Below are 57671 nucleotides of genomic sequence, written 5' to 3'. Positions count from 1 at the left end.
AGCCTGCACCACTTAACCTGCTTGTATTATTGGAAATATCCATATTCTTCAAATAGATAATTGAATTATTTTGTAAACTCGATTTACCACAGCAGATTCCTCCGCCATTCTTTTCTGAATGATTGTCACTTACCTTTCCCCCATAAAAATAAGCTTTTCCTCCCGAATTATCACCGATACCTCCATTACATCTTATACCTCCACCACTTGCACTGGATGTATTATTCAGAATTTCCGGTCCCACTCCTGATTCTTTACCAACATATAAGGTCGCTCCATAACCTGTAAATACCGCACCTCCGGTGCCACCCGAATTATTATTATTTAACGTTCCACCATATATTTTACATACCGACTCATCACTTACAAACACTGCACCACCTTCCTCGGCAGCAGTACAATTATAAATTTTCCCACCATTTATCGTAACATCCGCTAACTCATACCCATAAATGGCTCCTCCCTCTGTAGATGATTTGCAATCATGTATTTCTGCTCCATCATGGACAACCAATATTCCCTGTTGCACTTTAATTGCCCCTCCGTCAATTCCCTCCGAATTACTTATCTCACCTCTTACAATGAGTTTTCCTCTACAGAAAACCGGAGAACCGCTTCCACCTTTTTTGTTATTTTTCATATTCAACATATGACTGTTTTTGTCAAGCACCACCGATGCTTTCTCACTAATATAAAGCCACCCTGAGCACTCTCTTTTTTCAGTAAATACAGAACTCATACCACCTAATTTGAGTATATATTTAGTCTCCGGATATCCAAATACTACCTGTGCATTTCCATTAAGTCTCATACAGTATTTTGGATTTTCTTTATCATTAATCGTTGCATTTAAATCGGAGGAACGCTTTATTGTTCTATCTGCATTCTTTGCATAAATTCTAAACTTTCCATTAGGGACTTTTATCGTATTTGTCAGGGAAATTGTTTGATTTACAGCAATATATACCCATGAACTCTTTCCCTTCTCTGACAAAACTTTTTTTAACTCACTCTCCGTATTTATCACATATGGATTATTTTTACTCCCGGTTCCTGAATATCCATACACGTTACATTGTCCAAGTAACAATATGAAAAATATTATACCTACCAAAAAAAATGAAAACTGTTTATAACTTATATCTCTCCCTATATTATCTTGCATATCCCTCAATCACCGCCTGTTTTTCAAATTTATCACCAAACATTTTAAATATTGGCAAAATAACTTTATATTGCATTTTTACTAACCGGCTTGGTTGCTCTGTATAAATTGTCAAATCTTCTACCGATAAGTCATATCCTTTGTCTTTTGCTTCACTGATACATTGTTCAATAATCTGATAATTACAATTACTATCTTCTATTCTATTAACTACTACATTATAAAAATTTCTGGCATCAGAAGATTGATTATTGCTGCTAATTATAGAAGAAAAAAGAATACACGATATCGTAATTGCTATTACCATAGAAAACATTTCAATAGCTATTTTCATATATTTACTCCACGATTACATTAATATATTTTGTACATGCCAACTGTCTTTCAGATGTCACGACGCATCTAATCTTATACACACCTCTTTTGAATGTATCCACCTTTCCATAAATATTTATTCTTTCTGATATATCTTTTCCATCATAATCTTTTGCCGATATAAAATCTCTACAGTTAAACTTTTCGTTTTTATATTCTGTATATATAATTTCGTCCGCTTCAATAATCGGATATTTTCCTGTACTTTCTTTTATAAATTTGCTGCTATTTTTACTTATATCTGTTTTATATTGGGGCGTAATTTTGTTCCACTTATCCACACAGACTGAGCAGATTATAATAACCATAATAATTCCTATGATTCCATAGATTAAGGCTTCGCCATGTTCATTCAATAACGTTTCCAACCTATCCTCCTATAATTTCAGATAATCCATATGCTTCCATGTTACTTACAGCAATTATCACCATAAATATTAAAACAATTGACACAATTGAAACAATACCACTTACTATCACACCTCCATGCTCTGATAAAAATAAATCCATTACCATTCCTCCTCTAACCTGTTACAGCCATCAATATTTCATAAAAACCTGCGATTACAAAAATATATAATATTCCAAAAATTACACACTGCCCTGCCTCTGACAATAAAAGCTTCATGATTTAGCCTCCATTCACAACATTTGATATTGATGAAGTGAAAACAATAATCATCAATATCATATCAACAATAATTTTTATAACTCCGACTAACATTGGTAATGCTGTTAACATTCCAGCAGCACCAATTTTATCTTTATTTTTCATTTCTTCAGCTCTTCCTGCCATTTTATTGTTTCTATCAATAATAGATTCTAACTGATTGTCTGACTGCTCTTTTCCAAGCTCATTCATTGAGTAAAACATTTTAATAGATGATTTGATATCCTGCAAATCAAGCTCCTTTAAAAAATTATCATATGGTTCTATTCCAACAGGATACTTTTCAAAATCTACTAATAATTTTCTAACCGGTCTTTTCAAAACAAATGGTAAATTTTTATATGTATTTTCAATAGAAGACTGTACTGTATCGTTCTGTAAATTAATTGCCACCTCTCGAATCCAATCCGGAAAAACTTTTTTTATTTCTTTTTCTAAAGTCTTTTTTGCTTTTTTATATGATAATTGTTCTATACAGGATAATGACTTTTTATCATAATATCCCTTTTCTGCTAGTACATAATATTTTATTATCAAATTATCCGGCAATGTATTTCTATCCTTTATCCAGTCAAAATTCAGTCTTTTATTCACAAATAGGTATGAAAAGAGCATACTTATAATCATGAATGCTGAACCAATCTGATATATAATATGTTCCGTATATCTATATTGTTTTGGTATCGGTTCATCTCCGACACTCAATCCTTCTGCATACTCTTCATCTGTTAAATGTGTTTTTTCATAAGTATCCACCGTTCCATCCGGACTACAAATTACTGTAGCAGAGTAATACTTTCCGTTTTCCTGAATCATCGAACCAAATAAAATATACATCTCATACGTTTCTGCCAATGCACTGATAATTGTAACCGACTTGTTTTTGTCAACATCAATTGCCGCTTTTTTCGTTGATGTTAAGGCATATTCAGGAAATACTAAAATCTCATCCCCTTCCCTATAAGCTTCTTTAATATACTTTTTCATCTTAGTCAGATTTTCTTTTTCCATACCCTCACCGCTTAGCGTAGCATCAAAATTCACTAATCCGATGTCAAATCCCTCTTCCGCCGCAGCAACTTTTACTGTTCCCTCCACTTCCGGAACAAGTGTCACTATCAGTGCTATTATCATAATAAATGATAATAGCTTCGTCATTCCTTCTCTCATGTTTTGTCTCCTTTTCTTTCATTTCGCAGTAAAATATCGTCTGCTACAAATTGTATATATACTTATGGGCAAACAAAAATGGGAAGCTATGTTGCATAAGCTCCATTGCTTCCCATCTGCGTTGAGACAGATATTACGACGAAACTGTCTCTATGTCAATGAAATTTTAGGGTTTCTAATTTTATTATAGTTTTTCCTGATTTTCTAATGTTTTAAGTTTCAAATATTCTTTGATGTTTGAAGAATGTTAACTATTAAAAGAACTTCTTTTTCTTCTTTTTCTCATGCGTCTCCGGCTTCACTCCATCAAACTCATGAAGCGTATTTCCCGAAATTGCATCCAATTTCTTAATCAACTCTCTCTGCTCTGCATTTAGTTTATTCGGAACCTTAACTACAAGGGTAGAATACTGGTCTCCCCTTGAATTTTGATTATGCACATGACACACGCCCTTACCTTTCAGTCTAATGCGTGTTCCTGTCTGTGTACCCGGCTTAATGTTAAACTTCACATCTCCGTCAATTGTCTTCACACGAATATCTCCACCGAGAGCCGCCTGTGCAAAAGAAATATATGTTGTACTATAGAGATTCATTCCGTCACGTTCAAACTGACTGCTTGGTGCCACGCGGACATCTACCAAAAGATCCCCTCTAGGTCCGCCATTTACACCCGGTTCTCCTTCGCCCGTTTTACGGATTCTCTGCATGTCATCGATTCCGGCAGGGATATCAATCGTAATCTTCTTTCTCGTCTCCTTATATCCCGAGCCATAACATTCCGGACATTTTTCTTTGATAATTTTTCCGGTTCCATGACAATCCGGGCAAACCTGCGTACTCTGCATCATACCAAACATAGTCTGTTGACGTGATACATATTGTCCCTGTCCATTACACTTGGAACATGTTTCCGGAGAAGTACCGGGTTTTGCACCATTTCCATTACATGTCTTACAGGTTTCCTTATAATTAATCGTGATTTCCTTCTGACAGCCAAAAACTGCCTCCTCAAAAGTGATTCTGATTCCTGTTCTCACATCAGCACCACGCATTGGTCCATTGCTGTTCCTCGAACGTCCTCTGCTGCCGCCAAAAATATCACCAAAAATATCGCCAAAGCCACCAAATATGTCACTAAAATCCATATTATTAAAATCAAATCCGCCTGCTCCGCCAGCGCCGTCAAATGCTGAATGACCAAACTGGTCATACTGCCTTCTCTTTTCTGCATCACTTAAAACAGCATAGGCTTCTGAGGCTTCTTTAAACTTTGCTGCCGCTTCCTCATCTCCCGGATTTGCATCCGGATGATATTTCTTTGCAAGGTTTCTGTATGCCTTTTTAATTGTGGCATCATCGGCATTTTTATCTACACCTAATACTTCATAATAATCTCTCTTATCCGCCATAAAAATATACCTTCCATTAACTAACTATAATGTATATTATATCGTGGGAAATCCCGTCCGTTTTATTACGGGCGGGAATTTCCAATTTCTCGTATCAAGGGGAACTCCCCTCCTTTTTTATACCTCAGTAAAATCTCCATCTACTACATCATCATCTGGAGCTGCTCCTGCATTCATGTCAGGACCTGCACCCTGTGCACCGGCCGCACCTTGTGCCTGCTCATACATTTTTTGGAACAGCTGCTGTGCAGAATTCATTAATTTTTCTTTTCCGGACTTTAATTCCTCTACCTGTGCTTCTGTCGGTTCATTTTCACCTATTGCAGATACAGTAGCTTTTAAAGCATCAATATCAGCCTGAACAGCCTGCTTATCCGCATCAGACAACTTATCGCCTGCTTCATTCATTGCCTGCTCTGTCTGAGTGATAATTGCATCTGCCTCATTCTTAGCGTCTATTGCCTCTTTACGTTTCTTGTCAGCTGCCTCAAATTCAGCTGCTTCTTTTACTGCCTTATCAATATCTTCATCTGACATATTTGAGCCTGCTGTAATTGTGATATGCTGCTCTTTTCCTGTTCCAAGATCCTTTGCAGATACGTTAACAATACCATTTGCATCAATATCAAATGTAACCTCAATCTGTGGAACACCTCTTCTTGCCGGTGGAATACCATCTAATCTGAACTGTCCAAGTGACTTATTATCTCTTGCAAACTGTCTTTCACCCTGTACTACATTGATATCAACAGCCGTCTGATTGTCTGCTGCTGTAGAGAATATCTGACTCTTCTTTGTAGGAATTGTTGTATTTCTCTCGATAAGTCTTGTGGCAACACCACCCATTGTCTCGATTGATAATGAAAGCGGCGTTACATCAAGAAGAAGGATATCACCTGCTCCTGCATCTCCTGCTAACTTACCACCCTGAATGGAAGCGCCAACAGCAACACACTCGTCCGGATTCATCTTCTTCGATGGTTCATGACCTGTCAACTGTTTTACTTTATCCTGAACTGCCGGGATTCTTGTAGAACCACCTACCAATAATACTTTGCTCAATTCTGATGCTGTAATGCCTGCATCACTTAATGCATTCTGTACCGGAATGGCTGTTCTCTCAACAAGGTCTCTTGTCAATTCATCAAATTTAGCCTTTGTCAGTGTCATATTCAGATGCTGTGGTCCCTGCTCATTCGCTGTAATGAATGGGATATTAATTTCAACCTGTGTAGCTGATGAAAGTTTTTTCTTTGCATCCTCTGCCTCAGCCTTAATTCTCTCCATAGCCATCTTATCATTAGAAAGGTCAATACCTGTCTTAGACTTAAAGTCCGCTACCATATAATCCATGACTTTCTTGTCAAAATCATCACCACCAAGCTTATTATCACCGTTTGTTGCGAGAACTTCAATGACTCCATCACCGATTTCGATAACCGATACATCAAATGTACCACCACCTAAATCGTATACCATAATCTTTTGCTCTCCCTCATTATCAAGACCATAAGCTAAAGCTGCTGCTGTAGGCTCGTTGATAATTCTCTTTACATCCAAACCTGCAATCTTTCCTGCGTCTTTTGTCGCCTGTCTCTGTGCATCATTAAAATAAGCCGGAACTGTGATAACTGCCTCTGTTACCTTTTCGCCAAGATAACTTTCAGCGTCTGCTTTTAACTTCTGAAGAATCATAGCTGAAATTGCCTGTGGTGTATAGTTTTTATCACTAATATTTACTTTGTAATCTGTACCCATATGTCTTTTAATGGATGAGATTGTACCTTCTGCATTTGTCACAGCCTGACGCTTTGCCTGTTCACCAACTAATCTTTCGCCATCTTTCTTAAATGCTACAACAGATGGTGTTGTTCTGGCTCCGTCAGCATTTGTAATAACTGTAGGTTCTCCACCTTCCATAACTGCAACACATGAATTTGTTGTTCCTAAATCAATACCAATAATTTTTCCCATTTTAGTTTCCTCCTGAAAATAACTTTGTTCTATATATTTTTAACTATTAACTTTTATTAGTTTGCAACCTTTACCATACTATGTCTGATGACTGTGTCTCTATATTTATAGCCCTTCTGTAATTCCTGAGACACAACATTTTCTCCGAGTTCCTCATTGTCCTCATGCATCACTGCATTGTGAAGGTCCGGGTCAAATTCTTTTCCCTCTGCCTCAATTGCTGTAACTCCCATATCTGTAAGTGTCTGCAATAACTGTTTATAGATAAGATTCATTCCCTCACCTACAGGAGACTCTAAATCCTCTTCACTCAGTGCAGCTACCCCTCTCTCAAAATTATCTACGATAGGTAATATTTTTTCTATAATAGATTTTGCACCGGTTTCAAACATTGCTGCTTTCTCTTTTTCGCTACGGCTTCTAAAATTCTGAAACTCTGCAAATAGTCGCTGATACTTATCATTTAATTCTTCTATCTGCTCATCTTTCTTGTCTTTCTTTTTAAAACCACGCTTTTTTTTCTTATCGGCTTTGTCTTTATCAGAAACTTCTGACTCAGATACATTTTCTGCCGTACTATCCGAATCTGTAGATTCTGCGGAATTTTCTTCTGACTCTCCGCCTTTCGCTTTTTCTTCTACTTCATCCTCAGGTTCTTTTGAAGCTGCATCTTTTTCAAGGTTTTCATCTAAATCTTTGTTTTCTTTTTCCATCGGATTGTCATCCTTTCTTTATAGTTAATATTAATTGTCCTCTTTGAAACTATCACTGAGCTGCTCTTTTACAATTCGAAGTGTTTCCACAACCTTCTCATAATCCATTCTCTTTGGACCTATAATACCAATTGTTCCCTTGAATCCATCATCTAATTCATAAGTGGCTGTCACGACACTGCAGTCTTTCATAGACTGTACCGGGCTTTCACTTCCAATATAAACCTGTATGCCCGTTTCCTCATCATTCTCATTAATCAGTTCTGTAAGCTGCGATTTTTCTTCCAAAGTTGTAAGCAGCTGACTGGCTCTCTCTTTATCACTAAGCTCAGGATATTTAAAAATATTTGTTGCACCGGATGTATAAATCTTCATCTGTGCTTCCGTAGCGATTGCTTCGGTAATTGCCTTTAACACCTCATTGACAAGCCCCTCAAGCTCTCCCGCCTGAGATGTCAATGCCGATATAACACCTAAGTTAATCTCTTCCATAGATAATCCTGCAAGAGCTGTGTTCATGGCTACATTAAGCCTGACTAACATTTCCTGATTAATTTCCTGATTTACTTTCACGATTTTATTTACTACATGATTTTTATCGGAAACAACCGTACATAATAATTGTGCCTTATCTAATACTGATAACTGGATAAATTTGATTTTATTTCCTTTAGACTTCGGTGCGGATACCATCGTGGCATAATTTGTATTATTTGCTAATACTTTTGCCATATTTTGAAGCAAGGTCTCTACCTTATCCACTTTTTCAATCAACAGGTCTTCCTTCTCGGTTACTTTCTTTTCTCTCTCGTCTAACTCTGTTAACTTTTCCTTTAACATGTTATCCACATAGAATCTGTAACCTTTATCTGTAGGGATACGACCGGCAGATGTGTGAGGCTGTATGATATAGCCCATCTCTTCTAAGTCAGACATTTCATTTCTGATTGTGGCTGAACTTAAGTTTAAATCAGTATTCTTGGAAATAGTTCTGGAACCTACCGGCTCACCTGTGTCAAGGTAGCTTCGGATAATAGCATCCAGAATCTTCTCTTTTCTATCGCTAAGCTCCATATTCATCTCCTTTTCTTTGTTAGCACTCATTTGTTTTGAGTGCTAATATTCTATCTGACATTAAAATAGCACTCTGAGAGTGCTTTGTCAACAATTTAAATAAAAAAGTTTTGTGAATTATTTATGAACAAGGGTATTTGAAATATTGGAATATATTAGAATATTTAAACCGATTAGATATTTTCTTGACTTATTTGCGTTCGTTATTATGCTAGTTGGCATCATAACTTTTATTGAACACTATAAGCATAATCACTGGAAGCGGCATCAGCCGCATTCCGGAATTGTAAGCGGTCGTCAAATGTCCATCTATGCAAGCATGATGTCCATTTTCCTCGTCGCCATCACCAAAAAATAGCGTCCCAGACTTGGTGAGTTAGACGCTATTTTATAGAATATAACTGTTTTTTCTTATTTCAAAAACATTCTCACCAATTTATCCATGATTTTTGTATATGGCTGATATCTCATCGGCATATCAATCCAATTATATTTTCTCAATATACTTTTCTCATGTGAAAATGTCTGAAAACTCTTAATTCCGTGATATGCCCCCATTCCGCTGTTTCCGACACCGCCAAATCCCATGCGTGACGTGGCAAGATGAAGTATGGTATCATTGATACAGCCGCCGCCAAATGTGACTTTTTCTGTAAACAGTTTCTGTACTTTTCTGTCATTCGAAAAGATATATAGCGCTAATGGGTGTGGTCTGGTTTCAATAAATTGTACAGCGTCATTTATCTCTTTGTATGTAATGACCGGCAATACCGGTCCAAAAATTTCCTCCTGCATAACATCATCACTCTCTGTCACATTATCCAACACAGTAGGCTCTATTCTTAACTGTTCTTCGATTCCTTTCCCTCCAAGAATAACCTTCCTTTCATCAATCAATCCCATTACTCTACGATAATGTTTTTCATTAATCATTTTTCCATAATTCTGATTTTCCAGAGGGTTCTCCCCATACATCTTCTTTACCGTATCAATCAATATATTCAAAAATTTTTCTTTTACTGTTTCCTCTATTAATAAGTAATCCGGTGCCACGCAGGTCTGTCCCAGATTCAAATACTTTCCAAATGCCAGTCTCTTCGCCGCCAGCTTAAGATTGGCAGTCTTATCTATAATACATGGACTTTTTCCACCTAATTCAAGAGAAACCGGAGTTAGATTTTTTGCCGCCTTTTCCATGACAAGCTTCCCGACATTCACTCCTCCGGTGAAAAAGATATAGTCAAATCTCTGTTCCAATAATTCCGTATTTTCTGCTCTTCCACCTTCTACCACTGCCACATAGCTATCATCAAAAACCTGCTCCAGTATTTTCTTTATTATAGAAGATGTTGCAGGCGAATATGCCGATGGTTTTGCCACAACACAATTACCGGCGGCAACTGCTCCTATTAATGGCTCCATTGTAAGCATAAACGGATAATTCCATGGTGCCATCACAAGCACTACACCATAAGGCTCAAACACAGAATAACTTTTCCCATGAAAATTTGTTAAATCTGTTATATGCCGTTTTGCTCTGCTCCATCTTTTAATATGTTTTATTTGGTAAGACAATTCTGAAAGTGTCAATCCCACTTCACACATATAAGATTCCGATGGTGATTTTCCCAGGTCCTCATATAAAGCCTGATTAATTTCATTTTCATATTTTAAAATAACAGACTTCAACTTCTTTAGATAATAAATTCTCTTATTGATATCCAAAGTCTCTTTCGTATTAAAAAACTTTCTTTGATGCTCTACTACCATATTAATATTTTTTTCCATTGCAAAACCTCTTTTATTTTTTTACTTTTCTGTAAATTTCCTCAAGTTCTTTCCTGTCCATCAGCTTTGGTACCGGATAAAGAGGATTACTCTCTTTATCTGCATATTTTGCCATTTTCCGAATATCCTTCTCCTGTATTTCTTCTATATATGTAGGAATATTCATGGATTTGTTCATTTCTTTTATCCATTTAATAAACTCTTTTGCTCCGATTTCATTATCACTATTTGTTATGATACCCGCTTTTCTTCCCAATTTTGCAAGTTTTTTATAACAACTTTCTCCATACATCTCTAAGACATATGGAAGAATCACAGCATTTGCCAATCCATGAGGGACACCATACTTTCCCCCAAGAGAATGTGCCACGCCGTGCACATATCCCACATATGACTGTGTAAACGCAATGCCTGCATAATATGCTGCCTTTAACATATTTTTTCTGGCTTTTTTATTATTTCCATCTTCATAAGCCTGCTTCAAATTTTCACCAATTAGTTTCACAGCTTTTTCTGACATTGTTCTTGTATATTTTGTTGTACTTCCTCCAATATAAGCTTCCACAGCATGCGTAAGTGCATCCATTCCCGTCGTTGCCGTGAGAGATTTTGGGAGACTCGTCGTCACTGAATAATCCAAAACTGCATATCTCGGTATAAGAACAAAATCGTTAATCGGATATTTATGATGGGTTTCATCATCCGTAATTACTGCTGCTAACGTCGTCTCACTCCCGGTTCCTGCCGTTGTCGGAATTGCAAAAAGCAGTGGAAGTTTTTTATGTATTTTTAACAATCCTCTCATCTTACTCACAGACTGTTTCGGCTTTACAACTCTTGCTCCGGTTGCTTTCGCGCAATCCATTGCAGAGCCTCCACCCAGCGCAATGATTGCCTGACAATTTGCTTCTACATATTTTTTTCGTGCAGCTTCCACATTTGAAATCGTAGGATTCGCAACTGTCTCATCAAAATATTCGTATTTTACATTTTTCTCTTCTAAAATATTAGTGAGCTTTTTCCCCAGTCCTATATTGGTTATTCCTTTATCAGTTATAACTAAAACCTTATCAATATTCTTTTTCTTTAAGACATCGGGAATGTTTACCATTCCATCTAGTATTTCCGGTCCTCTATAAGGCAGAAAAGGAAGTGCCACCCTAAAACAAAATTGAAAAGTTCTGCAATAAATTTTTTTATAAAATCTCATTTTCTACTCCATTCTTTAACTTCTGACATAAATAATTCCATAAGCTCCTACACCGATGTGCGTTCCTATCGTTGGTCCAATCTGGAGTATCTCATCAAACTTTATACCATTTTCCTTTGCTCTTTCCACAAATGTATCACAATTCTCTGTACCATACGAATAAAGAGCATACACTGGAAACGCAGTATCTATCGTATCCTCACCAATCAGCTTAATCATATCATTTAAAGCTTTTTTCTTTCCAATACTTTTCGCCTTGACACAAATTTTTCCCTCATCCGTAAAAGTAATCAAAGGTTTTATTTTCGCCATATTGCCGATTCCCGCTTCCAGTTTTGAAAGCCTACCGCCTTTATAAAGGTTATCCAATGTATCAAGAACTGCATACAAAGTAACCTTTCCTTTTATTTGTTCAATCGCTTTTACAATTTCCTCTGCACTTTTTCCCTGCTCCCTCAGTTTCATACCATAATCTACCATAACCTTAATATTGAAAGAAGCTGCACAGGAGTCAATAATATATATCCTATCATAATCTACCATATTCTTTGCTAAATTAGCACTCTGATACGTTCCACTCAATTCAGATGCCAACGTGACAACAATTACCTCATCACCATTCTTTTTCGCCATTTCAAAAACATCGACATACTCCTGCGGTGACGGTTGTGCTGTTTTCGGGAAATTTTCTGACACTTCCAGCATTTTAAAAAATTCATCTTTGGAAATATCTACTCCCCCATAATATGTTTTCTCGTCCACTGTAACCGAAATAGATATATACTCAATTCCTTTTTCCTCTGCCTCCTTTTTTTCATAATCCGAAGCAGAATCTACTAAAAATCTAATCATTTTCCTCTCTCCGTCCTTTCTGACATTAACTGTTTTTTAAATAATCTGCCGCTGCACCCGACACATCATTAAAAATTTTAATTATATCTTCGACTTTTTCTTTACCAATTTTTTCTACGATATCACTTACTGTCTCAATAATTTTTTTATGTTCTCTCTCATAAATGTCAATATTCTTCTCATTAAAAATTACGAATACCTGTCTTTTGTCTTTTTCTGAACGTCTTCTCTCGACTAATCCTTTCTTTTCAAGATAATTGATTGTTCTGTTCATTAAAGACTTATGCATATTTGTTTTCTCACACAAATTGGTTGCTGTAAGATATTCTTCCGGATAGCTATTTCTCTGATGATACAGTAGATTGCACACAATTGCTTCGTTATAAGACATACCCGAAACAATTCTCTTATTGCAAATAGTTACGGAAAGTCTGAGCCATGCACTAAGTAACTCTTCATTTATTTGTTTCATAAAACCTCTCTTCCCAAAATAGTATACATTGTAAACTTTTTACTTTGTATACTTTACTACTCATCTTTTTATTCGTCAAGTTTTAATAGGATTCCATCGAAAATCCTTGAAAGAATGGTTGCAATCAACCGGAAATTTATGTTATCCTACTACCTATCACTATCTAAAAATAAAAGTTCAATCATAATATTATTGTAAGGGGGTTTATCACTATGCAATCAGATAAAAAAACAACTTTAAAATCAAAATATTTTGGCGATAAAAACTTTTATAAAATGATTATGGCAATTGCGCTTCCCATAGTCATCCAGAGTCTTTTTACAAACTTTGTCGTTATGCTTGACAATGTAATGGTCGGAAAAGTCGGAACGGACCAGATGACGGGTGTTGCTGTAGTTAACCAATTGATGTTCGTGTTCAATCTGGCCGTATTTGGAGGTATGTCGGGAGCCGGTATTTTCTCCGCCCAGTATTTTGGTCAGGATAATCATAAAGGCGCACGAAATGTTTTTAGAATGAAATTAATCATCGGAATCGGTATTATTGTTATCAGCCTTGCTGTATTCCTACTTTTACATAAGCCGCTTATTCATATGTTTTTGCATGAAGGAGGCAATTCGGGAAATATTAATGCCACTTTTGAATATGCGAGAAGTTACCTATATATTATGCTATTTAGCATCGTTCCCTTTGTGATATCAAATTGCTACAGCACTATGTTAAAAGAGGCAGGTCAGACTGTTGTCCCTATGATGGCAGGTGTTGCTGCTGTTGCAGTTGACTTTATTTTTAATGCATTACTTATTTTTGGTTTATTTGGATTTCCTAAATTAGGAGTTGTGGGAGCGGCAATAGCCACGGTACTTTCCCGCTTTGTGGAATGTGGTTACCTTATGATTTATACTCACAAACATTCTGATAAATATCAATTTATAAAAGGTGCTTATAAGAGCCTTCGTGTACCTCTGACTTTAGTTAAAAACGTCGTGGCTAAAGGTACCCCACTGTTAATCAATGAATTTTTGTGGGCTGCCGGAATTACTATGCAGACACAGGCTTTGTCCACAAGAGGTCTCGCCGCGGTTGCAGGGCTGAACATTGCCAATACAATTAATAATGTAGTCAACACCGTATTCTTAACTATGGGTGTCGCCATTTCTATTGTTATTGGTCAGTTATTGGGAGCAGGAAAAATCAAAGAAGCAAGAGACACTGACAGAAAAATGATTACTTTTTCTGTATTAATATCATTATGTGTCTCTGCAATTCTATTAATTGCCGCTCCATTATTTCCGCAAATCTATAATACAACCGGTGAAATCCGCTACCTTTCCAGTCGGTTTATTTTAGTATTTGTTCTCTCCACCCCATTTAATGCGTTTACAAATGCTGCATACTTTACTTTAAGAAGTGGTGGAAAAACAATCATGACCTTTATCTTTGACAGCGGATTTATCTGGTGTATTAATGTACCGCTGGCAATGGTTTTAGCTCATTTCACAACACTTCCAATTGTCTGGATGTTTTTTATTATCAGTATGTTAGAAGCTGTAAAAGCTATCATTGGTTTTATTCTCGTAAAACGCGGCAACTGGCTTAATACTATTGTCGAATCAAATACACATTAGAACAAATCACCAAAAATAACATTGACTGTATAAAGAAAAGGATATTGCACTTTTTTGAAGTACAATATCCTTTTAATTTTATTCAAATATATCAACTACAAATAAATCTTCGCCAGCCTGTATATTTCCATCCTTTAGCAGACGAATCCTCATTTTTTCATTTAAATCAGTACATAAAACCGGTGTGGCAAGAGAAGGTGCATTTTTCTTTAAATACTCTAAATCCAGTTTCATTAAAGTATCACCTTTTTTTACAATATCTCCTTCTTTTACAAAAACATCAAAACCTTTTCCGTTTAATTTTACAGTATCAATACCCACATGGACGATTAGATTCACTCCACTATCGGTTTGTATTCCCACTGCGTGCTTCGTATCAAATATAAAGCTTATCGTTCCATCCACAGGCGCTTTAACCACAGGAGCCCTAGGAGTTACAACGGCGCCATCTCCCATCATTTTTGAAGCAAAAGCCTCATCCGGTGCATTTACAATATCATCCGCCGTTCCGGTAACCGGACTTACAACAACAATTGTATCTACAATTGCCCCAGAACCTGACTTTTCGTCATTTGCGGATTCTTTTATACTCTTTGCTTCCCGCTCTTCCTCAAAAATCTTCTCCTGTATTTCTAACAAATCTGCGGCGCCACTCTCAAGAAAGTCTTCAAAGTTTGATTTTATTACGGTGACCTTTGGACCATAAATAATCTGAACTCCGTTTCCTTTATGAACAACACCGGAAGCTCCTGTCATTCTAAGTGTTGAATCATCTACAAGTTCCGCATTATATACTGTACATCTCAGTCTGGTAGCACAGCAATCTACATCAGAAATATTACTCTTACCACCTAATCCACGGCAGATTCCTGCTGACAACTCATCTTTCATCACATTTTTTTGTTCATTTTCTCCACCTCTTTTTTTCGCTTCGACATCACTTCTCTTATATAGTTTAACTTCATCATCATCGAATCTTCCCGGTGTTCTTAAATTTAATTTCTTTATCAAAAAGCTAAAGAGGAAATAATACACAATAAAATATCCAATTCCTACAATAATAATCCACACCCAGTTTGTCTTTGCATTTCCCTGCAGAACACCAAACAGGAACATATCAATTAAACCACCGGAGAAAGTCATTCCCACGCCAACATTAAAGAAATGCATTAATGCATAAGCAAGTCCTGCAAATATACAATGTATTCCATATAATAACGGAGCCACAAACAGGAATGTAAATTCTAACGGTTCTGTGATACCTGTAAGCATTGATGTGAGTGCTGCGGACAGTAAAAGACCTGCCACTAATTTTCTTTTTCCTGGCTTTGCAGTTCTATACATCGCAAGCGCTGCTCCCGGTAAACCAAAAATCATAAGTGGGAATTTTCCCGACATAAATCTTGTGGCCGAAACTGCAAATTGTTCTACTGTAGGGTCCGCTAACTGCGCAAAGAATATATTCTGTGCACCTTCAATAATCTGACCTCCAACTTCCATAGTTCCACCGACTGCCGTCTGCCAAAATGGTATATAGAATACATGATGAAGTCCAAACGGAATTAAAAGTCTTTCCATAAACCCGTATAGCCATGTTCCCACATAACCCGAATTTAACACCAGGTCTCCTACTGCGTTAATCCCTGCCTGAACTGCCGGCCAGACGAAAAACATTAAAATTCCTACAAGTGTATATACCAATGCACTGATAATCGGAACAAATCTGGTTCCTCCAAAGAAGGACAGTACCTGCGGCAACTCAATTTTATAAAATTTATTATGAAGTGCCGCTGTTCCTAAACCAACTAAAATACCTCCAAACACGCCCATTTGAAGCGATGTAATACCACACACATCAGCTACCGCCCCCTGAAGCATTGTTTCTGCTCCTCCATTAATTGAAATCAAGGCACTAATTGACGCATGCATAATAAAAAATGAAATAACCGATGCCAGAGCCGCTACTTCTTTCTCTTTCTTTGCCATACCAATTGCAACACCGATTGCAAACAATATCGGCAAATTGGCAAACACAATATTTCCGGCATCATTCATAACCTGAAAAATTGCATGAAAAACAGTTCCCTGCCCCATAACATTTTCTAATCCATATGTTCTCAGCGTAGTTTCATTTGTAAACGAACCACCTATACCGAGCAACAAACCTGCTACAGGTAAAATGGCTATCGGAAGCATAAAAGACCTTCCCACACGCTGCAAAACACCAAAAATCTTGTCTTTCATATGAGTCTCCTTAAATTTATATTCTTTTTTATTTTTCACCTAAAAAGGAAAATCATACATAAAAAAAGAATTTAGTTCTTCATTCACCTTGCTTCCGGTTTTTATTTAAAAATCTTTTTATATTGTCTAAATGCTGTATTCCTTCTTTTCTTCCTGTTTCATACAACGCTTCTAACTTTTTCGGATTTTTTTCTGTCCTTCCTATTTCGACCGGCTCTTGAGGACGTATAATATATACCTCTTTATCCGCTTCCAGTTTTTTTAAATCCTCTAACGTTTTATTGTACATTTCATGTCTAACTTCCATATCATGTACTAAGTTTGGATACTTTTTCCCCATCTTCAATTTTATTAATGGCAATGCCGAACTTTTCTCTTTTCTATATCCATCGTGTTGTGTCAGAATCACTAAGTTTTTCTTATATCCCATCTCTCTAAATTTATGAATTGGAATCGCATCGGAAATCCCACCATCTAACATCTGTATCCCGTCAATTTCTACGATTCTGGAAACAAGAGGCAGAGACGCTGAAGCACGGTACCACTGCACATCTACACTGTCGCCATTTGGACACAAGTGATAAATTGGTTTTCCGGTATTAACATCTGTTGTTACCACATAAAACTCCATAGGGTTCTTTTGGTATGTCTCTATATCAAAAATATCTAACTTTTCCGGCAACTCTTTATAACAAAATTCTGCACCATATAAATCTCCCGTCTTTATTAGAGACTTCATACTATGATATCTTGGGTCTTTTGAATACTTTAAATTATATCGAATAGAACGTCCAATCTGTTTCGATTTGTAATTACAGCCAAAAACTGCTCCCGCCGAAACACCTATTGCCCCATCCACTGTAATATGATTCTCCATCATTATATCAAGAACGCCTGCCGTGTACATTCCACGCATAGCTCCACCCTCTAATACAAGCCCTGTTTTCATTTCAATCCCTTTCCTCAAATTTTATCATTACATAATAGTATAACACAAAATGAGACAAACCAACCGTCGATTTTTCAAGTCATCATAAGCGCTATCTGCCGCATTAGGGATTATATATACATCTCTAAAGCAATTCCGCAAGCTTTTTGTTTTTTGCCCGTCGCTTACACACAAAAAAAGAGTCCGCATGCGAACTCTTTTATAGAGAATCAGTACCTCATTATCTCCAGTCTCTCTGCAAACCCTTTTTCTTATCAGATTAATAATTCTCTGCTTTTATCTGAAAATAAGCCTGAGGATGTGCACATACCGGGCAAACCTCCGGTGCTTTTTTCCCAACTACAATATGACCACAATTTAAACACTGCCATACACAATCACCATCTCTTGAAAATACTAAATCACCCTCAATATTTTCCAATAATTTCTTATATCTTTCTTCATGCTCTTTCTCAATCTTAGCAACTCCCTCAAAAAGCTCTGCTATCTCATCAAAACCTTCTTCTCTTGCCTCTCTCGCAAAGCCTGCATACATATCTGTCCACTCATAGTTTTCGCCTGCCGCTGCATCCTTAAGATTATCAATGGTTGATGGTATATTCCCCCCATTTAATAATTTGAACCACATTTTTGCATGCTCTTTTTCATTTGCTGCTGTCTCCTCAAATATATTGGCAATCTGAACATATCCATCCTTTTTAGCTTTTGAAGCATAATATGTATACTTATTTCTAGCCTGTGATTCTCCTGCAAATGCTGCCTGTAAATTTGCTTCTGTCTTTGTACCTTTTAATTCCATTTGTTATATCCTCCATTGTTTTTTTTTATTATAGCACTTTTGGAAAAAATTGTTATAAATAAATTATATTATATAAAACCAACTCTCATCCTGTTCTAAATCAGTAACTTCAATGCCTGAGGTTTCCTTGGTATTCCTGCCTGTTTTATAATTTAATTCCTGATTTTTAATACTTACTCTCGTTTCCGGTGCAATAGAACTGGTGATAAATGCATTACTTCCGATTACAGAATTTTTTCCGATTATAGTCTCGCCCCCAAGCACTGAAGCACCGGAATATATTGTGACATTATCTTCAATTGTAGGATGTCTTTTGACGCCTTTCAACTTCTGACCACCTCTTGTAGATAATGCACCAATAGTCACTCCCTGATAGACTTTTACATTTTCGCCAATAATAGTAGTCTCACCCACAACGATACCTGTACCATGGTCCATAAAAAAATATTTTCCTATCGTTGCTCCCGGGTGTATATCAATGCCGGTCTTACTATGCGCATGCTCTGTCATAATTCTTGGAATCAGTGGCACCGACAATTCAAACAATTCATGGGCAATACGGTTTACCGTAATCGTATAGAGACCCGGATAGGATAAGATGATTTCATTTCTGTTAAAAGCTGCCGGGTCACCATCAAAAGCTGCCTGCACATCAGTCTCTGTATATTCCCTTATCTTAGGTATTTTTTTAAAAAATTCTAAAGTAATCTGCTCTGCCTTATCATTCATTTTGATTTCTTCTACATCTTTGTTTTCCGGCATCTGTCTGAGTGCGATAGAAATCTGTCTGTTTAAATTAAACATTACGTCCTCTAACAAAACGGTAAGTCGGCTGTCTAAATTATAAAAACGATAGGTCTTCTCACGAAAAAAACCCGGAAAAACTATTTTTAACATCTTATCTAAAATATCCACAACCACTTCCGTATCGGGCTGGTCAAAAAGCTCTATATGATTAATTGTTCTATCATCTTTATAATCTTCCAATAAATTTCCAACAATACTTTTTATGTCATTTTCAAATTTATTTCTCATACTATTAACTCCTAACAAAAATTCTCTATTTATAATACTATCATAAATTTATCTTAATGTATATTTCAAAGAATTTTCCTAAAACATCTGGACGAACATTTTCCATAGTGATAAAATGTAGTAAGTTAAATTTTTAAGGGGGAGAAAGTATGAGGCGAAAATACTTTCTCCTCATGCTACATTTTAGGAAATAATCCTAAAATGTTCAAATATTATGAAACAATCAACAATTGATAACCGCGCTTTTTTTAAGCAGATTTTAATTCTTGGGGCGCCTGTTGCCCTGCAAAATCTCTTTCAGGCATTGGTAAACATGCTTGATGTCTTTATGATTGGCCAGCTTGGCGCCGCCGAGATAACAGCTGTGGCTATGGGTTCCGGTTGGATTGGTCTTCTATTCTATTTATTTAATGGTATCACCGCTACCGGTGGAGTTTTCATTGCACAATATTGGGGAAAAAAGGATATCAATGAAATACACCATTATATGGGACTCATGTTTATACTCAACCTGTCTTTTGCAATTATTTTTGCGATATTTACTGCAAATTTTTCTGACACAATAATGCTTTTATACTCAAAAGACCCTGAAGTTATTGCACTTGGCAGTCTGTATATGAAAATAATGAGTATTTCATGTGTACTAATCGGTCTTATCAATGTTTGCTCTATTTCATTAATTAGCACGGAACGAACATTTATTACCATGCTTGGCACCATTATTTCACTTTCGACCAATCTCATTTTAAATTACATACTTATTTTCGGAAACTTTGGCGCACCCAAACTGGGAATTAAGGGAGCTGCAATCGCAACCATTGCAGCCCTAACCACACAAATGTTTTTCCTGTATGGTATTTCATTTATCAAACGCTTTCCGATATGTGCACCTATAAAGGAATATTTTCGCTTTACGCTTTCCGATGTAAAAAAATATTTTCATTATGGTGCATTCCTTATTCTATGTGAAATTGTCTTTGCCATTGGAAACAATATTTATAATATCGGTTATAAATATACCGGAACCGCTGCACAGGCAGCTCTCCAAATTGTAAACACATTCCAGGGACTTGCGATGATTTTATCACAGGGGATAGGCACTGCTGCCGGAATTATGCTCGGCAAACTATTAGGCGAGAACAAACTGGAAACAGTCAAAATATATAGCAGACGATTTATGGTAATTATACCCGCAGTAGCGCTTGTTCTGTCAATCATCATAGCGCTGTCTTCACCTCTTTTACTTCAAATGTTTAATGTAGGGGAAGTATCCATTGACTATGCCAGAAAAATGATGATTATTTTTGCAATTACCATGCCTTTGAGAGCTGAAAATTTTGCCATTGTTGCAGGCATTCTGCGAAGTGGTGGGGACAGTCTCTACTGTTTCCTGGCAAACTTCGTTGGCAATTGGCTTGTCGGCATTCCTATGGTTTTCCTTGGTGCCGTCGCACTACAACTCCCTGTTTATTGGGTTTACTTGATGGTTGCAGCCGACGAAATTGGAAAGATGGTCGTTGGCATGCCTCGCGCCCTGTCTTACAAATGGGTAAAGAATTTAACATAAAAAAGGTGGTATATATTTTAGCAGAATATATACCACCTTTTTATCATTCTATTTACCCGATTCACATTTCCATAATAATATCTCTTGCCACTGATTCTTCAATTGGAGTTGCAAACACTCCTTTTTCAAACTCAACAATATCTCCAATTCCTTTTTGAATTACAAATCTTAATTTACCATCTCTCACTTTTTTATCTGTATATAATTTTTTCACCAATGCTTCCCTATCAATATATTCCGGAATCATAATAGGAAGCCCTGCCCTCTCAAGCAGTCTCACAACCCTTACACGTTCCTCCTCAGTAATATATCCCATTTTCTTTGCAAGATTGACTTCTGCTACCATTCCAATAGAAAGCGCTTCTCCATGTAACAGCTTATAATCACTTACCGTCTCTATCGCACGCCCTACCGTATGTCCTAAATTTAAAACCTCTCTGAGTCCACTTTCTCTCTCATCCTTCATTACCACTTCATATTTTACTTTGCAGTTTTCCTGTGCAATCTTCTCACAGACTTCTTTCTCCACGAACAATATATCCTCTATATTGTTTTCGAGATACACAAAAAAGTTTTCATTGGCAATACATGCATGTTTTATTGTCTCTGCTAAGCCACTGGAAACCTGTCTTCTTGGAAGAGTTTTCCACGTTGCAATATCTAAATATACTTTTTCAGGCTGATTAAATAATCCGATAAGATTTGTTGCCAGCGGTGTATCTACCGCTGTCTTTCCACCGACCGATGCGTCCGCTGCTGCTAAAAGTGTTGTGGCATAGTTAATAAATGGAATACCTCTTCCATATGTACCGGCCACAAATCCGGCTAAATCTGTTACAACACCACCACCTACGGCAATAATACAGCAGTCTCTTCTATAACCTTTGGAAAGCATTGTATCTTCCACATATTCTTTCGTCTCCCTGGTCTTACTTTTCTCTCCCTCCTGAAATACAATCAAATCAGCAGTATAGCCTGCACTTAATAACATCTTATAAATATTTTCAGCATATAAATTTTTAACAATCGAATCTGTAACTACCACAAATTTATTGATTTTTCCCACCAAGCCGTTTTTTATATCCGAAATTAATTTCTCTTCTAATCCAAAACCAATCTCTATCTCATAACTGTCATCCACTACCTTCTTTAATTCAACATTAAATGTACTCATGTCTTATCCTTTCCGTTATTCTTTATTATTTAAATGTCCATATGTTTTACGATATTTCCGGCAACATACACTCCACTCGCCGAAGCATGGGATAGCGAATGTGTAACACCACTTCCATCTCCTATAATATACAATCCTTTAGGCCTGCTTTCAAGCTCATTATTCAGTTCTACTTCCATATTATATTTCTATAATACCTCCAATATTCTTTTGGGAAGTACAAGACTTAAATCCCCCCGAAGTCGCTGACAATGTCGGTGTGACCAGTCCTTCCTCAATCCTTTATTACCCTATCCACATGTATTACAAACATTTTCGAAAAGCTGTAGGCAGAGGGATTTCATTCTGCAATTCTTCTGCTGAAAACCACTCATAAGACTCTGTATCTGCCCGGCACTCCACCTTGTAACAACACATATTCCATTCTAAATGGGTAAATATATGTTTTACTTTTTTGTATTTTTGAATCTGAATCATCTCTACGCCTTTATCATTCAGCCATTTTTGAATCTCGGCATCATTCATTCTTATGTCTATATTCGGAAATTCATACAAACCGGCAAGAAGCCCTTCTCCCTGTTTTTTTTGCACGGCAATTTTACCATTACAATATAGCAGTAATACGGTTTTATTTATCTTTTTTCTTTTTATTTTCTGCTTTTTAACCGGATATTTATCCCAACTGCTATTTTCAAATGCCTTACACCCGTTATTCAATGGGCACTCTTTGCATTTTGGTACTCCATTTGGAATACATACCATTGCCCCTAACTCCATAAGACTCTGTGTAAATTGGCTACAATGACTGTGGGGATAAATCCTTTCCAGTTGTTCTTTGACCTCATCCCTAAACTTTTCATCCCCTATATCGGAATCTGATTCACAAATTCTAGAAATAACCCGAAGAACATTGCCATCTACTGCCGCATATGGCATCCCAAATGCAATAGAGCTGATTGCTCCCGCTGTATATTTCCCAATACCCGGAAGCTGTATGATTTCTTTATATTCTTTCGGAAACTCTCCATTATATTTATCACGGATTATCTCCGCAGATTTTTTCAAATTCCTCGCCCTGGAATAATAACCTAATCCCTCCCAAAGCTTTAAAACCTTTTCCTCTTCTGCATCTGCCAAATCCTTAATGTGTGGAAAAGCTTTCATAAAACGATTATAATATGGAATAACGGCTTCCACCCTGGTCTGCTGCAGCATTATCTCTGAAATCCATACACGATATGGCTGCACATCTACTCTCCACGGAAGTTCACGCGCCTTTTTGCCATACCATTGAAGCAACGGCTCAACAATCCATTCCAAAGTTTTATCTTCTCTCATCTAAACTTTTTCCCCTGTAATGTTAATTTATACTTTCTTACTGAAAGAAACTCTTTTCTTTCCTGACCATTTGCCATAATATTTTTTTCCATTTCTTATGGTATATGCTCTCACTTTTACATAATATTTTTGATTCTTTTTAAGCTTTTTTATCACAATCTTTGTTTTGTGCGAATATTTTGTGACCGTATTTTTCTTTTTAAAACGTCTGTTTACACAAACTTTAACCTGATAGCCTTTCGCACCTTTCACTTTCCGAATCATTAACTTTGCTTTTTTTGCCTTCTTCTTTTTCGTTGCATATATAATTTTTACTTTTCCCGGTCTCTTTACTTTAATCTGCATCGGTTTTTGATTCTGTGAAGGAGGTGTTGTAACAGGTGGTACGATTGAATTTCCAGCTGTTGTTTCCTCTTCGATATTTCCTTCGATAACAACTGATTTTACCAGTCTGGCATTTGTAATTTCAACACTTCCCTTTGATACTCCACTTGTTCCCACATGCATATGCACACCAGAACTATATTTACCGATATCCAAACCTGATTTTTTCAAATCAATCACTGCCATGCTATTATTTTCCACAAGCGGAATTGCCCTTCTGTCAGCAGATACAAAATAACAATCATATGCCATATTTTTAAACCAATATATCCCTGAATGTATTTCATTGCTTTTTCCGGCATTTCCCACAAATTCCAATCTTAAGGTGGAAATGTCTCCTGAATAATTCAACACCAAATATTTATATTCTGAATTTGCCTGCCCTTTAAAGGTTACATAGCCGAGCCATTTATAATCTTCATTCCACGAATATGAACCAATCATTGACTGTGTACCATTCACATTCCCCTTTAAAATGATATCATCTTCTGACTCTGTGACAACAACCTTCGCATGATTCTTTTTTGCCGGCGGCTGTTCCTTTACAAATTGTTTCTTCAAATATTCATTTCTATTTGTTAGCCATGTTCTTAAAAACTCTACGGATTCAGAATAAGTCTTCCAACCGGAATATCTGGCATAACTTATGGAATCTGCACTATCCGGTTTTGATATACTCCAGCCTGCACCTCCCGATGAAATAGAAGCATAATTCCTGGCAAATGAATTTGCATATGTATTTATAATACCATTCATTGAGTTTCCCTCAGTGCCGCTAATAAGATTAGATATCACAGGTTGAATCTCCTTATATCTTTTGCTTACCATATTATAAAATTCCGGAATGTCCATAAATTTTTTAAACCACTCAAACTGCTGGCACCAAAGCCCTGTGTAACTCACGCCTTTTTCATAATATGTTTTATAAAAAGTCGGATGTGCATTTCCACTGGATAAATCCAAATCCCACAGAGGTCCGGCATATAACTTACCCTCTTTGATGTAAAATCTTGTAGAACTATAATTGAAATCAACATTTTTAAATAATTCATTTACTATGTAGAAATTCACAAAAGAGTCTATATCCACAAAACTATTTAAGTTCTCGAAATCACCATCCTCCAGCAATCTTTCAAAACGGTTTAAAAAGCTGACGGTCTGTTTATAATGATTTGTTTCTACATCAAGTCCTTCCGGCTCGCCCACCGCAAAACGGATTCCATATCTTGCCGTTCTAAGATAAGACTGACCCTCTTCCGTTCTATCATACTCTTTTTCAAGAAGTATATCATTCTCATTCTCTGTATCAATATCAACTCTGTCTTTTCCTACTCCTACAGATTCAATTAAAAGATAATTTCCATAATATTTATCATTGATATACAAATCTACAAACGTACTTTTACTTGTATACATTAATCCCAGTTCTGTGGCAAATTCCATCGCTAATCTGTTTCTAATAAGTGATTTGTCAAAAGCATTGGCTAAAAGGCTCCATTTCTTTGCTTTTCCCATGCCAAAAACATTTTGTGCAGTAGAGAATGATATATTAAAAGGTTTCTTATCCGCTGCCGCAGTAGAATTTCCGCGTACCTTAATCGTCCCCTTTTGTTCTATTGTATCATATACAATATCATCCTCAAACGCATCTCCTCCTGCCTTATCCATCACCACAATATCTGCGGCAACCTTTTTTTCTTTCGTTATCGGTGAACCATCTGTTTTTACATAAATAGTCCTAATATCTGGTGCGGCTGACGCTTTCACTACACCACTTAATTCAGTTCTTTTTTCACTTATTTCATTTTCTTTTGCCCCAATCCCTATAGAAGAAGTCATCCATACCTCTGATGCGATAAACACTATCGCCATCACTACTATTATCGTTTTTTTTAACATGTACTTTTCCCCCTCTCCTTCGTAATTTTTTCATTATTATTTTAACATAAATGCTTTCATAGTAAAACAGCCAGAGGACATATTATCTGTCTCCGGCTGCTTTTATTCCATTTATTATTTAATTGTTTGTATTGTCAAAAAACCATCCAATATTTTTATTTTTTCATATATTTTTGTGCTTCCAAATCTCTAAACGGTACTACTCGTTGTCTCTCTTTCGTATTCTCATCCTTAACCGTCTCTGATTGGTTCTGATATAGAAATCTTACCAACGGATAGACATCAACCCAAATCTGATTATTTCCCTCCCTCTGAGACTCATCAAATATAAGTTGTAATCCAAAATGAAGATGATACTCATCTATATTATTTACATTCTCTTTTGCACTATAACCTGTTCTTCCAATATAACCAATCACATCTCCCGCTTGAACCACACTGCCTTTTTTCAACCATTTTGCGAAAGGAAAATCTTTTCTCAAATGTGCATAATAATAATACCTTTTTTTATCAAAACTATTAATTCCAATTCTCCAACCACCATATTGGTTCCAGCCCAATTCTGCTACACGCCCTGATTCCACGGCAATAACCGGCGTTCCCACCTGTCCCATCATATCATGTCCCAAATGATTTCTCTTATAACCATAACTCCGTGACGCTCCAAAATCATCATAATCAGAATATGGAAATCCTTTTCCTATCGGATGAAATGCCTTTAAACCATACTTAGTCACCCATGTTGTATCCTCTTTCGTCTCACTAGCCTCAGAAATCTGATATTCTCCCACCATTCCATCAAGAACAGCACCATAAGCCTCTCTGTAATAAGAATAATATTTCATATCTTTCGTAAGCTGTTCCATCGTTGTTTTTCCCTCACATAATGCCACCGCTGCTTTTTCCATATCCTCCGGTTTATAATTTCTAAAATCCCCTCCGTATTTTGCTCCTAAATAAGACAATAACTCTACAAAATGAAGGGGAATGTCAGTATTATGAGTATTTATATCATATTCATATGCCTGTTGCATTGCTTCCTTTGTCACATGAAATTCTACCCATTTAATATATTTCTTTTCTTCGCTTTCTGTTACTTTCGTCTTTTCTTCTGTAATTTTATCCTTTACTTTTTCTATTGTCTCTACCTGTGCATTTACCTCGCTTGAATCCCCTCCCGGATATTTCTTTATAGAATTTCCTACTATACTGATTCCACCAATTAATATAATAAAACCGGTAACTACCAGATGACTTCTCTTAATAAAAACAACTCCCGATTTTTTTTGCATATGTAAACTCCTATAAAGGTTTCACAACAGTATATGCAAATGTTATTGTTTTTTTTCTTATTCAATGTATTTCGATAATTAATTTTTAATAAATCTTTTTTTCTTAGATTCTGACTCTTTTTTTTACAAAAATGAATGAAATAATAATTGCTATTACTGTTATTGCCCAACTGGATGGATATACCATCATCAAACTTTCAAAAGTAAGTGTCCTCTGAAATACCGTATATATCCACAAAATGCGGAAGCCACATATTCCCAAAACACATACGCATGCTGGAACAAATGAATACCCAAGCCCACGCATACATCCCGATAATACTTCTATTGTCATATTAATCAGCTCAAAGGTGAGAATATATTTTATTCTGATAATTGCTAACTCTGCAACCGCCGTGTCTGATGTAAATATTCCTACAAGTGGTCTCGAAAATATAATAAAAATACCACATGTCACGATTGTAGATACCATTCCCAGTACCAAACAGCTTTTTACAACCCTTCTGCATCTCTCCCTGTTTCCTGCACCATAATTTTGACTGATAAAAGTAACTCCTGCCTGACTAAAAGAACTCAAAACAAAGTACGCAAAATACTCATAATTCAAGGCTGCTGCTGACGCTGCAACCGCCACAGACCCAAGACCATTTAGCGCTGACTGTATTATCACATTAGAAAAAGAGAATACCATCCCCTGCACTCCAGCCGGAACTCCAATCTTAGCCATACTCTTAACAATATTGACACTAATTTTTAGACACTTTATTTCAAAACGAAAAGCACCCTTTTCCTTTTTGAGCCAATATAACAAAATTGATGAACTAATTATATTTGAAATAACCGTAGCAATAGCAACACCCTCTACATTCATGTGTAATACGACAACAAAAAACAAATTTAACAGAACATTTACAATTCCTGAAACAGTTAAAGCTAATAATGGTCTTTTTGTATCACCCTTACTCCTGAAAATTGAAGCAGTAAAATTATACAGCATTATAAACGGCATACCTGAAAAATATATCCGTAAATATTTTACTGCCAAGTCAATAATATTCTCAGGCGTAGACATTGCCGTCAATATCGTTTTTGCAAAAGTAATTCCAATTATCATCAATAATAATCCACTCAAAATTGCTATTAAAATTGAAGTATGTACAGCCTTTTTTATGTTTTGTTCTTCGCCTTTTCCAATAAAAGTAGATATCACAACATTCGCGCCTACGGATAATCCGACAAACAAATTGACCAGCAAATTAATTACTGCTCCGTTTGCTCCTACAGCTGCCAATGCCTCACTTCCTGCAAATTTCCCGACAACCGCCACATCCGCAGAATTAAATAATTGCTGCAAAATACTGCTGGCAGCCAATGGTAAAGCAAACAATATTATTTTATCTATTAAAGAACCATTCAATATATCTATTTCTCTATTTTTTGTTCGAGACATCTTCTCCCTCCATTTATGAACATTTTAATATACTCTCCAACGGTCTTTTTAAAATATAAGTAAAAATTTTCACCACTATACCTGTAAATAAAGCACTCAGTATGGTTCCCTCTCTTGTTCCTACTATATTCCCTTTAAAAAATAACAATGATAATATAATAGAGAATATTACACAAAACACATCAAATCCAATTTTTATATTTCCAAAATTCTTATCTGTCTTATCTGAAACAGCTTTGACAAATGCTTCGCCGGAATTCATAATCACATTGGCAATAACCGATAGCGAAATTCCAAATCCCAAAATTATAATTCCGCCTATCACCAACACCAAGCGGGTAACGTAATTATTTACAGGAATCAACGCTACACACCACATGCCAAAATCTGTAAAATATCCAAAGACAAAGGATAGTGGTATCTGTAATAGTTGTATTATTTTAAATTCTTTTCTGAGTATTAAAATTTGTCCTAAAATTAAAATACAATTCCATATTATTAACCACATTCCCATAGAAAGAAAATCATATTTATAACTTAGTACATTAGCCACCGACGAAATCGGTGATACACCAAGTTCACCGTGCTTTGTCACTGCAACGCCGAAAGCCGAAAAAAACAAGCTCACTATAAATAAAATATATCTTTTTGCAATTTCTCTTTTGTCCATTATGTCTCCACTATGTCATACATTTCTCTAATAACTACCAAACCTATTATAGATTTTTCACCAAAATACGTCAATCATTAGAAATATCATAAAACAAACGGTAGATTTTAAAAACCTACCGTTGCCTTATTTCCTTCTTACTTTTACAGCAAAATCTTATAAATATTATTATCACTTGCAAAGTTACTCATCTCATATAAAAGTAACATCTCTGTAATTTTTTTCTCTTTTATCAATAAATTTAAATTTCCGGCAAAATATCTTAAATCAACCATTGTAATTGTATCGTAATCATCTAAGATATATGGAACAAAACTATTTGCAAAGGAATCTTTTAGTAAAAGAAGATGTTTTCCTTTTGTATTCTTTGTCGTTATATTAACCTGTCCAAAGTTGCCTCCAAAAAAAATCTGGTATTTATCCTTGACCTTCTTTTTTTCCATATCATAAATAGAATCTGTAATTTTTTCACCATTATCGACTTTAACCTGAGCCAAATCTGATGGTGCGTAAATGATATCTCCCTCTTTTTTGATATCCATTACTTTAGAATATAATGTTCCATAAAAATTATCAGTCAGCTTTTGTATAGTAAAATTTTTCGCTTTTCTACAGTGAGACTTAGAAAATTGTTTATAGCCAATATACGCCCCAAAAGCAGTCCAGTGATGGTCGGTCTTGTAATACATTTCTGTATTCGCAAACATATGGTATTCTTTTGCACCATCTTTGAGACTCTTTTCCAATTCAATAACTTTTTCACTTCCAAATGTATTCTTTACTTCTTCGGCTAATCTGTCATAATCATAGACCCTCGCTGCTTTCGGAAGGTATTGTGACAGTATATTTCCCGCTCCGGGAACCAGCATCACTCTAAACTCTATATTCTCATAGTCTTGAATAAAAGTATTTATAAATTGTAAATTTTTTTTAAACCTCTCTTTATGAATATCATTATCCGTTATTTTTTCAAAATAAAATCCATTTTTTCCGATATATGCGTCATTGATATTTTTGATTCCCGTACTCTTTTTAATTACAGTGGCACTCACCATCAACTGATTGCGAAATGGTATTTGGTCGCTCATAAATTTCTCCATATCGTTCTGGAAATCTTTCAATAGTATCCGTTCAATACTTATATTTGGCTTTCCTACCAGGTATCTGTTTTCGTCAGCAGAAAATAAAATATCCTTTGAAAAAATCGTAAAAGCTCCAACCCCCATAAAAAATGTCATAATTATAATTATAAACATCATATTTATCTTTTTCATTTTGTTATTTCCATTCTACATTTATTTCGCATAATATTCGCCCCGATTTTTTATTTTAGCTGTTCCTATTTAAAACCTAAAATATAAGAAAGGATTATAGGAATCCCCAACCAAAAACGCAATTGATACAATAAGCACAAAAACACACAGACAATTTTTTATTATTAATTTTACATTATTATTTAAATTTAGTTTTAAAAACAGCCTGCGAACAATTCTCATCGGAACAGATGTTGCCAATATTGCAGCAATAATAAAAAGAACACCATAACTTATCATATAATATTCTGACATACCGCCTGCAATACCTTCTCCCAATCCAAACATTGCTTTCAAAACGCTGCACATAACGTTTAAATCTGTACAGGCAAATATTACCCATCCTATTACCACAAACAAAAGTGTATAGATATGTCTCAATAATTGGGGCCACCTCTCCATCCATTTGAGCAAAAATAATTTTTCGAGCATTAATAGGATAAAATAGTATACGCCCCACAAAATAAAATTCCATCCGGCACCATGCCAAAAACCGGTAAGAAACCATACGATAAATAAATTAATAACCTGTTTTTTTACACCATTTCTATTTCCTCCAAGAGGAATGTATATGTACTCCCGAAACCATGTTCCAAGTGTTATATGCCATTTTCTCCAAAATTCAGTTATACTTCTTGATTCATATGGATGCTTAAAGTTTTCCGGAATTGTAAAACCAAACATATGACCAAGGCCAATTGCCATATCCGAATATCCCGAAAAATCAAAATAAATTTGTAGCGTAAAGGCAATCGCCCCAATCCATGCAAGACTTGTTGAAAAACTTGTCATGCTCTCGATTTCATCCCATAATATTCCAATTTGATTGGCAATTATTATTTTCTTTGCCAGCCCCATTATAAATCTTCGAATACCGGCAGCTATTTCATCTACATTCTCATCGCGGCTGTCAACCTGATTTTTAATATCACTATATCTTACAATCGGACCTGCAATCAACTGTGGAAACATGCTTACATACATACCGAAATTAATCATATTTTGCTGAGTCTGAACCACTCCCCTATATACATCAATTGTGTAAGACAATGTCTGAAAAGTATAGAATGATATTCCTATTGGAAGCGCTAAACCAAGGCTATCTATCGATAATCCAAACAGCCCGTTTATATTACCCACAAAAAAATCTGTATATTTAAAAAACATTAATAATCCCAAGTTTACTACAATGGATAAAATTAAAATTACCTTACATATCTTTTCTTTCTCTTGTTTTCTACATTTTTCAATTAGCCTTCCGTTCTCATAATCAAACACCGTAGAAAATAACATTATAAAAATATATATCGGTTCCCCCCATGCGTAAAATAGGAGACTCGCCAGAAACATTATTGTATTCCGCAATTTTTTCGGTAAAATATAATATAATATGAAAACTATTGGTAAAAATAAAAATAGAAAAATAGCGCTGCTAAAAACCATTGTCTTACCTCAATTAGTTACTCTTTCATTATCTTTTCAAACTCCGCCTTTATTTTGGACAACTCATCTGCTATTACTAATACAACATATTTTCCATCAGAAAATACCAAACCTTTTTCAACCCTGTCTGCCTCGTCAGGTTTATAATTTTGAAACATTATCTTTCTGTCCTGCATATGATTGCGAAGGCTTTCTTTTGCTTCCTCTGCATATTTACTTTTTTTTAATTTTATAACCGCTACTTCATCTGCTTTTCCCTCACTAGAATAGGCATAAAAGTAGTCTTCTACATGGCTATAATCTATATCAGACAAAGACGAAAATAGACTTTCTGTATTTTCACTACTGCCATGAATTATCGACATTTCCGGAAGCTTTTTCCCAACACTCAGCATCTGCTTCTGCATATCCTCCATTGTAATATTAACTTCCTTCTCACCCTCACAGGCTGCCATCATAAGGATAGCAACTAAAAACAATGCCATGAACAAAAATCTCTTCATAAAACGCTCCTTAAACTATATTGTTAGAAACTTGCAACAGTCAAATTACAAATTTATCATTTTATCTTCTATATTACTCGTCTATGTCATCCGGATTTGAATAATCTTCAAAAGCTTTGTTTACTGCCTTTCTAACCTTTTTTGCCACTTCCTCAGACAAATTTTCCATATCCTCTGTTGCCTCTGGCGTAGCATAAATACATAAAATTCGTTCCTGCTCATCATTTTCAACCCACTTGTATGAAATCATTACACTATCCATTGTATAGTCTTCAATACTTAACATCATTGCTTCTACAATATCTTTGGTCTCGTCAGACATATTCTTTCCCAAATTTAAAAACAGATTTTCCGATTTATCATCAACCACTTTTCGCACTCTCTTCGGAATTTTATAAACATCTGTTTCTTTTTGATTATTCATGCAGGCATAATTATATTTGACTCCCGCTGCTGCCGGGAAAAACTCTCTATTCCACTCATAGCTCTCCAAACACATCTCATCATTTAAGTTAAAGTTTGCAAAATTCTCAGAATTGACATCCGAATAAGCATCGACAAAATACCAGTCATCCTCTAATTTTACTTCATTCCAACTGTGGGATAAATCCGTACTATGTACAACTTTACAATCTATTTTCATCATCTGCATAAACAATCTAAATGTTGTTGCATATCCTACGCACACTGCCTTTTGATTTTTAAGCACTCCATTCGGAGTCGAAAGTTCATCCTTCTTTTTCTGAACTGCTGCCATTCCGCTTTCGTCTATTTTTATATTTTTAATCATCCACTGATAAACCGCTAATTCTTTTTCATAATCCGTCATATTATCCTTCGTAATTTCTTTCAATATCTTATCCGCCAAATCAATGGTTTCTTTATCTTCGCTTTTTAATTTTTCAACCGTTCCATTCACATATGCGTCTGACAACTCCTTCGTTGACTTTATTTTGTATTCACTTGCTATTATGACATCATCTTCCTGTGCAATATCTTCGGTAATTCCAATAGCCTTATCTATTTTACTGTCTATTTTACCCAACTGTTTCGCCATATTCGTCGTAAACACTATGCTAACACTCAATAATGTTATAATCCCCGCTGTAACAATTCCTGCTGCAATATACTTCTTACGCATAATCCTGTCTCCTTCTGGTATAAAAATTTTTCCACATCGCGCTTTTCCATGTTTTTTTATATTAGACGTATCAAAGAATCAAAAAGTTTCATTTCCTGCAACTAACTTTATTTTTATCCTATCAAATTAATTTGCTTTTTCTAATTTCACCTCCGATTACATCATCTATAATTATATCTCTTGCAACGACAAAACACTACAAATTGTTTCTTAACTTTTTTTGACATCTATGTTACAATATTTACATTTCAAAATTATATATCAAAGGAATTTATATTATGTCATCTTTCAATCAACCATCAAATTTAAAAGCAAAAGAATTTATAAACTTACAAAAGCAGATTAACAATTGTAAACATTGTCAATCTGCTTTTGGTTTTGAGCCTCACCCTATTTTATTCGGTAATTCTAACGCTAAAATCATGCAAATTAGTCAGGCTCCTTCACGCACTGTTCATAATACCGGAAAACCTTTTAACGATGCCAGTGGCAGGCGCCTTCGCTCCGAATGGTACAATATTCCCGATGAAGTATTCTATAATCCTGACAACTTTTATATTGTTTCTATATCCCATTGCTATCCCGGAAAAAATCCAGGAGGCGGTGACAAAAGGCCTCCAAAATATTGTGCAGAAAAATGGCTTTCTCAAGAGCTGAATTTAGTCCAAAATGAAATTTATATTATCATTGGAAGTTTCGCCGCCGAATATTTTTTCCCTAAGAAAAAATTGACCGACCTTGTATTTCAAAATCTTGAAATCAACGGAAAACCAGCCTTTGTACTCCCACATCCTTCACCGCTGAACATGAAGTGGTTTCGAGACTATCCTGAATTTATGGAAAAGCGAATTTTAGATGTGAGAAAAGCCGTGTATACAACACTTGGATTCTATTGATTTTTTAACACTTCAAAATACTGATATGTATTTAATATGGAAGAAATTGAATCTTTCCGGTATCTATGAATCAAAAAAACTTAATTGATGTTCCTTCAATGATTTTATTTTGCGTTCCGTTATTTTATCCTGTTCATCGAGTACACCACACAATATCGGCGACTGTGGATTGTATTTGCTATAACTCCTTGCAACACTTTCTTCGCTATAGTTTGCATAACAGTATTTACAACCATTTTTACATGTATTATATGTGCCAATGTCTACACTTTCCATACAACCACAATCCTCACGCTGATTGCTGTCTTTTTCCACTTTAAGCCTGCATCCAATTATATTTTCTATGAGCGCTTTATCAATACAACAATTGTGTTCAATACCGCACTCATCCAAATCTATACTCTCAGCACAACTACCTATGGACATTCCATTTTCCTTTGCGATATCAGCTATTTTCTTTGCAAAATCCAATAATTCATTTTTATCAATCTTATACAAATCCAGTAATTCCATATTTTTCTTATTCTTTGCATATACATCTACAAAGCTTATAACACACTTCTCTGTATATCCTTTAAGTTCTGTTGCAATTTGTTCAAAAGCTTTTAAATGGTATTTCTGAGTATACTTCTTTGTAAAAATAATAGGATCATATCTCCATATTACCTTTTGCATTCCAATCTTTTTTGATAACTCCTGAAATACACGAACCATCTTTTCCTTTTTATGCGGAACATTACACTCTATATCTTTTCCATATCCGGTCAATGTAAACTGAAAATAGTAATCATATAAATCAAGTTCATCCAGTCTGCTAAACATTGGCTCTGGATTTTTTGTCCAAAAAACAATGCAATCAATCACCTCCGGTGTTATAGTAATTTTGCTTACTTGATGTGCGTTCATTGGATTTCTGACATACACAAACCCGGCCTTTATTCTATTAAAAAACCACTCTGAATAATAATTGGGAATGTCAGTTCTGCGACTTACGCTTAATATCATTGTTATTCTCCTTACCTTTTTTCTTGAAGCTATTGTTGCATGTAAGTTTTGCATGGTGGACTGCCGAGGGCATTCCACGACTTCTCTGTACTTACAACTGCGTATATAGCGTTAATCAAAAGGAACTAATTACAAACCAAAAATAAGTTCATTGTCGTATATCTCTCAATGTATATATTTCCTGTGGTATTATAGATTTAGTCTTTTTATAAACATCTGCTTGAAAACTTTTTGTTATCACCGCAACTACATAAGATACAATGCAACTAATTGAATATCCACAATCTTCTTAAAAAGTCTGTCTAAACTGCTTTTTACATTGTTTATATCTTTAAATGTATTTATTACCAAGCCATCTGCAATATTTAACAATAATAGTCTATGATTTACATTTGTATCACCATAATTTTCTAATTTAAGATAATATAAAGCATTTACAACAGATTTAGTCATTTTTTATCAGATATTACTGTATTCCAAAATCTGTCATATTCTTCTAAAACTTCCATTGATAATTTTCTTTCTAATCTTCCTATCAATTCTGAACAATACCACTTTTTATCCATCTTGAGAAATACAAGTTTGATGAGTTCTTTGTAATTCTTTATATTTCCATCCATATCATATGATATAGTATCATAAAGGAACAGCACTTTCCAAACAAGCCAAAATACCTCCTCCTATTATCCACTCTTATATCTCCTGTACATTATAAAAACTTGTTTCTCTCACAATATTATTCTCATACCATTCTCTCGGTGCTTCACTACTATTGTAAGCCTTGTCCAACATCTTATAAATCTGCGGATATCTAACATCAAATCTAAGTAATGTTTTTAACTCAGAAGTCTGTATCGGTAATATTTTCATTCCAGTTATATAATCTGTTCCAGCGGTGTTGTAGTATTCCATATACCTTCTAGCCCTGAAATCAGATATAACATTTATATTAAGATATGTTGTCACAAATACACAATATGCTTCGTCCTCTGGATGAGTAATACAATACTCACCCAAATGCCTTGATACCGGTTCCATTTCCATTCTTCTTTGATTTGAGCCATCTGCAAGTGTCGCCTCAATCAATAATGTATGTTTAGGATACCAGTCTGTTTTTTCATACTTCCAAACAATATCGGCTTCACCACCACCTGCATGTGTTTTCGGTAACAAATCCGCTTCCAGAGATAAATTCATATAATCAAGTACATCTCCTTCTCTATCACTTATCACATACCATGCAATACCAAGAACATACTCAAAGACTGTTGGAATATCTGCATTATCAGTAACTAGAGCTCTTATTTCGTCATCATGTCTGCTTTCGAAATGGTCAAATAATGTAATAAGGGTATCTTTATCAAACTTATCATCAATAAGCTTATTAAAACGAGCGTATCTTTCATCTTTAATAACCTTACGAGCTGATTCTTTATCTGTGACACTTTTACCAAGCAGTCGACCTAATTTCTGATATAATCTATCCGCATCAATTGCCAAACACGGATGTATAGTTTCGAGTTTTACATTTTCTGAAATCAAATCAGATTTTTCAAATGCAATATCAAGCAAATCATCCGCTATATTTTCTATATAACATTTTGGCAAGACATCAAGTTTTACTTTATCATCCTCAAATAATACAATATCCGTAATCCTAAAATATCTTCTATTCAAATCAAAATAATCCGACAAAGTCGCCTTTGCCTTAAACAAATGCATTATTTTGAAAAACTCTTCATTAAATGTGTCTTCTGCCTTGGCTTGTAATATTGGAACAGTATTTAGCACAGATAATCCCATTCTTGAAATAACACTTCTTGCATTACTACTGAAGAAATACTTACGCCATGCACCACCAACTTTACTATTGGTCAGTTTTTTTGTTGCTTCATATAATTCTAATGCCAAATTATCCTTCGCAAACACAATACTCTTTAATATGTTGTACAAAACATAATATGGTTTATCATACTTTGCACTTTTACGATTAATACCTACATTACATATTAATTCTTCTGTAATTTCTTCTTCCTGCAACAATGCTAATGCCTTTTGATAATTCTCCATTCCCATTAGTACAGATAAAATTGTATCTTCATAATCCATACTACCACTTCGCGAAGAAATAACACATTCAATAACCTTATCCGTTGTTTTTTTATCCACACATAATGGTAATAAATATGTAAATTCATCATATGTAAGAAATTCCACCTTACTTACCACATACAAAAACACCACAAATGGTCTTACATTTTTACCATCAACATCATTTGATGTTTTTAATAACTGCTTAAAATATAGATAACTATCTTTTGGTATTTCGAGCAAATTATCAGACGTAAAATCTCCTGATTTTGCAATCTCAATTAATGCTTCACCAGCTGCTGTTACATTTCTTTCATCGTCTAACAATCCAATATCTCTTAATCCAGATGTTTTCTCTCTTGCATCTTTATCTGGTCTTGGTGCATCACCTTTTACAAATTCCTTGTTCTTAAGAAATTCATAATATTTTGCCTGAAATTTATTATTTCCAGTCCATAACTTTCCTTTGTTTTCCGGAAGATTCCTAAACTCTTTTAATAATTTCATCTGCATTTCAATGTTCATATTGAATTTATCCGTTCTATAGCTCGTTGTTCCAATTGCCCAACAATAACTTTTAAATCCTATTTTAGTTGTCATACACCCGTTACCTCCTTTTAGTAATTCACCACCAATACTTCTTTTGTGACACCTTCACGCTTTGTATGATAATTAGAATTCGAATAATCATAATCAAGCGATATAGCCTTAAACTTTTTATTCTTCTCTATCCAATCAGATAGTATTTTATTTTTTTTTCCTTTGTTTTCTAGTACATTCGACAATGCAAACCGAATACCCTTTTTATCTAGCTGCTCTAAATATGACAGCAAATCATATTCGTCTTTCTCTGTCCAGCCATCTTGCTCGTTATATGTTGCACAGGTTATCAAATACGGTGGATCTACATAAAAGAAACTTTTATCCGTAAACTCATCCAGCTTTATTTCTCTAAAATCTCGATTGATAAACCCATAGTCTCCACTTTTAATCCGGTCAAGAAACCCTTTCAATTTTTCCTGCATCTTAGCATTAAAATCCCTTTTTCCAACTGGAAGATTAAACTCTCCTTTTTTATTAAATCTCAATTGATTATTGAACGAATACACAATCAACAAATATAACATCAAGAAATATTCATCATCATGTATAGTTTTGTTATTAAAATCTTTTCTCAGTTTATTGTAGCCTTCTTTATTATAAGAACCTAATCCTTTCGAACTTTCACAACCATAATATTCATATCCATTTTCACTTACAAGTGATAAATTATATCTATCTATAGCTGTAAATAACCATTCAAAAATTTCATCCTTAGTTAATCTCCTAAATGTATCCAAGAGCCCTATCAGATATTTATTCGAATCATTAAACTGAACCTTATTACAATTAATATTAATTCCTACATTGCATCCCCCGCAAAACAAATCAACCACCTTATCTACATCCTTTGGAAAAAAAGGAAGTATCTGTGGCAACAGCTTATACTTTCCACCTGTGTAATTTAAAGCAGATGGGATTATCTCTTTTCCACTTTCATAGCATGTACACACAAACAATCTTTCCTGATTATCTTTTATATCTGATTTACCTGTAGAAAATGATTTATAATCCTCTGTAAAAACCTTCACTGTACCTTTCTTTTGAAGAATACGCATAATATCTTCATCACTTATTTTAGCATTGGAACGATCATTCCCTTTTTTTGCCATATTATTGTATGATAGCATAATATATTTCGCATGAATTGAATCTATCAACTTTTCAAAAGCAACCGTAGCTTTCTGTGTACAATAGTCGCTCTTTAAAGATGTTCTATCCATCTTTTTTGCAACACCAAACACTTCTGGTTTATTCCAACGAGCAACGTTTTCAAGCAAATGATATGCATCACAATATTGTCGTGAATTATATGGCGGGTCAATATATACCAAGTCCGCATCGATATCTGATACCAACTCATTTGTATCCATATTGTAACACACATTATTTTCATTTAAAGTCTCGTCCGGCTGTGGTACAGATAGCTCCAAACATTTTTCAAATTCAGCACCTTGTCTATAAGCATCATAATGACCACATGTATTGGCAATCTTATCCATTGCATACAATAAAGACGTTATCAATAACGCTCTTTCTCTTGCATTAATATCGCCCGCTACAAATCTATCTTCAATATCTTGTCTAATAAAGCCAATTTTCCTGCAATCATCAAGCGAAAAATATGTATTTGCAAAATTTTCACTCATATAATTATCCTGCTCAATAACCATAGTATTATAATTTATTATTAACTCTATTATTTTTTCTTCTGAATACTCTTCACTGCTAAACCACGCTAAGTGACAAATGTAATTACTGTACATAATATCATTTGTAATTATCTTTTTATCAGTAAACGCTGACGCTACAGCTCCTGTTCCGGCAAATATATCTGCTACCGTATTAACATTTTGACACTCCTCATTAACTACCTTTGTTATAAAAGGTAGAAGTTTGTATTTATTGCCTAAATATCTTCGATTATTTATTTTCGTTGTTTTATATGGTAATTCAATGACTTCCTGTTTTTCCAGAATATTATTTTTCTTAATATATTCTTTTAACTGATGATAGACTGCTTCCGTCCACACAGTTCTTCCTTTTTCATTAACTTCAAGCTCTACTATCCCATTATCCTTTAAGTAATATAAATATGACCTCGAAATGTCTAATTTTTTTGCCATTTGTGTTGCCGAATAATTCATTTTACCATCTCCATTTTATGCAACATATTTTATCCACTATTGTACACTTTTCCATTTAATTATACTATTATACTAAGGTTTTTCAATATAAAATTAGACAAAACTCTAAAAAATGGATGCTAACTAAACATAATATCAAAATTACTGTTAGCATCCATTTTTACTTATTAATTTTTTATTTACATAATCATTTCAGTTAATATCATCCTTTTCATTAAACTTAGGTAAAGGTTTAAACTGTAATGGTAATGGTAATGATTTATCAGTTCTCTCCAAATACATCAATCCCCATTGCATATTATACCCTTTATCATATTCAGCTTCAAAAAAACGAGTTATGCCCACTCCATATTCTATAGGATACTCCGGTGTCAAATTTAATATAAAGCCAAAAGGATATACGCCCAAATCAGAAACCCACATTGTTTCTATTCCCGCACCTGCTTTATATAAAACCGCACACGGACCAATCATTAATTTCCCAACATTAGCTGGTGTTAAGTATATGCGCAAATCAAATAAAGTAGTATCTACTTCATTGCTTTCCTTTTCAAGCAACAACTTATCAAATCCTAGGCGTTTTACTTCTTCTATCGGCAACAAACTGCAAAACATTGTTATTACTTGTTTTACAAAAGCAAGCGCCGGAAAATTATTTGACGAAAATCCTAATATATCTCCATGCTCTAATTTTTCCCTTTTATGCATACTTCGAGCCACATCTTTTGCCACATCACTATACTGCGGAACATACCAAGAACCTGTTTTATTATTGCAATTTTCGCAAAGTGAAAATTTTCCCATACCTTGTTGCCTACATATATATCTTGATTTTTCTCCTTTGTATCTTTTGATTACATCATCACCTGTATATATTATCGCCCTGTCACTGTTAAGTGCAGTCTCTGGCGGTATATGTTCATAAGACAATTCTCCATAGCAACCACAAATATGACAATATCCTATTTCCTTTTTTCCCATTACTTCTATATCCTATTTTTTTCATAATTATAGCATACTTTTTATTATTTAACACTTGTATGAAAACCACTACAATTGTTATCCATAGTAGTTTTCATAAAATGTATTAAATAGTCTTCTAAATCCATCCCTAACCTTCTCAACCATCTGTTCCACACTCTTCATCCCCCTTCTAGTAGTAGCATATAAATAGTACAAGTTAGATGTGGAACACTCCTTGATATAGATGCAATATAAAAACAACGAATAGATAATTAAAACATAGCAACACGGTACTCAGAAGAATTTAAGAAAGTAGCAGTCAGATATTGGGAATAACATCAAGAATTAAGTGTAAATGCCTGTACAGCGAATCTTGGCATATCAAAAAATCTCCCTTTCCACATGACGGAAGAAATATCAAATGAATGAGAGAAATATTCCAACTAGAGAACGGGCAATTATGGAAGCGATAAAGCAAAGGAAAATGCCAGACTGTGCAGAGAATTAAGAAGTGCACAAGATGTAGTATGATGTTCAGCTATTAAATACATATAGACTTTTGATTAAATTGTTTCTTTAACAAGCACAATGGATTTATATTCAAGAAAAATCATAACATGGGTTTTAAAGCAATACCTTTGAGGCCAAACAGCAGATAAAAGCAGTTATTCAAAAAGTCTTATAATTGAGGAAACTTGAAATTAATGTAACATAATTAAAAAAATTAAGGTGAAGTTCACGTTAAACTTGTACTTTTTCTTGGCATAGGACCATTCTTTTGTCGGCAAGGTAGAGCTATCCCACACCTAAAGCCAGACCTGTCCGACAATCAGCCGAATAGAGAACAACAAATTTTTTATACTTCTTTATTTCATATAAGTTAAACATTAAAAATTTAACCTCCATCTTTTTACATTTTATCACCGTTATTAACGATTCATGAAAGATTTACATTTAAAACATAACTCGTATGACAAACGTCATACATGTTTATTAATGTTGACTGCTGCCAAAGTAGATCAAACCACAATTAAAAAGAGTGTCTATAACGCTGAAGCACAATCCTTAACGGAAAGAGTATATACTCATTTGGATATGTCAATATTGCTAGAAGTCATAAACATGATATAAACTTTTGTTCTCTGTATGTTCCCTACGATGCTTTTTTCTAGGTTTTTGTAGTTTTTTTGAAAATAAGTAAACCCCCAAACACAAGGGTTTGAGGGCTTTTTGGAAAATTCGTATTCTGTTTTGAATTATCTCTTTGAAAACTGTGGTGCTCTTCTCGCTGCTTTGAGACCGTATTTCTTTCTTTCTTTCATTCTTGAATCTCTTGTCAGGAATCCAGCCTTCTTTAATGCAGGTCTGTTTTCAGCATCAGCCTGAACCAATGCTCTGGCAATACCATGTCTGATAGCTCCAGCCTGTCCTGTATATCCGCCACCATGTACATTTACGATAACATCATATTTATCAGTACCATTAATAGTTGTTAATGGCTGACGAACGATTACCTTTAATGTCTCAAGACCAAAGTATTCATCAATGTTTCTTTTATTAATTGTGATATTTCCTTTACCAGGCATTACATATACTCTAGCAATACTGCTTTTTCTTCTACCTGTTCCATAATACTTTTCTATAGCCATTGTCATTTCCTCCTCTCAGTCAACTAAAATGTTAATTCTTCCGGTTTCTGAGCTGCATGTGGATGCTCAGCGCCAGCATAAACAAAAAGTTTCTTTATCATGCTTCTTCCTAAAGGTCCCTTTGGAAGCATGCCTTTAACTGCAAGTTCAATAACGCTTTCAGGCTTCTTAGCAAGCTTTTCTTTCAGTGTTATTTCTTTCATACCACCAACATAATCTGAATGATGATAATAAACTTTCTGGTCTAACTTTTTACCTGTAACTTTAATCTTGTCTGCGTTTGTTACAATTACATAATCACCTGTATCAATATGAGGTGTGAACTGTGGTTTGTTCTTTCCTCTTAAGATTTTAGCAACTTCTGATGACAAACGTCCTAATGTATATCCTGTAGCATCAACTACATACCATTTTCTTTCAATATCTGCTGGACTAGCCATGTATGTTTTCATTGGTTTACCTCCTGAAATTTTGCTTATCTTCAATTTTTCTTTTTCAATGTTCCACATCCATACCGGGGCTTTGGCTAAGATGCACAACCAACGTGCATAACACGTCACAATAAACCTTATTATATAATAAGTAATTTATACTGTCAATTATATTTTTACAGAAATTTCATTTTAATCCACACTCGACACAATCCATTCTCCATTCTCGGTTGAAGCGGAAACGATAAAACCGTCATAATAAAACATTCCGTCAAACTCTCCTTCAACAAGACAACTTTTTGCTTTTTCCATTTTTTTGTACTTTCCGATTTTACTCACAAGCTCATCCAGAGACTTTCCTATATATTTTTTAGCCTTCTTTTTATTTTCTTCTGCATTACTTTTCGTTACCTTTTCCTTTTTTCTCTTTGTAGGCTTTTCTGTTACTTTTTCTGTAATTTTTTCAGTTATCTTTTCTGTCGTTGCTGCCTCTGTCTTTTTCTCCTTTATTTCCTGAGCTTTCGTAACTGCTTCCTTCGTTTTTTTCTCTGTCGTACTCTCTGATATGTTTTCCACCTGCGTTGTCGCCTCTACCTCAGATGTTATTTCTACAGTTGCCACTTCTTTTTTATTTCCTCCACACGCTGTTGCAAACACAGCAAATGTCATTAATGTTATAACCATAAATATATTTTTTCTCATCTTACGTTCCTCCATTTAAATCTGTTATAATCTATACAAACATAGTTTTACTCTTCTATTGTTATTTCTACTTGGTTCCCGGAAGTATAATATCTCCCCTCTTTTTCGGATATAACTTCTACATCATATGAACCCGCTTCACAAAAAGATGTATCAAAATACATTCCATACTCATACCCGCTGCTACTTTCTCCTCCAAACGCAGCTGGAAACGCCTCGAAAGTATATTGCCTTTTATCATTCCGAAATCTAAGTAAAATTTTTCCATCCTTATCAATATACTTCTTATCTATTATTCCTCGAAATTGCATATAATCATCTTCACTTTCAACTCTCTCCAACGTCGAAGTGCAGTCATTCTTTTCCTGTATATCAATTTTCTCTTCTCTGAGCGGTGCCTCCATATAAGGAACCTCCTCTATAAGAGATGAAATATGTCTCTGCGCAATCTCTATCACAACGGCATCTGCATTATAAATGTCTGCTAATTCCCAGTTATATGGAACCGCCTTTGTAAAATATCCATTTTTAAATTCATCCGCTATAAACGGAATCAATGCATTTCCAAAAGAATCGCGATACATTACAATTGAACCGTCTTTCTCTAAATTCTCCGTTTTTAAAGAAATGTCCTCAACATTTTTTGTCTTAGAGACATATATATAGGAATGCTTTTTTTCGTATATTATATTCTCATCTTTTTTATCTCCTTTGGGAAATAACATTCCATATAAATCTCCCGAAAAATTATTTTCAATTTTCTTTGGCTCGCTGCTATAATCATAATGCTGTTGTTCAAGATTGTCCAAAATCCAATTGCATGCCATTGCAGCTCCTTCATTATTCCAATGGGTATCCAATTTATGATATACAACTTTTCTCTCGTCCTGAAATAATTTTTGCAAGTCAATAAAATTCACCCTTTGTGCAGACAATTCCTTTTTCAACATTGCGTAATTATTTTTGTCATCGATTTGAATATATCTATCCGGCATATACTCAGGATAAAGCGCATTCTTATTGGGCGCAACAGTAAATAAAAACTTTTTGCCATTTTGTTCTGCATTCTCCTGTAACAGATAAAGAACCCTTGCACAGGAAAAAATCTGTCTGTCAGACAATGTATTTCGTCCCAAATAATCATCCAATGTTTCACTAAAAAACAACCACCCGTTCTTTCCAACAATCACCTTTTCATTATTGGACTCTTTAAATATTTTACTTTTTATAAATGCATCTATTGCAATCAGTTCCTGTCGATATGCAAAATTATCAGAAAAATAGTTACTGAGTTCATCAAAATAACGGATATTTAACTTTCCTTCCTTTTTTAAGTCGGGGAAACTCTGAACCTTTCTTTTTTCAACATTCGCATCTGTTTTATAAAAAAGCATTGCAAAGGATGGTAAACATAGTATTATAAAAAAAACTGCTATATAAATTTTTTTCTTCATTTGTTCCTCCATCCTAAAATCTAAAATAAATAAACGGATTGTATGATGTTGTTGCCAAATTTACAATACACAATAAAAGTAATAAGATATCAGCCAGATAAAACATGGAACAGACAATATTTTTACAGTGATATCTCTTTTCTTCTAAAAATTCAATCATTCTATCTCTAACCGGGTACGCAAACACGATTGCCAAAATTAAGATAAATATATAATATGGACTCAACAGTTCACCGATAAAACTGATAGATTGAATTTCAAACCGAAATCCTGTAAACATTGTTTTTAGCATTTTGAACCCCATTGCAACTGTATCTGCCCGAAACATTACAAATGCCACAATAACAACAAGCCATGTGTAAAGATTTTTTATTACCTTACTTTTTATTTTCACAAAACACCCGACCGTATCTTCTAACACATTCGCCACTCCATGAATCATTCCCCATATCAAAAAAGTCCAATTGGCGCCATGCCACATACCTGTTAAGGCAAATACAATCATTTTATTTATCTCTGTTCTGCATTTTCCTTTTCTATTTCCGCCGAGCGGAATATATACATACTCCCGAAACCACAAAGATAAAGAAATGTGCCATCTCCGCCAGAAATCTTTCATCCCTTCAGCGCTATACGGATGATTAAAATTATCCTTAAATTCAAAGCCAAATATTTTAGCCATTCCTATTGCCATATCTGAATATCCGCTAAAATCATAATATATCTGTAATGTATAACTAATTGCTCCAATCCATGCCACAAAAAAGCTATACTTACCAATATCCAAGGCAAAAACAGCATCTGCAATATATCCCGCTCCATTTGCCAACAGTAATTTCTTTGTCAATCCTCTTATAAATCTCTGTATTCCGTCTGCCGCTTTGTCTACGCTTGATGTTCTTGAAATCATTTGCTGTTCTATTTCATTATATCTTATAATCGGACCTGCTATCAGTTGTGGAAAAAAAGAAATGTAAAGCATCAAACGAAATACATTTTTTTGCTCCATATCCGGATTTCTATACACATCAATCACATAAGAAAGCGCCTGAAATGTAAAAAAAGAAATCCCGACAGGCAATGTAATACTTGGAACAGGTAATCTCACCCCAAATATTTCATGAATGTTTTCAATCAAAAATCCTGTATATTTAAAAATGCACAATACTCCAAGATTTGCTGCAATAGCAGTGATAAGAATACTTCGCTTTCCTGCAACACAATTGCGCTTCGCAAATAGTCCGATGCCTCTTCCCAATATGTAATTAACCAGTATAGAGCCTATCATTAGCAGCACATACACCGGTTCGCCAAATGCATAAAAAATCAAACTGGCTACCACTAAAAAATTATTTTTTGCCTTGATTTTTGGTATGCAAAAATATAATGCACACACTATCGGCAAAAATACAAACAAAAATACTGCCGAACTGAAAACCATTGTAATCTCCTATATCTTTCTCTTATCGATAGCATGACAGTTATAATTACTGTAAGACAGATTATAATACTTCTCATAATCCTTAGACCTTGCAAATAGAGTATCATATACCTTTCCATTTAATTCCATCCACGCATGTTCTGAATCATGAGCCACATATACTGTCTTATAACCACATTCATGAACTAAAAATGCTAATGCTGCCGCTTCGGATACGCAACATCCATCTCCATTTTCAAAAATATCATTGGCAAATGTAACTTCCCAGCCTTTTGTCTTATAAATAGATTTTAAGAAACGATATCGCTTATATGGCGCTTTTGCTACCCAGTCAAAACATTTTCGCAATTTCTGTTTCTTCGTATCCGTAGGTTCACAGAGTTTAAGCATTCGCTTTTTTGCCCGAATCATAGTTTTGATTTTTTCCACATTACTCTCAGTGTTCTTTGCTTTTCCCTCTTCATTAATAGACACTCCGTCTACTTTACGTTTCCTTGCCATCTTTCCGTTATTTCTGTTAAAATAATAATAATTTCCCTTATATTTCATCCATCCGGTTGTCATAGCCCCATTCTTTCCAAAATGATAGGTTTTTCCCTTTACTTTTACAAATTTTCTTTTTACAATCTTCCCATTTTTTTTGTAAAACTTATTTCCATTTTTAGTTATTATTTTTCCACTAATTTTTTTCTTTGGAGCTTTCTTTTTCTCTGAAACTGATAAAAATTTCTCACTCCCACTTTTGGGTTCCTTTACCGTTGCCGCTGATGTGACTGTTAGCATTCCTATACACAAAAATGCTGCTATTAACACGATTACGTTATGTACACACATTCTTCTTTTCATTTTAACCTCTCCTCTCCGCACAACAGTTTTTTAGAAAATGAATTACCCAAAACGGCATCCGCTACATACAAATAGACAGGTATCACCTCTCACTCATGGCAATCCTGTCTTATAATACATAAGATTCTATTTAACTGTGATGTGAATGTGATATTTTTCGTTAGGTATCGTATCACTCCAATATCTGAAAAGCAATGTTTTCTTTATTACATTTCTATTACAAAAATTCACAAACTATTTTTCATACTTTATGTCAATTAATGTCAGTCCTTTCGCCGGTGCCTTAGGTCCTGCTGCATACCTGTCTTTCAATAAAAGAATCTCTTCTACATGCTCCGGTGGATAGACCTTTAATCCCACTTTCAATAGAGTTCCAACGATAATTCTTACCATATTATAAAGGAAACCATTTCCACTGATTCTGATACAAATAATATCACCTTCCTTACTAATATCTAAAGTATATATCGTTCTTATTGTTGTCTTTACCTGACTTCCTGCTGAACAAAAACTTGCGAAATCATGCTCACCTACAATATATGCTGCCGCTTCTTTCATTTTTTCCACATCCAATGGCATATACACAAAATGAGTGTACATTCTAAGCATCGGATTAGGAAACTTTGTATTTAATATTTTATATTCATATGTTTTTACGCTATCACAAAATCTTGGATGAAATTCCGGTGAAACTTCCTCTGATTTCTGGATTCTGATATCATCCGGAAGCCTCTGATTCAATGCAAAACTAATTTTTTCGGCAGGTATTCTTGTATCTGTATCAAACACTGCCACATTACCCAGTGCATGGACACCCGAATCCGTTCTGCTTGCCCCGATAACTGCTATGTTCTCTCCCAATAAATCGGACAATGCCTTATTTAAAACTTCTTCCACAGTAAGCCCATTTATTTGTATCTGCCATCCGCAGTAATTTGTTCCATCATAGGCAATAACCAGCCTTACTCTTTTCATGTACACCTCATTTTATCATTCAAATTGTCATTACATAAATACTTGTAAAAGCATATCACTTCCAAGTACCGCACCAATCATAATTACATAAGAAAAATATGCTACATAGTCACGCTTTGCGTATCTGAGCGGTTTCATCTTTGTTCTATTTCCATTATGATAACATCTCGCCTCCATCGCTGTAGCTAAATCAAGCGCCCTTCTTATAGACGATATAAACAATGGAATCAAAATCGGAATCAGGCTTTTCGCTTTCTGCAAGATATTTCCTGTGTCAAATCTTGCTCCTCTTGCCTTCTGTGCTTTTGTTATCTTATCTGTTTCTTCCATTAAAGTAGGAATAAATCTTAACGCCAATGACATAATCATCGCGATTTCATGTACCGGAAATTTTATAATTTTCAAAAATCCAAATGCCTTCTCTAGGCCGTCTGCCAGGTTATTCGGTGTGGTTGTAAGTGTCATTATCGATGTACAAATCACTAAATATACCAGCCTTACGGCAATGTATCCGCCTTTCACCAGTCCCTCATGTGTGACAGAAACCATTCCGATTTCCACTAATACATGTCCCGGGGTCATAAAAATATTAATCACGACACTAAACAAAAGAATAAATAAAATCCCTCTGATACCTTTTAACAATTTTTTAAACGGAACCTTTGAAGCCTTGATGACACCTGCCATAATCAGTGTGAACACAGCATAGCCGAAAATTGTATCTATTTGAAATAATAAAATAATAAATACCAATGTCCCCATTAATTTCACGCGGGGATCTAATTTATGAATTATTGAATTTTCCGGATAATACTGTCCTATCGTTATATTCGCCATTTTTTATCTACCTATACTCTTTAAAATATTATCTCTTGCTTCCTCTAAATTAATAATGTTCACATCTACATCCAAACCATCGTCCTTTAATTGATGCATAATATATGTTATCTGAGGCGCTGCCAAACCAATATTCTCCAACTCCTTATAGTGGGCAAACACTTTTTTGGGCATATCATCATACATAATCTTTCCCTGATTCATAACAATAATGCGGTCAGCATAATTCGCCACGTCTTCCATGCTGTGAGAAACCAGCACAACACCAATTCCTCTCACCCTGTGCAGCTCTTTAATACAGTTTAATATCTTATCTCTACCTGCCGGGTCAAGCCCCGCTGTCGGCTCGTCTAAAATCAGAATATCAGGGTTCATCGCCAAAACTCCCGCAATTGCTACCCTTCTTTTCTGTCCCCCCGACAATTCAAAGGGAGAAGTTTCAAATAATTCTTCACGAATCCCTACAAGATTCAATGCTTCCCTTGCTCTCTGTTCTGCCTGTTTTTTGGACAAATCCTGATTCAAAGGTCCAAAACATACATCTTTTAAAACATTTTCTTCAAACAGCTGATGTTCCGGATACTGAAAAACTAATCCAACATTGCATCGGAGACTTCTTATGTCAAAATCTTTATCATTTATATTTTTTCCATCATAGTACACATTTCCCTCAGTCGCTCTCTCTAAACCATTAAAATGCTGTATTAATGTAGATTTTCCGGAACCGGTATGTCCGATAATAGCCACAAACTCGCCCTTATTAATCTCCAAATTAATATCTTTAATTGCTGCTGTCTCCTGGCTCGTCCCCTTCTCATAAATATAACTTACATTTTCTAATCTTAGTGACATGCTAACCTATCTCTTTCTGTTTTCATTTATCTGCATCATTAATTCTTCTACGGTTAATATCCCTTTTTCAATTTTTAATCCGCTTTTCCTAAGCATATATCCCAACTCAGTTACCTGTGGGACTTCCAGACCAATTTTTTTTAGTTCTTCAACATGAGAAAAAACTTCCCTTGGTGCTCCCTGTATTACCAGTTTGCCTTTATCCATCACAAAAATTTTATCGGCTCTCACAGCCTCATTCATATGATGCGTAATCAAAATAATCGTAATGCCTTTTTGCTCATTTAATTCATGAAGGGTTTCGATTACTTCCCCTCTTCCTATTGGGTCAAGCATTGCCGTTGGTTCATCTAACACAATGCATTTAGGCTCCATCGCAATAATTCCCGCAATTGCCACACGCTGCTTCTGACCTCCCGACAATTTTAATGGGGATTTATGCCTAAACTTTGTCATGTTTACCGCTCCAAGCGCCTTTTCTACTCTTTTCCATATTTCGTTTGTAGGAACTGCCATATTTTCCGGACCAAACGCAACATCTTCTTCCACCATTGTTGCCACAATCTGGTTGTCCGGATTCTGAAATACCATTCCCGCAGTCTGTCTGATATTCCAAATCTGCTGCCGGTCTTTTGTATCAATGCCATCAACCCATACTGTCCCTTTCGAAGGTCTCAACAAAGCATTTATATGTTTTGCCAACGATGATTTTCCGGAACCATTATGTCCTAGCACGGCAATAAACTGACCCGGCTCAATATCCACACTCACATTATCGATTGCCCTGACTACTTTCTCATCTTCTTCTGTTTTATAATCATGAATTAAATTCTTTATATTTATGATGCCCATGCTGGTTCTCCCGAATTTCAACTATACTACCGCACTTATTTTATTCTATTTATTTATATTTTGCAACAAAATAGAACAAAGAATATTTTAGACAAATATAGCCTTTTATGGTATTTTAATATCTGGAGGAAATATGCGATGATAAATATTTTTAAAAAATTTAGTAAAAAAACTTTAACACTTATATATGCAAATCGTTTTGCAATACTTATGTCTCTTCCTTTTTTTGCTATGGACATATTTACAAGGGTATTCGGATACAAAATAGGATATTTTCCTACCTACTATCCTGTACCAAACATTTTTTCAATTCTATGGATTGTTTTATTTATATGTATCGTTACATCTATAAAAGGAATTACCGGAAAAATCATATATTGGATTCTTTTTGCACTTTCTTTTGCAATGTTTTTAACGAACACTGTCTACTATTCTCTCACATCCTTCTATTTCAGCTTTAATTTATTGCAAATGGCGGGAGAGGGGAGTTCCTATATTATAGATACGATTGTAAATGCCAATCCAATTATTTATGTCATTGCCGTTATTATTCTTGTTTTTACAATTATAATAATGAAAAAAGCACCGAAACAGGAACTATTTCGTTGGAAACGCCTTACTGTAACATTTATAGTATTTTTGGTTTTACACTTTTTTACTCCATTCCTTCTCGGTTCTGCAAACTCAGAACTAAAATGGAATACCTTTAAAAATCCAAGAAATATATATGAAAGTTACAGTGACAGTAACAAGAGTATGCGCGTTTCGGGTCTATATGAATACTCCTTTAGAAACTTTTATATGACATTTTTAAAGCCAAAAGAAAAAATCAGTAATGAAGATAAAGAATTTCTCAATAGCATTTACAATAAAACCGAAACAAACGAACAGGATGATTTCACGGGAATATTTCAGAATAAAAATGTCATTTTCCTGCAATTAGAAGGAATGGATACCTGGCTATTGAGTAAAGAAACCACGCCAAACTTATACAGCCTTTTCAATCACTCTATTAACTTTAGGGACCACTATTCTATTTATACCGGCGGGGGTTCTACTTTCAATTCAGAATTTGCGGTTAACACAGGTTTTACTACACCGATATCTTATACCGAAAATGTATATACCTTTAACACAAATACGTTCAATGATACAATGGCAAAATTATTTAAAAGGAAAGGATATACTGTAAATGCATTTCATATGAACTCAGCCGGTTTTTATTCGAGAGGTGTCAATTATCAAAGCTGGGGATATGATAACTACTTCGGATTAATTGACATTGCAGACTATACGAATCTGGATTATGAGCTTGACCGGGAACTAATCCTAAATAAAACGTTTTATAATAATATGTTTCCAAAAAACAAAAAATTTGTTGACTATATTATAACTTATTCTCCACATACACCGTTTACGACAACAAAAGAAGTGGGGAAAGTTATTGCAGAAAAAAAATATGGTGCCGAAAATATTCCAAATCTTTCTGAAGAAGAAACTGCTAAACTTATGGTTGGAGAAACAGATTATATGGTAGGACTGCTGATACAGGCTCTCAAAGATAACGACCTGTACGACAATACAGTAATCGTAGCCTATGCTGACCATTATCTATATACAATTCTAGATAAAACTATACTGGATAAATACAAAACTACCAATAACAATCTTATAAATCACACACCATTTTTCATTTGGAGCAGTGATGTTACACCCACAAATATAAACAAAGTTACCATGCAGATGAATATTCTTCCGACAGTATTAAACCTATTTGGCATAGACTATAACAGTAATCACTATATTGGAAAAAACGCATTGGCAAAAGACTATAAGGGATTCGCCTTTTTTAGCGATTATTCGTGGTATGATGGAAATGTGTATGTTGAAAACGGAAAAGTGACAAATAAGGGCAAAATTAGCAAAACAGAGTTAGAAAATATGAATCGCCTGGTAAATGACACGATAAGAAAAAATGATTTAACACTCAAATATAATTATTTGAAAGATTAGATAGCAAAAAGCTGCACCTATTTATAGTGCAGCTTTTTTATTACTCTTCCAAGTCTTCTATGGTTATTTTACTGTTATGTGGTATTGGTTTCCACTCCACTTTTTTAAATAGCGCTACATACTGAGTATATCTCTGAATAATATCAAACGTCGGCCATGTAAAAACATACAATATTTTTCTCCATATGCTAAACTTTGGTATCCGCCTGTTTTCTATAATAAACAAATATACAGCAACCCAGATATTAACAAAATATTTTCCGATTCTAAAGAACAGGCGAATCCATAAAGCGAGCAAAATACTAAAAAAATAAGCTTTCACGCCTGTATCTAATACAATAGCAGTATTTCCCGTAAAATGTCTTACGAGTGTTGATATATATGTATCATTGCTGAATACATACATTGTTGCTCCCATCTTCCATACAATAAACGGATATAAAATGAGTTTTGTTAATATCCATTTTGCCGCATACACGATATTCTTTGGTAAAAGCTGGGCAAACGTATCAAATGACATAAACCTGTGTCTTATTGTTCTCCACAGATAACTATACCATTTATCGTCATCATAATGCTTTGTATTTTTATCCACAAAAATGTTTTTAAACAGCCCCCAACCACTCTCAGCAAACGCCTGAAGATGTCCTTTAGACCATCTTAACCTCTGTCTTAAAGCCACCTTGAGGCTCACCGGCTGTTCATCATAAAATATAGCGTCATCATTATAAGAAATCTCATAGCCATCCACAACACAATCTGCCGTAAGCGCTCTATCCTCTGTCAATGACGTATATTTCCATCCGTTTTTTACTATCTCATTAGAAAACAAGAAACCTGTTCCCTGAATATTTGTTGCCAAATGTAAAATCGAACGTGCCCTATGGCGATATCTTATTGAACGAAGCCAATGCAACGCATATGTGGATGCAATCCAACTTTCCGTCCAATTTTTTGTACTTCGATAAGATGTAATTATCTTCTCACCGGCATCAAAAGAATCATTCATCCTTGATATATAATCCCGCTTCAAAAGATTATCGGAATCAAAAATAAAATAGCCTTCAAAAGATTGTATTCCATAGTCCTTTTCGATTTGTTCAAAAAGATATTTTAAAGCAAATCCTTTTGTCCTCTCGTCTGGATTAAAATGCTCATAACATATTACACCATTATCTCTTGCAACTTTTGCCGTATTATCTGTACAATTATCTGCAACAACAAATATCGTTATCAGTTCCTGCGGATAATCCTGTTTTTTTATACTATTTATTAAATTTGCTATTACAGGTTCCTCATTCCTTGCCGGAATTAAAATAGCATATTTGTGATTGTTCTTAGCCGGTTGAAATCTTCTTGTAGTGAAGAGACCAATCAACATATATGGCTTATCTTGTATAACCAGTATGCTCATGAAAATACCAACAAGGCTACATATAAATAAAATCGGAGAATTTATACTACACATAAAGTCTACAATTCTATCCATTACTACCAATGATATCATCCCCATTGCTTCTTTCCTCTCTGATGTATAAATCTATTACACTATACTAATTTGTAGAAAAAAAAGCAAGTATTAAAAAATATCATGTTATCATTAAAGAAAATCTTTTGTTTTTCAGAAAATAAAAAATATACTTAGCATTTATACTCTGCACAATCTGAGTGCAGCATCCGCTGAATATCACAATATAAAAAAAGAGAGAAACTCGCATTCGTGCCTGCACGATTCGAGTTTCTCTCTTTTCTTATGTTAAATCGCTCTGCTCAAAGCTTTGCGTCTATACTAACTCTAATACAACTTCCATAGCAGCATCACCTTTACGCTGACCAATCTTAACGATTCTTGTATAGCCACCTTTACGGTCTACATACTTAGGAGCAATTTCGTCAAATAATTTATTTGCCAAATCAACTTTTTTTGTATCTTTCTTCTTGCCAGTATTATTTGTTACTGTATAAAGAACTTTATTCATCTGACGTCTAGCGTGAAGACGTGAAGGCTTATCTTTTTTAATAGTTTTCTTTACTTCATCAAAAACTGTTACTTTCTTGCCATCAACTACTTCTTTTACTCTATTGCCATCTTTATCTTTACGAGCAACTTTAGCTGTAACTTCAACTTCGTCAAAGTTATCTTTTTCCTTAACAGCCAATGCAATAAGACCTTCAGCAACTTTGCTAACTTCTTTAGCTCTTGCTTCTGTAGTAACTATTTTGCCGTTATTTAAAAGACTTGTAACCTGACCTCTAATTAAAGCTTTTCTCTGACTTGAAGTTCTTCCAAGTTTTCTATAACCTGCCATTTTCTTACCTCCATAATTCGTATTGCCCCTGCCTTACGGTCAGTGGCAAATCGTCGGCACCACTCCGAAAATTCTTCGCGATTGAAGTGCCTCCAAATTAATTTTCGTCGCTCGGTTTCAATCCAAGGCCGAGTTCTTTTAATTTAGCAAGGACTTCCTCTAATGACTTACGACCAAGATTTCTAACTTTCATCATATCATCTGAAGTCTTATTTACTAATTCCTCAACTGTATTGATACCTGCTCTCTTCAAACAATTGTATGAACGAACTGATAACTCTAATTCATCTATGTTCATCTCTAACACTTTATCAATTTCATCATCAATCGGCTCTGCAATAACTTCAATATCTTTTGAAGTTTCAGAAAGATCAATAAACAACTTTAAGTGTTCGCAAAGAACTTTAGATGCTAAACTAACAGCTTCATCTGTTTCTAATGTTCCATTAGTGTACACATCTAATGTAAGTTTATCAAAGTCTGTAACCTGACCAACACGGGTATTCTCTACTGCCATATTAACTCTCTCTACCGGTGTGTAAATTGAATCTACCGCAATAACCCCGATTGGTAAACTATCATTCTTATTCTTTTCTGAACTTACATATCCTCTACCCTTAGTAATAATTAATTCCATACTAAGTTTGCTATCTGCACCACCATTCAGTGTTGCAATAACCAAATCTGGATTTAAGATTTCAATATCAGAATCTGTCTGGATATCAGAAGCTGTAACTACCTGATCTCCAGTCACATCAATATGAGCAATCTTTGGTTCATCTGTTGTACTGTTATTTCTGATTTCAAGCTGTTTGATGTTCATTACAATCTCTGTAACATCTTCTTTTACGCCAGGTACAGAACTAAATTCATGAAGAACTCCATCAATTTTAATCTGGCTTACAGCTGACCCTGGTAATGATGAAAGCATAATTCTTCTTAATGCATTACCAAGTGTTGTACCATATCCTCGTTCGAGAGGTTCTACTACAAACTTACCATATCTTCCATCATCTGATTTTTCTACTATAATATTTGGTTTTTCAAAATCGAACACTAATTAGCCCCTCCTTTATTGGGAATTGCTTAAACTTATTGGGAACAAAAATCTGAATAAATATAATAAATATATCTTATTTAGAATATAACTCGACAATAAGCATTTCATCTACAGGTACATCAATATCTTCTCTCTTTGGAAGTTCTTTGATTTCACCTTTAAGATTTTCCTGGTCTACTTCAACCCATGCTGGGACTGTTCTTCCACCAGTAACTTCGATAATGTCTTTATATCTCTGGGAACCTTTGCAGTCCTCTTTGATTTCAATAACATCACCAACTTTGATTAAATAAGAAGGAATATTTACCTGCTTTCCATTAACCAAAACATGTTTATGATCTACAATCTGTCTAGCTTCTTTTCTTGTTCTTGCAAATCCCATACGGAATATTACATTATCAAGTCTTGTCTCTAGTAAAATCATAAGATTTTCACCTGTCTGTCCAGGTTTCTTCTGTGCTTTCTGATAATAATTTCTGAAAGGCTTTTCTAATACGCCATAAATGAATTTAGCTTTCTGCTTTTCTCTAAGCTGAAGTCCATATTCACTCATTTTTCTATTAGATCTATTTAAATTTCTATTTGATTTCTTGTCTATTCCTAAATAAACTGGATCTAAACCAAGTGATCTACATCTTTTAAGAACAGGAACTCTATTTACTGCCATTTTTTCCCTCCTAAATTAGACTCTTCTACGTTTTGGTGGGCGACATCCATTATGCGGTACCGGAGTTACGTCCTTAATTGATGTAACCTCAAGACCACATGTAGCAAGCGCACGAAAGATCGGAAGAGCGTCGTGTAGGGAAAGAGTGTAGATCTCGGTGGTCGCCGTATCATTAAA

51 protein-coding genes and 2 pseudogenes (1 of these 53 running past the window's edge) are annotated in these 57671 nt (G+C 34.9%); 4 read left to right on the top strand and 49 right to left on the bottom strand.

Annotation, left to right across the window (positions count from 1 at the left end; all coding sequences use genetic code 11):
• From Q5O86_RS03250 to Q5O86_RS03190, 13 genes are all read right to left on the bottom strand, one after another.
• Window positions 1-1165 carry the beginning of a hypothetical protein gene (locus Q5O86_RS03250; protein ID WP_302625716.1) on the bottom strand. 1430 nt of this gene lie to the left of the window's left edge, so only the first 1165 of its 2595 coding nucleotides appear in the window; the start codon lies at window positions 1163-1165; its stop codon lies beyond the left edge, outside the window.
• Window positions 1155-1499: a hypothetical protein gene (locus Q5O86_RS03245; RefSeq protein ID WP_302625715.1), complete on the bottom strand. Its 345-nt coding sequence runs from the start codon at window positions 1497-1499 to the stop codon at window positions 1155-1157. Before Q5O86_RS03245 ends, Q5O86_RS03250 begins: the two co-directional genes overlap by 11 nt.
• Window positions 1500-1503: 4 nt before the next feature.
• Window positions 1504-1908 carry a hypothetical protein gene (locus tag Q5O86_RS03240; protein ID WP_302625714.1) on the bottom strand — a complete coding sequence of 135 codons (405 nt, stop codon included), beginning with the start codon at window positions 1906-1908 and terminating at the stop codon, window positions 1504-1506.
• Between the two features lies 1 nt (window position 1909).
• Window positions 1910-2050 carry a hypothetical protein gene (locus Q5O86_RS03235; RefSeq protein WP_302625713.1) on the bottom strand — a complete coding sequence of 47 codons (141 nt, stop codon included), beginning with the start codon at window positions 2048-2050 and terminating at the stop codon, window positions 1910-1912.
• 121 nt (window positions 2051-2171) lie between these two features.
• Complete coding sequence (locus Q5O86_RS03230; RefSeq protein WP_302625712.1) at window positions 2172-3380, bottom strand: carbon-nitrogen hydrolase family protein; 1209 nt, start codon at window positions 3378-3380, stop codon at window positions 2172-2174.
• A 254-nt stretch (window positions 3381-3634) separates the two neighbouring features.
• Entirely contained in the window at window positions 3635-4792 is a 1158-nt protein-coding gene (gene dnaJ, locus Q5O86_RS03225; RefSeq protein WP_302625711.1) for a molecular chaperone DnaJ, read from the bottom strand.
• 117 nt (window positions 4793-4909) lie between these two features.
• Window positions 4910-6766 carry a molecular chaperone DnaK gene (dnaK, locus tag Q5O86_RS03220; protein WP_302625710.1) on the bottom strand — a complete coding sequence of 619 codons (1857 nt, stop codon included), beginning with the start codon at window positions 6764-6766 and terminating at the stop codon, window positions 4910-4912.
• A gap of 56 nt (window positions 6767-6822) precedes the next feature.
• Entirely contained in the window at window positions 6823-7479 is a 657-nt protein-coding gene (gene grpE, locus Q5O86_RS03215; protein WP_302625709.1) for a nucleotide exchange factor GrpE, read from the bottom strand.
• Between the two features lie 30 nt (window positions 7480-7509).
• Window positions 7510-8553 (bottom strand): heat-inducible transcriptional repressor HrcA, encoded by a 1044-nt coding sequence (gene hrcA, locus Q5O86_RS03210; protein WP_302625708.1) that lies wholly within the window; start codon window positions 8551-8553, stop codon window positions 7510-7512.
• Between the two features lie 411 nt (window positions 8554-8964).
• Window positions 8965-10341: an aldehyde dehydrogenase gene (locus Q5O86_RS03205; protein WP_302625707.1), complete on the bottom strand. Its 1377-nt coding sequence runs from the start codon at window positions 10339-10341 to the stop codon at window positions 8965-8967.
• A gap of 13 nt (window positions 10342-10354) precedes the next feature.
• Window positions 10355-11551 carry an iron-containing alcohol dehydrogenase gene (locus tag Q5O86_RS03200; RefSeq protein WP_302625706.1) on the bottom strand — a complete coding sequence of 399 codons (1197 nt, stop codon included), beginning with the start codon at window positions 11549-11551 and terminating at the stop codon, window positions 10355-10357.
• 15 nt (window positions 11552-11566) lie between these two features.
• Window positions 11567-12403, bottom strand: a complete 837-nt coding sequence (locus tag Q5O86_RS03195) for a DegV family protein (RefSeq protein ID WP_302625705.1) — start codon at window positions 12401-12403, stop codon at window positions 11567-11569.
• 25 nt (window positions 12404-12428) lie between these two features.
• Window positions 12429-12875 (bottom strand): MarR family winged helix-turn-helix transcriptional regulator, encoded by a 447-nt coding sequence (locus Q5O86_RS03190; protein ID WP_302625704.1) that lies wholly within the window; start codon window positions 12873-12875, stop codon window positions 12429-12431.
• A 212-nt stretch (window positions 12876-13087) separates the two neighbouring features.
• On the opposite strand from Q5O86_RS03190, the gene Q5O86_RS03185 reads away from it, so the two are divergent.
• Entirely contained in the window at window positions 13088-14503 is a 1416-nt protein-coding gene (locus Q5O86_RS03185; RefSeq protein WP_302625703.1) for an MATE family efflux transporter, read from the top strand.
• A gap of 78 nt (window positions 14504-14581) precedes the next feature.
• On the opposite strand, the gene Q5O86_RS03180 is transcribed toward Q5O86_RS03185, so the two are convergent.
• From Q5O86_RS03180 to Q5O86_RS03165, 4 genes are all read right to left on the bottom strand, one after another.
• Window positions 14582-16747, bottom strand: a complete 2166-nt coding sequence (locus tag Q5O86_RS03180; protein WP_302625702.1) for a PTS transporter subunit IIABC — start codon at window positions 16745-16747, stop codon at window positions 14582-14584.
• A gap of 79 nt (window positions 16748-16826) precedes the next feature.
• Entirely contained in the window at window positions 16827-17696 is an 870-nt protein-coding gene (locus tag Q5O86_RS03175; protein WP_302625701.1) for a patatin family protein, read from the bottom strand.
• A gap of 259 nt (window positions 17697-17955) precedes the next feature.
• A complete protein-coding gene (gene rbr, locus Q5O86_RS03170; protein ID WP_302625700.1) occupies window positions 17956-18495 on the bottom strand; it encodes a rubrerythrin in 540 nt (179 codons plus the stop codon).
• 63 nt (window positions 18496-18558) lie between these two features.
• Entirely contained in the window at window positions 18559-19530 is a 972-nt protein-coding gene (locus tag Q5O86_RS03165; protein ID WP_302625699.1) for a serine O-acetyltransferase, read from the bottom strand.
• A gap of 214 nt (window positions 19531-19744) precedes the next feature.
• Between Q5O86_RS03165 and Q5O86_RS03160 the strand changes: the two genes are divergently transcribed.
• A complete protein-coding gene (locus Q5O86_RS03160) occupies window positions 19745-21097 on the top strand; it encodes an MATE family efflux transporter (protein ID WP_302625698.1) in 1353 nt (450 codons plus the stop codon).
• A 61-nt stretch (window positions 21098-21158) separates the two neighbouring features.
• Here Q5O86_RS03160 and aroB read toward each other — a convergent pair whose 3' ends face one another.
• The 11 genes and pseudogenes from aroB to Q5O86_RS03105 form a co-directional block, all read right to left on the bottom strand.
• Entirely contained in the window at window positions 21159-22271 is a 1113-nt protein-coding gene (aroB, locus tag Q5O86_RS03155; protein ID WP_302625697.1) for a 3-dehydroquinate synthase, read from the bottom strand.
• A gap of 29 nt (window positions 22272-22300) precedes the next feature.
• Window positions 22301-22553, bottom strand: a pseudogene (locus Q5O86_RS03150) (FAD-dependent oxidoreductase); the annotation flags it as partial.
• Window positions 22554-22574: 21 nt separating this feature from the next.
• Window positions 22575-23609 (bottom strand): A/G-specific adenine glycosylase, encoded by a 1035-nt coding sequence (mutY, locus tag Q5O86_RS03145; RefSeq protein WP_302625696.1) that lies wholly within the window; start codon window positions 23607-23609, stop codon window positions 22575-22577.
• A 27-nt stretch (window positions 23610-23636) separates the two neighbouring features.
• The gene (locus tag Q5O86_RS03140) at window positions 23637-25892 is read right to left on the bottom strand and encodes a CotH kinase family protein (protein WP_302625695.1); all 2256 of its coding nucleotides are present in this window, start codon (window positions 25890-25892) and stop codon (window positions 23637-23639) included.
• 155 nt (window positions 25893-26047) lie between these two features.
• Window positions 26048-27184 (bottom strand): M23 family metallopeptidase, encoded by a 1137-nt coding sequence (locus tag Q5O86_RS03135; protein WP_302625694.1) that lies wholly within the window; start codon window positions 27182-27184, stop codon window positions 26048-26050.
• A 103-nt stretch (window positions 27185-27287) separates the two neighbouring features.
• Window positions 27288-28634 carry an MATE family efflux transporter gene (locus Q5O86_RS03130; protein ID WP_302625693.1) on the bottom strand — a complete coding sequence of 449 codons (1347 nt, stop codon included), beginning with the start codon at window positions 28632-28634 and terminating at the stop codon, window positions 27288-27290.
• A gap of 13 nt (window positions 28635-28647) precedes the next feature.
• On the bottom strand, window positions 28648-29304 hold the full coding sequence (locus Q5O86_RS03125; RefSeq protein ID WP_302625692.1) for a YitT family protein: 657 nt from the start codon (window positions 29302-29304) through the stop codon (window positions 28648-28650).
• Window positions 29305-29447: 143 nt separating this feature from the next.
• Window positions 29448-30578, bottom strand: coding sequence for a DHHW family protein (locus Q5O86_RS03120; RefSeq protein WP_302625691.1), 1131 nt, complete (start codon window positions 30576-30578; stop codon window positions 29448-29450).
• 69 nt (window positions 30579-30647) lie between these two features.
• Window positions 30648-32060: an MBOAT family protein gene (locus Q5O86_RS03115; protein WP_302625690.1), complete on the bottom strand. Its 1413-nt coding sequence runs from the start codon at window positions 32058-32060 to the stop codon at window positions 30648-30650.
• 17 nt (window positions 32061-32077) lie between these two features.
• Window positions 32078-32563: a DUF4358 domain-containing protein gene (locus Q5O86_RS03110; RefSeq protein WP_302625689.1), complete on the bottom strand. Its 486-nt coding sequence runs from the start codon at window positions 32561-32563 to the stop codon at window positions 32078-32080.
• 73 nt (window positions 32564-32636) lie between these two features.
• Window positions 32637-33704, bottom strand: a complete 1068-nt coding sequence (locus Q5O86_RS03105) for a transglutaminase domain-containing protein (RefSeq protein ID WP_302625688.1) — start codon at window positions 33702-33704, stop codon at window positions 32637-32639.
• A gap of 278 nt (window positions 33705-33982) precedes the next feature.
• Between Q5O86_RS03105 and Q5O86_RS03100 the strand changes: the two genes are divergently transcribed.
• Window positions 33983-34600, top strand: a complete 618-nt coding sequence (locus Q5O86_RS03100; RefSeq protein ID WP_302625687.1) for a uracil-DNA glycosylase family protein — start codon at window positions 33983-33985, stop codon at window positions 34598-34600.
• Window positions 34601-34663: 63 nt separating this feature from the next.
• Here Q5O86_RS03100 and Q5O86_RS03095 read toward each other — a convergent pair whose 3' ends face one another.
• The 16 genes from Q5O86_RS03095 to Q5O86_RS03020 all read right to left on the bottom strand — a co-directional run bounded on the left by Q5O86_RS03095 (window position 34664) and on the right by Q5O86_RS03020 (window position 51445).
• The gene (locus tag Q5O86_RS03095) at window positions 34664-35605 is read right to left on the bottom strand and encodes a DUF1848 domain-containing protein (protein WP_302625686.1); all 942 of its coding nucleotides are present in this window, start codon (window positions 35603-35605) and stop codon (window positions 34664-34666) included.
• A gap of 246 nt (window positions 35606-35851) precedes the next feature.
• The gene (locus Q5O86_RS03090) at window positions 35852-36058 is read right to left on the bottom strand and encodes a hypothetical protein (RefSeq protein WP_302625685.1); all 207 of its coding nucleotides are present in this window, start codon (window positions 36056-36058) and stop codon (window positions 35852-35854) included.
• Window positions 36055-36258, bottom strand: coding sequence for a hypothetical protein (locus Q5O86_RS03085; protein WP_302625684.1), 204 nt, complete (start codon window positions 36256-36258; stop codon window positions 36055-36057). Before Q5O86_RS03085 ends, Q5O86_RS03090 begins: the two co-directional genes overlap by 4 nt.
• 40 nt (window positions 36259-36298) lie before the next feature.
• Window positions 36299-38296, bottom strand: coding sequence for an AlwI family type II restriction endonuclease (locus Q5O86_RS03080; protein WP_302625683.1), 1998 nt, complete (start codon window positions 38294-38296; stop codon window positions 36299-36301).
• A gap of 17 nt (window positions 38297-38313) precedes the next feature.
• Complete coding sequence (locus Q5O86_RS03075) at window positions 38314-40443, bottom strand: Dam family site-specific DNA-(adenine-N6)-methyltransferase (protein ID WP_302625682.1); 2130 nt, start codon at window positions 40441-40443, stop codon at window positions 38314-38316.
• A 192-nt stretch (window positions 40444-40635) separates the two neighbouring features.
• Complete coding sequence (locus tag Q5O86_RS03070) at window positions 40636-41424, bottom strand: hypothetical protein (RefSeq protein WP_302625681.1); 789 nt, start codon at window positions 41422-41424, stop codon at window positions 40636-40638.
• 1238 nt (window positions 41425-42662) lie between these two features.
• On the bottom strand, window positions 42663-43055 hold the full coding sequence (rpsI, locus tag Q5O86_RS03065; RefSeq protein ID WP_302625680.1) for a 30S ribosomal protein S9: 393 nt from the start codon (window positions 43053-43055) through the stop codon (window positions 42663-42665).
• Window positions 43056-43078: 23 nt separating this feature from the next.
• The gene (gene rplM, locus Q5O86_RS03060) at window positions 43079-43507 is read right to left on the bottom strand and encodes a 50S ribosomal protein L13 (protein WP_302625679.1); all 429 of its coding nucleotides are present in this window, start codon (window positions 43505-43507) and stop codon (window positions 43079-43081) included.
• Between the two features lie 171 nt (window positions 43508-43678).
• The gene (locus tag Q5O86_RS03055) at window positions 43679-44188 is read right to left on the bottom strand and encodes a hypothetical protein (RefSeq protein ID WP_302625678.1); all 510 of its coding nucleotides are present in this window, start codon (window positions 44186-44188) and stop codon (window positions 43679-43681) included.
• A 47-nt stretch (window positions 44189-44235) separates the two neighbouring features.
• On the bottom strand, window positions 44236-45642 hold the full coding sequence (locus Q5O86_RS03050) for a hypothetical protein (RefSeq protein WP_302625677.1): 1407 nt from the start codon (window positions 45640-45642) through the stop codon (window positions 44236-44238).
• Between the two features lie 13 nt (window positions 45643-45655).
• On the bottom strand, window positions 45656-47083 hold the full coding sequence (locus tag Q5O86_RS03045; protein ID WP_302625676.1) for an MBOAT family protein: 1428 nt from the start codon (window positions 47081-47083) through the stop codon (window positions 45656-45658).
• A 9-nt stretch (window positions 47084-47092) separates the two neighbouring features.
• Window positions 47093-47929, bottom strand: a complete 837-nt coding sequence (locus Q5O86_RS03040; RefSeq protein WP_302625675.1) for a hypothetical protein — start codon at window positions 47927-47929, stop codon at window positions 47093-47095.
• 234 nt (window positions 47930-48163) lie between these two features.
• Entirely contained in the window at window positions 48164-48904 is a 741-nt protein-coding gene (truA, locus tag Q5O86_RS03035) for a tRNA pseudouridine(38-40) synthase TruA (RefSeq protein ID WP_302625674.1), read from the bottom strand.
• 30 nt (window positions 48905-48934) lie between these two features.
• Window positions 48935-49741: an energy-coupling factor transporter transmembrane protein EcfT gene (locus Q5O86_RS03030; protein ID WP_302625673.1), complete on the bottom strand. Its 807-nt coding sequence runs from the start codon at window positions 49739-49741 to the stop codon at window positions 48935-48937.
• Between the two features lie 3 nt (window positions 49742-49744).
• Window positions 49745-50593: an energy-coupling factor transporter ATPase gene (locus Q5O86_RS03025; RefSeq protein WP_302625672.1), complete on the bottom strand. Its 849-nt coding sequence runs from the start codon at window positions 50591-50593 to the stop codon at window positions 49745-49747.
• A 6-nt stretch (window positions 50594-50599) separates the two neighbouring features.
• Window positions 50600-51445, bottom strand: a complete 846-nt coding sequence (locus Q5O86_RS03020; RefSeq protein WP_302625671.1) for an energy-coupling factor transporter ATPase — start codon at window positions 51443-51445, stop codon at window positions 50600-50602.
• 138 nt (window positions 51446-51583) lie between these two features.
• Between Q5O86_RS03020 and Q5O86_RS03015 the strand changes: the two genes are divergently transcribed.
• Window positions 51584-53458 carry an LTA synthase family protein gene (locus tag Q5O86_RS03015; protein WP_302625670.1) on the top strand — a complete coding sequence of 625 codons (1875 nt, stop codon included), beginning with the start codon at window positions 51584-51586 and terminating at the stop codon, window positions 53456-53458.
• Window positions 53459-53498: 40 nt separating this feature from the next.
• Here the strand turns inward: Q5O86_RS03015 and Q5O86_RS03010 are convergent, their stop codons facing one another.
• From Q5O86_RS03010 to rpsK, 5 genes and pseudogenes are all read right to left on the bottom strand, one after another.
• Entirely contained in the window at window positions 53499-54971 is a 1473-nt protein-coding gene (locus Q5O86_RS03010; protein WP_302625669.1) for a glycosyltransferase family 2 protein, read from the bottom strand.
• A 271-nt stretch (window positions 54972-55242) separates the two neighbouring features.
• Complete coding sequence (locus tag Q5O86_RS03005; protein WP_302625668.1) at window positions 55243-55767, bottom strand: bL17 family ribosomal protein; 525 nt, start codon at window positions 55765-55767, stop codon at window positions 55243-55245.
• A gap of 97 nt (window positions 55768-55864) precedes the next feature.
• Window positions 55865-56824 carry a DNA-directed RNA polymerase subunit alpha gene (locus Q5O86_RS03000; protein ID WP_302625667.1) on the bottom strand — a complete coding sequence of 320 codons (960 nt, stop codon included), beginning with the start codon at window positions 56822-56824 and terminating at the stop codon, window positions 55865-55867.
• 76 nt (window positions 56825-56900) lie between these two features.
• Complete coding sequence (gene rpsD / locus Q5O86_RS02995; RefSeq protein WP_302625666.1) at window positions 56901-57494, bottom strand: 30S ribosomal protein S4; 594 nt, start codon at window positions 57492-57494, stop codon at window positions 56901-56903.
• Window positions 57495-57509: 15 nt separating this feature from the next.
• Window positions 57510-57608: pseudogene (gene rpsK, locus Q5O86_RS02990) on the bottom strand (30S ribosomal protein S11); the annotation flags it as partial.
• Window positions 57609-57671 lie beyond the last annotated feature (63 nt).

The organism is uncultured Eubacterium sp. (genome assembly GCF_937958975.1).
In the GTDB taxonomy this organism is placed as follows: domain Bacteria; phylum Bacillota; class Clostridia; order Lachnospirales; family Lachnospiraceae; genus Eubacterium_G.
Note: the sequence above shows the minus strand (reverse complement) of the source record. Positions and strands in the feature narration are given on the sequence as shown.

Excerpts from the sequence above, each read along its gene's own strand:
- Q5O86_RS03245 (WP_302625715.1), bottom strand. The coding sequence starts at position 1,499 with ATGAAAATAGCTATTGAAATGTTTTCTATGGTAATAGCAATTACGATA.
- Q5O86_RS03135 (WP_302625694.1), bottom strand. The coding sequence starts at position 27,184 with ATGCAAAAAAAATCGGGAGTTGTTTTTATTAAGAGAAGTCATCTGGTA.
- Q5O86_RS03050 (WP_302625677.1), bottom strand. The coding sequence starts at position 45,642 with ATGAAGAAAAAAATTTATATAGCAGTTTTTTTTATAATACTATGTTTA.
- Q5O86_RS03055 (WP_302625678.1), bottom strand. The coding sequence starts at position 44,188 with ATGAGAAAAAATATATTTATGGTTATAACATTAATGACATTTGCTGTG.
- rpsD (WP_302625666.1), bottom strand. The coding sequence starts at position 57,494 with ATGGCAGTAAATAGAGTTCCTGTTCTTAAAAGATGTAGATCACTTGGT.
- Q5O86_RS03235 (WP_302625713.1), bottom strand. The coding sequence starts at position 2,050 with ATGGATTTATTTTTATCAGAGCATGGAGGTGTGATAGTAAGTGGTATT.
- Q5O86_RS03125 (WP_302625692.1), bottom strand. The coding sequence starts at position 29,304 with ATGGACAAAAGAGAAATTGCAAAAAGATATATTTTATTTATAGTGAGC.
- Q5O86_RS03130 (WP_302625693.1), bottom strand. The coding sequence starts at position 28,634 with ATGTCTCGAACAAAAAATAGAGAAATAGATATATTGAATGGTTCTTTA.
- Q5O86_RS03080 (WP_302625683.1), bottom strand. The coding sequence starts at position 38,296 with ATGACAACTAAAATAGGATTTAAAAGTTATTGTTGGGCAATTGGAACA.
- Q5O86_RS03175 (WP_302625701.1), bottom strand. The coding sequence starts at position 17,696 with ATGAAAACAGGGCTTGTATTAGAGGGTGGAGCTATGCGTGGAATGTAC.
- Q5O86_RS03015 (WP_302625670.1), top strand. The coding sequence starts at position 51,584 with ATGATAAATATTTTTAAAAAATTTAGTAAAAAAACTTTAACACTTATA.
- Q5O86_RS03195 (WP_302625705.1), bottom strand. The coding sequence starts at position 12,403 with ATGATTAGATTTTTAGTAGATTCTGCTTCGGATTATGAAAAAAAGGAG.
- rpsI (WP_302625680.1), bottom strand. The coding sequence starts at position 43,055 with ATGGCTATAGAAAAGTATTATGGAACAGGTAGAAGAAAAAGCAGTATT.
- Q5O86_RS03120 (WP_302625691.1), bottom strand. The coding sequence starts at position 30,578 with ATGAAAAAGATAAATATGATGTTTATAATTATAATTATGACATTTTTT.
- Q5O86_RS03140 (WP_302625695.1), bottom strand. The coding sequence starts at position 25,892 with ATGTTAAAAAAAACGATAATAGTAGTGATGGCGATAGTGTTTATCGCA.
- Q5O86_RS03185 (WP_302625703.1), top strand. The coding sequence starts at position 13,088 with ATGCAATCAGATAAAAAAACAACTTTAAAATCAAAATATTTTGGCGAT.
- Q5O86_RS03105 (WP_302625688.1), bottom strand. The coding sequence starts at position 33,704 with ATGCGTAAGAAGTATATTGCAGCAGGAATTGTTACAGCGGGGATTATA.
- mutY (WP_302625696.1), bottom strand. The coding sequence starts at position 23,609 with ATGAGAGAAGATAAAACTTTGGAATGGATTGTTGAGCCGTTGCTTCAA.
- Q5O86_RS03115 (WP_302625690.1), bottom strand. The coding sequence starts at position 32,060 with ATGGTTTTTAGCAGCGCTATTTTTCTATTTTTATTTTTACCAATAGTT.
- Q5O86_RS03190 (WP_302625704.1), bottom strand. The coding sequence starts at position 12,875 with ATGAAACAAATAAATGAAGAGTTACTTAGTGCATGGCTCAGACTTTCC.
- Q5O86_RS03020 (WP_302625671.1), bottom strand. The coding sequence starts at position 51,445 with ATGGGCATCATAAATATAAAGAATTTAATTCATGATTATAAAACAGAA.
- Q5O86_RS03160 (WP_302625698.1), top strand. The coding sequence starts at position 19,745 with ATGAAACAATCAACAATTGATAACCGCGCTTTTTTTAAGCAGATTTTA.
- Q5O86_RS03095 (WP_302625686.1), bottom strand. The coding sequence starts at position 35,605 with ATGATATTAAGCGTAAGTCGCAGAACTGACATTCCCAATTATTATTCA.
- dnaJ (WP_302625711.1), bottom strand. The coding sequence starts at position 4,792 with ATGGCGGATAAGAGAGATTATTATGAAGTATTAGGTGTAGATAAAAAT.
- Q5O86_RS03205 (WP_302625707.1), bottom strand. The coding sequence starts at position 10,341 with ATGGAAAAAAATATTAATATGGTAGTAGAGCATCAAAGAAAGTTTTTT.
- Q5O86_RS03025 (WP_302625672.1), bottom strand. The coding sequence starts at position 50,593 with ATGTCACTAAGATTAGAAAATGTAAGTTATATTTATGAGAAGGGGACG.
- Q5O86_RS03070 (WP_302625681.1), bottom strand. The coding sequence starts at position 41,424 with ATGGGAAAAAAGGAAATAGGATATTGTCATATTTGTGGTTGCTATGGA.
- Q5O86_RS03040 (WP_302625675.1), bottom strand. The coding sequence starts at position 47,929 with ATGAAAAGAAGAATGTGTGTACATAACGTAATCGTGTTAATAGCAGCA.
- hrcA (WP_302625708.1), bottom strand. The coding sequence starts at position 8,553 with ATGGAGCTTAGCGATAGAAAAGAGAAGATTCTGGATGCTATTATCCGA.
- aroB (WP_302625697.1), bottom strand. The coding sequence starts at position 22,271 with ATGAGTACATTTAATGTTGAATTAAAGAAGGTAGTGGATGACAGTTAT.
- Q5O86_RS03075 (WP_302625682.1), bottom strand. The coding sequence starts at position 40,443 with ATGAATTATTCGGCAACACAAATGGCAAAAAAATTAGACATTTCGAGG.
- grpE (WP_302625709.1), bottom strand. The coding sequence starts at position 7,479 with ATGGAAAAAGAAAACAAAGATTTAGATGAAAACCTTGAAAAAGATGCA.
- Q5O86_RS03090 (WP_302625685.1), bottom strand. The coding sequence starts at position 36,058 with ATGACTAAATCTGTTGTAAATGCTTTATATTATCTTAAATTAGAAAAT.
- rbr (WP_302625700.1), bottom strand. The coding sequence starts at position 18,495 with ATGGAATTAAAAGGTACAAAGACAGAAGCAAATTTACAGGCAGCATTT.
- Q5O86_RS03045 (WP_302625676.1), bottom strand. The coding sequence starts at position 47,083 with ATGGTTTTCAGTTCGGCAGTATTTTTGTTTGTATTTTTGCCGATAGTG.
- Q5O86_RS03030 (WP_302625673.1), bottom strand. The coding sequence starts at position 49,741 with ATGGCGAATATAACGATAGGACAGTATTATCCGGAAAATTCAATAATT.
- Q5O86_RS03005 (WP_302625668.1), bottom strand. The coding sequence starts at position 55,767 with ATGGCAGGTTATAGAAAACTTGGAAGAACTTCAAGTCAGAGAAAAGCT.
- Q5O86_RS03230 (WP_302625712.1), bottom strand. The coding sequence starts at position 3,380 with ATGAGAGAAGGAATGACGAAGCTATTATCATTTATTATGATAATAGCA.
- Q5O86_RS03165 (WP_302625699.1), bottom strand. The coding sequence starts at position 19,530 with ATGAGAAATAAATTTGAAAATGACATAAAAAGTATTGTTGGAAATTTA.
- rplM (WP_302625679.1), bottom strand. The coding sequence starts at position 43,507 with ATGAAAACATACATGGCTAGTCCAGCAGATATTGAAAGAAAATGGTAT.
- Q5O86_RS03010 (WP_302625669.1), bottom strand. The coding sequence starts at position 54,971 with ATGGGGATGATATCATTGGTAGTAATGGATAGAATTGTAGACTTTATG.
- Q5O86_RS03110 (WP_302625689.1), bottom strand. The coding sequence starts at position 32,563 with ATGAAGAGATTTTTGTTCATGGCATTGTTTTTAGTTGCTATCCTTATG.
- Q5O86_RS03100 (WP_302625687.1), top strand. The coding sequence starts at position 33,983 with ATGTCATCTTTCAATCAACCATCAAATTTAAAAGCAAAAGAATTTATA.
- dnaK (WP_302625710.1), bottom strand. The coding sequence starts at position 6,766 with ATGGGAAAAATTATTGGTATTGATTTAGGAACAACAAATTCATGTGTT.
- Q5O86_RS03180 (WP_302625702.1), bottom strand. The coding sequence starts at position 16,747 with ATGAAAGACAAGATTTTTGGTGTTTTGCAGCGTGTGGGAAGGTCTTTT.
- Q5O86_RS03200 (WP_302625706.1), bottom strand. The coding sequence starts at position 11,551 with ATGAGATTTTATAAAAAAATTTATTGCAGAACTTTTCAATTTTGTTTT.
- truA (WP_302625674.1), bottom strand. The coding sequence starts at position 48,904 with ATGAAAAGAGTAAGGCTGGTTATTGCCTATGATGGAACAAATTACTGC.